Origin of the sequence: Streptomyces sp. NPDC091682 (assembly GCF_044756625.1) — a bacterium.
Lineage (GTDB): Bacteria > Actinomycetota > Actinomycetes > Streptomycetales > Streptomycetaceae > Streptomyces.
Genome location: NZ_JBIVTH010000022.1, coordinates 1 through 54,769 on the forward strand (window position 1 = coordinate 1; position 54,769 = coordinate 54,769).

At 70.9% G+C, this 54,769-nt stretch carries 54 protein-coding genes, 2 tRNA genes, 1 pseudogene and 1 riboswitch (1 of these 58 cut by a window edge); of the genes and pseudogenes, 18 read left to right on the forward strand and 39 right to left on the reverse strand.

Features of this window, described 5'->3' with window-relative positions:
* Positions 1–488: 488 nt before the first annotated feature.
* The 4 genes from ACIQK6_RS34905 to ACIQK6_RS34920 all read right to left on the reverse strand — a co-directional run bounded on the left by ACIQK6_RS34905 (position 489) and on the right by ACIQK6_RS34920 (position 4,018).
* On the reverse strand, positions 489–1,151 hold the full coding sequence (locus tag ACIQK6_RS34905) for a DUF1707 domain-containing protein (protein WP_329101645.1): 663 nt from the start codon (positions 1,149–1,151) through the stop codon (positions 489–491).
* 108 nt (positions 1,152–1,259) lie between these two features.
* Positions 1,260–2,228, reverse strand: coding sequence for an ATP-binding cassette domain-containing protein (locus ACIQK6_RS34910; RefSeq protein WP_402696574.1), 969 nt, complete (start codon positions 2,226–2,228; stop codon positions 1,260–1,262).
* A 4-nt stretch (positions 2,229–2,232) separates the two neighbouring features.
* Positions 2,233–3,063: an ABC transporter permease gene (locus ACIQK6_RS34915; RefSeq protein ID WP_402696638.1), complete on the reverse strand. Its 831-nt coding sequence runs from the start codon at positions 3,061–3,063 to the stop codon at positions 2,233–2,235.
* A gap of 127 nt (positions 3,064–3,190) precedes the next feature.
* Positions 3,191–4,018, reverse strand: coding sequence for an ABC-2 family transporter protein (locus tag ACIQK6_RS34920; RefSeq protein WP_329101584.1), 828 nt, complete (start codon positions 4,016–4,018; stop codon positions 3,191–3,193).
* Positions 4,019–4,204: 186 nt separating this feature from the next.
* Here ACIQK6_RS34920 and ACIQK6_RS34925 point away from each other — a divergent pair, with 186 nt between their 5' ends.
* A complete protein-coding gene (locus ACIQK6_RS34925; protein WP_402696576.1) occupies positions 4,205–6,646 on the forward strand; it encodes a transglycosylase domain-containing protein in 2,442 nt (813 codons plus the stop codon).
* Between the two features lie 13 nt (positions 6,647–6,659).
* Here the strand turns inward: ACIQK6_RS34925 and ACIQK6_RS34930 are convergent, their stop codons facing one another.
* From ACIQK6_RS34930 to ACIQK6_RS34940, 3 genes are all read right to left on the reverse strand, one after another.
* Complete coding sequence (locus ACIQK6_RS34930; RefSeq protein ID WP_030158619.1) at positions 6,660–6,980, reverse strand: multidrug efflux SMR transporter; 321 nt, start codon at positions 6,978–6,980, stop codon at positions 6,660–6,662.
* A gap of 31 nt (positions 6,981–7,011) precedes the next feature.
* Positions 7,012–7,082, reverse strand: a riboswitch (guanidine-III (ykkC-III) riboswitch).
* 54 nt (positions 7,083–7,136) lie between these two features.
* Entirely contained in the window at positions 7,137–7,478 is a 342-nt protein-coding gene (locus tag ACIQK6_RS34935; protein ID WP_030009035.1) for a co-chaperone GroES, read from the reverse strand.
* 43 nt (positions 7,479–7,521) lie between these two features.
* Positions 7,522–7,842 (reverse strand): DUF3618 domain-containing protein, encoded by a 321-nt coding sequence (locus tag ACIQK6_RS34940; protein WP_329107909.1) that lies wholly within the window; start codon positions 7,840–7,842, stop codon positions 7,522–7,524.
* Positions 7,843–7,949: 107 nt separating this feature from the next.
* On the opposite strand from ACIQK6_RS34940, the gene bcp reads away from it, so the two are divergent.
* From bcp to ACIQK6_RS34955, 3 genes are all read left to right on the forward strand, one after another.
* The gene (gene bcp, locus ACIQK6_RS34945) at positions 7,950–8,417 is read left to right on the forward strand and encodes a thioredoxin-dependent thiol peroxidase (RefSeq protein WP_402696578.1); all 468 of its coding nucleotides are present in this window, start codon (positions 7,950–7,952) and stop codon (positions 8,415–8,417) included.
* Positions 8,418–8,567: 150 nt separating this feature from the next.
* Positions 8,568–9,578, forward strand: a complete 1,011-nt coding sequence (locus tag ACIQK6_RS34950; RefSeq protein ID WP_402696580.1) for an HNH endonuclease — start codon at positions 8,568–8,570, stop codon at positions 9,576–9,578.
* 43 nt (positions 9,579–9,621) lie between these two features.
* Positions 9,622–9,705, forward strand: a tRNA-Leu gene (locus ACIQK6_RS34955).
* A gap of 89 nt (positions 9,706–9,794) precedes the next feature.
* Here the strand turns inward: ACIQK6_RS34955 and rdgB are convergent.
* From rdgB to ACIQK6_RS34975, 4 genes and pseudogenes are all read right to left on the reverse strand, one after another.
* Positions 9,795–10,409, reverse strand: coding sequence for an RdgB/HAM1 family non-canonical purine NTP pyrophosphatase (gene rdgB, locus ACIQK6_RS34960; protein ID WP_030009030.1), 615 nt, complete (start codon positions 10,407–10,409; stop codon positions 9,795–9,797).
* A gap of 16 nt (positions 10,410–10,425) precedes the next feature.
* Entirely contained in the window at positions 10,426–10,806 is a 381-nt protein-coding gene (locus ACIQK6_RS34965; protein ID WP_402696582.1) for a hypothetical protein, read from the reverse strand.
* 105 nt (positions 10,807–10,911) lie between these two features.
* Positions 10,912–11,637: a ribonuclease PH gene (gene rph / locus ACIQK6_RS34970; RefSeq protein WP_030009028.1), complete on the reverse strand. Its 726-nt coding sequence runs from the start codon at positions 11,635–11,637 to the stop codon at positions 10,912–10,914.
* 112 nt (positions 11,638–11,749) lie between these two features.
* Positions 11,750–11,992 (reverse strand): annotated as a pseudogene (locus ACIQK6_RS34975) (glucose PTS transporter subunit EIIB); the annotation flags it as partial.
* A 218-nt stretch (positions 11,993–12,210) separates the two neighbouring features.
* On the opposite strand from ACIQK6_RS34975, the gene ACIQK6_RS34980 reads away from it, so the two are divergent.
* Together ACIQK6_RS34980 and ACIQK6_RS34985 are read left to right on the forward strand one after the other, a co-directional pair.
* Positions 12,211–13,515: a PTS transporter subunit EIIC gene (locus ACIQK6_RS34980; RefSeq protein WP_329101577.1), complete on the forward strand. Its 1,305-nt coding sequence runs from the start codon at positions 12,211–12,213 to the stop codon at positions 13,513–13,515.
* A gap of 261 nt (positions 13,516–13,776) precedes the next feature.
* On the forward strand, positions 13,777–15,054 hold the full coding sequence (locus ACIQK6_RS34985) for a PTS transporter subunit EIIC (protein ID WP_402696585.1): 1,278 nt from the start codon (positions 13,777–13,779) through the stop codon (positions 15,052–15,054).
* A 74-nt stretch (positions 15,055–15,128) separates the two neighbouring features.
* Here the strand turns inward: ACIQK6_RS34985 and ACIQK6_RS34990 are convergent, their stop codons facing one another.
* A complete protein-coding gene (locus tag ACIQK6_RS34990) occupies positions 15,129–15,881 on the reverse strand; it encodes an MBL fold metallo-hydrolase (RefSeq protein WP_402696587.1) in 753 nt (250 codons plus the stop codon).
* Between the two features lie 195 nt (positions 15,882–16,076).
* Between ACIQK6_RS34990 and ACIQK6_RS34995 the strand changes: the two genes are divergently transcribed.
* A complete protein-coding gene (locus ACIQK6_RS34995; RefSeq protein ID WP_329101573.1) occupies positions 16,077–16,496 on the forward strand; it encodes a hypothetical protein in 420 nt (139 codons plus the stop codon).
* Positions 16,493–16,855: a DUF488 family protein gene (locus tag ACIQK6_RS35000; protein WP_329101571.1), complete on the forward strand. Its 363-nt coding sequence runs from the start codon at positions 16,493–16,495 to the stop codon at positions 16,853–16,855. Before ACIQK6_RS34995 ends, ACIQK6_RS35000 begins: the two co-directional genes overlap by 4 nt.
* Positions 16,856–17,034: 179 nt before the next feature.
* Here the strand turns inward: ACIQK6_RS35000 and ACIQK6_RS35005 are convergent, their stop codons facing one another.
* The 7 genes from ACIQK6_RS35005 to clpS form a co-directional block, all read right to left on the reverse strand.
* Positions 17,035–17,985, reverse strand: a complete 951-nt coding sequence (locus ACIQK6_RS35005; protein WP_329101569.1) for a cysteine synthase — start codon at positions 17,983–17,985, stop codon at positions 17,035–17,037.
* Entirely contained in the window at positions 17,985–18,263 is a 279-nt protein-coding gene (locus ACIQK6_RS35010) for a MoaD/ThiS family protein (protein WP_030010597.1), read from the reverse strand. The genes ACIQK6_RS35005 and ACIQK6_RS35010 overlap by 1 nt, the downstream gene beginning before the upstream one ends.
* A gap of 90 nt (positions 18,264–18,353) precedes the next feature.
* Complete coding sequence (locus ACIQK6_RS35015; RefSeq protein ID WP_314252769.1) at positions 18,354–18,461, reverse strand: putative leader peptide; 108 nt, start codon at positions 18,459–18,461, stop codon at positions 18,354–18,356.
* 77 nt (positions 18,462–18,538) lie between these two features.
* Positions 18,539–18,961, reverse strand: a complete 423-nt coding sequence (locus tag ACIQK6_RS35020; protein ID WP_150257610.1) for a Mov34/MPN/PAD-1 family protein — start codon at positions 18,959–18,961, stop codon at positions 18,539–18,541.
* Between the two features lie 83 nt (positions 18,962–19,044).
* Positions 19,045–20,499 carry an amino acid permease gene (locus ACIQK6_RS35025; protein ID WP_329101566.1) on the reverse strand — a complete coding sequence of 485 codons (1,455 nt, stop codon included), beginning with the start codon at positions 20,497–20,499 and terminating at the stop codon, positions 19,045–19,047.
* A 318-nt stretch (positions 20,500–20,817) separates the two neighbouring features.
* A complete protein-coding gene (locus tag ACIQK6_RS35030) occupies positions 20,818–21,420 on the reverse strand; it encodes a DUF2017 domain-containing protein (protein ID WP_329101564.1) in 603 nt (200 codons plus the stop codon).
* The gene (gene clpS / locus ACIQK6_RS35035; RefSeq protein WP_030010601.1) at positions 21,420–21,734 is read right to left on the reverse strand and encodes an ATP-dependent Clp protease adapter ClpS; all 315 of its coding nucleotides are present in this window, start codon (positions 21,732–21,734) and stop codon (positions 21,420–21,422) included. The genes ACIQK6_RS35030 and clpS overlap by 1 nt, the downstream gene beginning before the upstream one ends.
* A 108-nt stretch (positions 21,735–21,842) precedes the next feature.
* Here clpS and ACIQK6_RS35040 point away from each other — a divergent pair, with 108 nt between their 5' ends.
* Both ACIQK6_RS35040 and ACIQK6_RS35045 read left to right on the forward strand, forming a co-directional pair.
* Positions 21,843–23,171 carry a nicotinate phosphoribosyltransferase gene (locus ACIQK6_RS35040; RefSeq protein WP_329101562.1) on the forward strand — a complete coding sequence of 443 codons (1,329 nt, stop codon included), beginning with the start codon at positions 21,843–21,845 and terminating at the stop codon, positions 23,169–23,171.
* Positions 23,172–23,491: 320 nt separating this feature from the next.
* Positions 23,492–24,097: an isochorismatase family protein gene (locus ACIQK6_RS35045; protein ID WP_329101559.1), complete on the forward strand. Its 606-nt coding sequence runs from the start codon at positions 23,492–23,494 to the stop codon at positions 24,095–24,097.
* Between the two features lie 8 nt (positions 24,098–24,105).
* On the opposite strand, the gene ACIQK6_RS35050 is transcribed toward ACIQK6_RS35045, so the two are convergent.
* Both ACIQK6_RS35050 and ACIQK6_RS35055 read right to left on the reverse strand, forming a co-directional pair.
* The gene (locus tag ACIQK6_RS35050) at positions 24,106–24,408 is read right to left on the reverse strand and encodes a hypothetical protein (protein WP_329101557.1); all 303 of its coding nucleotides are present in this window, start codon (positions 24,406–24,408) and stop codon (positions 24,106–24,108) included.
* A gap of 112 nt (positions 24,409–24,520) precedes the next feature.
* Entirely contained in the window at positions 24,521–26,875 is a 2,355-nt protein-coding gene (locus tag ACIQK6_RS35055) for an immune inhibitor A domain-containing protein (protein WP_329107904.1), read from the reverse strand.
* 472 nt (positions 26,876–27,347) lie between these two features.
* Between ACIQK6_RS35055 and ACIQK6_RS35060 the strand changes: the two genes are divergently transcribed.
* On the forward strand, positions 27,348–27,656 hold the full coding sequence (locus tag ACIQK6_RS35060) for a hypothetical protein (RefSeq protein WP_329101555.1): 309 nt from the start codon (positions 27,348–27,350) through the stop codon (positions 27,654–27,656).
* Positions 27,657–27,727: 71 nt separating this feature from the next.
* Here ACIQK6_RS35060 and ACIQK6_RS35065 read toward each other — a convergent pair whose 3' ends face one another.
* Positions 27,728–28,468 (reverse strand): RDD family protein, encoded by a 741-nt coding sequence (locus ACIQK6_RS35065; protein WP_329101553.1) that lies wholly within the window; start codon positions 28,466–28,468, stop codon positions 27,728–27,730.
* 133 nt (positions 28,469–28,601) lie between these two features.
* The gene (locus ACIQK6_RS35070) at positions 28,602–30,104 is read right to left on the reverse strand and encodes an RDD family protein (protein WP_402696592.1); all 1,503 of its coding nucleotides are present in this window, start codon (positions 30,102–30,104) and stop codon (positions 28,602–28,604) included.
* A 257-nt stretch (positions 30,105–30,361) separates the two neighbouring features.
* Between ACIQK6_RS35070 and ACIQK6_RS35075 the strand changes: the two genes are divergently transcribed.
* Positions 30,362–30,841, forward strand: a complete 480-nt coding sequence (locus tag ACIQK6_RS35075) for an SsgA family sporulation/cell division regulator (RefSeq protein ID WP_402696594.1) — start codon at positions 30,362–30,364, stop codon at positions 30,839–30,841.
* 95 nt (positions 30,842–30,936) lie between these two features.
* Here the strand turns inward: ACIQK6_RS35075 and ACIQK6_RS35080 are convergent, their stop codons facing one another.
* Positions 30,937–32,319: an FAD-binding oxidoreductase gene (locus ACIQK6_RS35080; RefSeq protein ID WP_402696596.1), complete on the reverse strand. Its 1,383-nt coding sequence runs from the start codon at positions 32,317–32,319 to the stop codon at positions 30,937–30,939.
* A 96-nt stretch (positions 32,320–32,415) separates the two neighbouring features.
* On the opposite strand from ACIQK6_RS35080, the gene ACIQK6_RS35085 reads away from it, so the two are divergent.
* Positions 32,416–33,933: a hypothetical protein gene (locus tag ACIQK6_RS35085; RefSeq protein WP_329101546.1), complete on the forward strand. Its 1,518-nt coding sequence runs from the start codon at positions 32,416–32,418 to the stop codon at positions 33,931–33,933.
* Between the two features lie 114 nt (positions 33,934–34,047).
* On the opposite strand, the gene hppD is transcribed toward ACIQK6_RS35085, so the two are convergent.
* A complete protein-coding gene (hppD, locus tag ACIQK6_RS35090; protein WP_329101544.1) occupies positions 34,048–35,199 on the reverse strand; it encodes a 4-hydroxyphenylpyruvate dioxygenase in 1,152 nt (383 codons plus the stop codon).
* A 141-nt stretch (positions 35,200–35,340) separates the two neighbouring features.
* Here hppD and ACIQK6_RS35095 point away from each other — a divergent pair, with 141 nt between their 5' ends.
* The 3 genes from ACIQK6_RS35095 (at position 35,341) to ACIQK6_RS35105 (ending at position 37,980) form a co-directional block, all read left to right on the forward strand.
* Positions 35,341–35,823: an Lrp/AsnC family transcriptional regulator gene (locus ACIQK6_RS35095; RefSeq protein WP_329101542.1), complete on the forward strand. Its 483-nt coding sequence runs from the start codon at positions 35,341–35,343 to the stop codon at positions 35,821–35,823.
* A 75-nt stretch (positions 35,824–35,898) separates the two neighbouring features.
* Positions 35,899–36,537 (forward strand): ArsR/SmtB family transcription factor, encoded by a 639-nt coding sequence (locus ACIQK6_RS35100; RefSeq protein WP_402696598.1) that lies wholly within the window; start codon positions 35,899–35,901, stop codon positions 36,535–36,537.
* Positions 36,538–36,684: 147 nt separating this feature from the next.
* Positions 36,685–37,980, forward strand: a complete 1,296-nt coding sequence (locus ACIQK6_RS35105) for an MFS transporter (protein ID WP_329101540.1) — start codon at positions 36,685–36,687, stop codon at positions 37,978–37,980.
* On the opposite strand, the gene ACIQK6_RS35110 is transcribed toward ACIQK6_RS35105, so the two are convergent.
* The 6 genes from ACIQK6_RS35110 to ACIQK6_RS35135 all read right to left on the reverse strand — a co-directional run bounded on the left by ACIQK6_RS35110 (position 37,910) and on the right by ACIQK6_RS35135 (position 44,130).
* Positions 37,910–38,707, reverse strand: a complete 798-nt coding sequence (locus ACIQK6_RS35110) for a S16 family serine protease (RefSeq protein WP_402696601.1) — start codon at positions 38,705–38,707, stop codon at positions 37,910–37,912. The genes ACIQK6_RS35105 and ACIQK6_RS35110 overlap by 71 nt on opposite strands.
* Positions 38,708–38,911: 204 nt before the next feature.
* Positions 38,912–39,553, reverse strand: a complete 642-nt coding sequence (locus tag ACIQK6_RS35115; protein WP_189747270.1) for an IclR family transcriptional regulator — start codon at positions 39,551–39,553, stop codon at positions 38,912–38,914.
* Positions 39,554–40,055: 502 nt separating this feature from the next.
* Positions 40,056–41,840 carry a DEAD/DEAH box helicase gene (locus ACIQK6_RS35120; RefSeq protein ID WP_329101533.1) on the reverse strand — a complete coding sequence of 595 codons (1,785 nt, stop codon included), beginning with the start codon at positions 41,838–41,840 and terminating at the stop codon, positions 40,056–40,058.
* 136 nt (positions 41,841–41,976) lie between these two features.
* Positions 41,977–42,390 carry a type II toxin-antitoxin system death-on-curing family toxin gene (locus ACIQK6_RS35125; RefSeq protein ID WP_329101531.1) on the reverse strand — a complete coding sequence of 138 codons (414 nt, stop codon included), beginning with the start codon at positions 42,388–42,390 and terminating at the stop codon, positions 41,977–41,979.
* Positions 42,387–42,587 (reverse strand): hypothetical protein, encoded by a 201-nt coding sequence (locus ACIQK6_RS35130; RefSeq protein WP_329101529.1) that lies wholly within the window; start codon positions 42,585–42,587, stop codon positions 42,387–42,389. The genes ACIQK6_RS35125 and ACIQK6_RS35130 overlap by 4 nt, the downstream gene beginning before the upstream one ends.
* Positions 42,588–42,666: 79 nt before the next feature.
* Positions 42,667–44,130: an MFS transporter gene (locus ACIQK6_RS35135; RefSeq protein ID WP_402696604.1), complete on the reverse strand. Its 1,464-nt coding sequence runs from the start codon at positions 44,128–44,130 to the stop codon at positions 42,667–42,669.
* Between the two features lie 180 nt (positions 44,131–44,310).
* Here ACIQK6_RS35135 and ACIQK6_RS35140 point away from each other — a divergent pair.
* Positions 44,311–44,382 (forward strand) — tRNA-Cys (locus tag ACIQK6_RS35140).
* Positions 44,383–44,828: 446 nt separating this feature from the next.
* Entirely contained in the window at positions 44,829–45,266 is a 438-nt protein-coding gene (locus tag ACIQK6_RS35145; RefSeq protein WP_329101527.1) for a hypothetical protein, read from the forward strand.
* A 111-nt stretch (positions 45,267–45,377) separates the two neighbouring features.
* Here the strand turns inward: ACIQK6_RS35145 and ACIQK6_RS35150 are convergent, their stop codons facing one another.
* The 8 genes from ACIQK6_RS35150 to ACIQK6_RS35185 form a co-directional block, all read right to left on the reverse strand.
* Positions 45,378–45,920, reverse strand: a complete 543-nt coding sequence (locus ACIQK6_RS35150; protein WP_329101525.1) for a hypothetical protein — start codon at positions 45,918–45,920, stop codon at positions 45,378–45,380.
* Positions 45,920–48,202: a hypothetical protein gene (locus ACIQK6_RS35155; RefSeq protein ID WP_402696606.1), complete on the reverse strand. Its 2,283-nt coding sequence runs from the start codon at positions 48,200–48,202 to the stop codon at positions 45,920–45,922. Before ACIQK6_RS35155 ends, ACIQK6_RS35150 begins: the two co-directional genes overlap by 1 nt.
* 8 nt (positions 48,203–48,210) lie before the next feature.
* On the reverse strand, positions 48,211–48,627 hold the full coding sequence (locus ACIQK6_RS35160) for a hypothetical protein (RefSeq protein ID WP_402696608.1): 417 nt from the start codon (positions 48,625–48,627) through the stop codon (positions 48,211–48,213).
* 45 nt (positions 48,628–48,672) lie between these two features.
* Positions 48,673–49,848, reverse strand: a complete 1,176-nt coding sequence (gene mycP, locus ACIQK6_RS35165) for a type VII secretion-associated serine protease mycosin (RefSeq protein WP_402696610.1) — start codon at positions 49,846–49,848, stop codon at positions 48,673–48,675.
* A gap of 21 nt (positions 49,849–49,869) precedes the next feature.
* Positions 49,870–51,315: a hypothetical protein gene (locus ACIQK6_RS35170; RefSeq protein ID WP_329101517.1), complete on the reverse strand. Its 1,446-nt coding sequence runs from the start codon at positions 51,313–51,315 to the stop codon at positions 49,870–49,872.
* A complete protein-coding gene (locus ACIQK6_RS35175; RefSeq protein WP_329101515.1) occupies positions 51,315–51,866 on the reverse strand; it encodes a hypothetical protein in 552 nt (183 codons plus the stop codon). Before ACIQK6_RS35175 ends, ACIQK6_RS35170 begins: the two co-directional genes overlap by 1 nt.
* 168 nt (positions 51,867–52,034) lie before the next feature.
* Positions 52,035–54,323, reverse strand: coding sequence for a xanthine dehydrogenase family protein molybdopterin-binding subunit (locus tag ACIQK6_RS35180; protein WP_402696640.1), 2,289 nt, complete (start codon positions 54,321–54,323; stop codon positions 52,035–52,037).
* 53 nt (positions 54,324–54,376) lie between these two features.
* Positions 54,377–54,769: the final stretch of a 2Fe-2S iron-sulfur cluster-binding protein gene (locus ACIQK6_RS35185; RefSeq protein ID WP_402696612.1), read on the reverse strand. It continues 1,647 nt past the right edge of the window; 393 of the gene's 2,040 nt are visible here — the last part of the coding sequence; the start codon falls outside the window, past its right edge; its stop codon occupies positions 54,377–54,379.

A 54,769-nucleotide genomic window follows, 5' to 3' on the forward strand; every position in this document is an offset into this window, starting at 1 on the left:
AGCACCACCGCGACATGCCGTACCGCGCGAGCCGAGGAGACACTCCGGCGGGGCACCGCCCCACACCACCCAGCCCCGCCGGCGCTTGAGGCGCACGGGACGGGGCCAAGCCCCGACACCACCGACCAGCCACAGCCAAGCACTGCGCAGCGACCCCGCACCGCCCCACACCACCCAGCCCCGCCGGCGCTTGAGGCGCAGGGGACGGGGCCAAGCCCCGACACCACCGACCAGCCACAGCCAAGCACCGCGCAGCGACCCCGCACCGCCCCACACCACCCAGCCCCGCCGGCGCTTGAGGCGCAGGAGACGGGGCCAAGCCCCGACACCACCGACCAGCCACAGCCGAGCACCGCGCAGCGACCCCGCACCGCCCCACACCACCCAGCCCCGCCGGCGCTTGAGGCGCAGGAGACGGGGCCAAGCCCCGACACCACCGACCGGCCAGAGCCGAGCATCGCCCAGCGACCCCGGCGGGAGTCGAAGGGCTACAGCTCCTTGCGGAGGGACGGGCCGCCCAGGCGGCGTTTGCGCTGCTTGACCTTGATCTCCACGCCGCCCCAGAAGGCGAAGCCCGTCACGACCACCCGCGGCGCGCCCGGCTCGAACGGGCCCGGGTTGTCGCGCTGGTCGAAGGCGCCCATGAAGCCGAAGCCCCGGACGTCCAGTTCCACCCCCGGCGGCACCGTGATCTCGATGCCGCCCATGATCGCGACGCAGTTGATCACCACCTCGCGCTGTGCGAAGTCCGCCTCGCGCAGGTCCAGCTCCCCGCCGCCCCAGAACGCCACCGCGTCGAACCGCGCCGGCACCGTCCACCGGCCCTTGCGCTGGAAGCCCGACATGACCGCGACGGCCGTCGCCGAGCTGCCTCCGCCGCCGATCCGGCCCGTCCAGGGCTCGGCCGCCGCCGTCGGCGCAGCCACCGGCCCGCCCACCGGCCCGCCGGCCGGCGCCGGCAGGTCCCGCGTCAGCGGTTCCAGTTCCGCGTACGTCCGCGACTTGTACGCCGCGTCGAGCCGCTCCTCGAACTCCTCCATGTCCAGCCGGCCCTCGGCGACGGCGTCCCGCAGACGCTCCACCACCCGGTCCCGGTCGGCGTCCGACGCCCTCAGCTCCGGCAACGGCTTCTCCGGCCGCTCGTCACTCATGCGGACCAGACTATGCAGGTTCGTCGGGGAGTTGTATGGCCGAGCCCCTGAGATCGCCCCGGATCTTCCCCGGCTTTCCCCTGATGCGGGCGGGGACTCCGGGAAGCGTCAGCCGCGTCCCGCGTACATCCGCGCGATCACGTCCTCGATGTCCGGCTCACGTACCGACAGGTCCACCAGCGGGTAGTCCGCCGCAACCGCCGCAACCAGCGGCGCCGCCGACGCCCCCGCCGGGAACGCCAGCCACTGCCGCGGCCCCTCCACCTTCACCACCCGCGCCCCCGCCACACTGATCGGCGCGAGCTCCCGCTCCAGGTCCACCACGAGCGTCCGCTCGCTCTCCCCCGCCGACCCCGCCTCGTGCAGCCCGCCCAGCGGCCCGTCGTACATCAACCGCCCGTGGTCGATCACCATCACCCGCTCGCACAGCTGCTCGATGTCCTGGAGGTCGTGCGTGGTGAGGAGCACGGTCGTGCCGAGTTCCTCGTTCAGCTGCCGCAGGAAACCCCGTACCTTCGCCTTGCTCACCACGTCGAGCCCGATCGTCGGCTCGTCCAGGTACAGCACCTCCGGGTCGTGCAGCAGCGCCGCCGCGATGTCCCCGCGCATCCGCTGCCCCAGCGACAACTGCCGTACCGGCACGTCCAACAAATCGGCCAGGTCGAGCCGCTCCACGCAGCGCTCCAGGTTCTCCTCGAACCGCGCCCTCGGCACCCGGTACAGCCGCCGCATCAGCCCGTACGAGTCCTTCAGCGGGAGGTCCCACCACAGCGTCGTGCGCTGCCCGAACACCACCCCGATCCGGTGCGCGAGCCGCATCCGCTCCCGCGCCGGGTCGATGCCCGCGACCCGCAGCCGGCCGCCGCTCGGGGTCAGGATTCCCGTCAGCATCTTGATCGTGGTCGACTTCCCGGCGCCGTTGGGCCCGATGTAGCCGACCATCTCGCCCCGGGCGACCTCGAAGCTGATCCCGTCCACCGCCCTGACCTGGCGTTTCTCCCGGCGCATCCGGCTCACCCGGCGCCGTACGTCAAAGACCTTCTCGACCCCGTCCAACGAGATCAGCGCATCCGCCACAGCTCTAGCTCCCCGTGCTTCGGTACGAACGGACTCCCGCGCGCCACGCCAGCGACGCGGGCAGGAACACCACGAAGGCCACCAGCGGGCTCAGGTACGCGACCCACCCGGGCAGGCCCAGCGGATCGGGACGCCCCAACACGTGCAGCGCCGGCAGCCAGTTGACGAAGGCCAGCGGGACGATGAAGGTCACCCCGCGCAGCAGGTCCTTCGCGAAGACCGTCGGCGGGTACTGCAGCATCTGGCAGCCGCCGTAGGTGAAGGAGTTCTGGACTTCGGCCGCGTCCCCGGACACGAACTGGAAGGCCGCCCCGGTGACCAGCACGGCCGCGAAGATGGCCGCCCCGGCGAGCACCATCACGGGCACCAGCAGCACCTTCCCGACCGTCCAGTCCACGTCCAGGGACCAGAGCGCCCAGCCCATCACCCCGACCCCCTGCCCGATCCGGCCCAGCCGGCGCAGCGCGAACCGGTCCGCCGCGACCTGCGCGAGCACCGGGACCGGCCGCACCAGCATCGTGTCGAGCGAGCCGTCGCGGATCCGGGCGCCGATCTTGTCGGTGTTCCCGAGCAGCAGGTCCGCCAGGCCCAGGGAGGCCGAGCAGGACCCGTACAGCAGGGCGATCTCGGGCAGGGCGAAGCCGCCGAGGGCGTCCACGTGGGAGAACATGATGTAGATCGCGACGAAGTCCAGGAGGGTGATCACCGCCTGCCCCAAGGTCGTCAGGACGAACGACGTCCGGTACGTCATCGTGGAGCGGATCCACATGCCCACGATCAGGCAGTAGCCGCGCAGCCCCTCGATCGTCGGGCCGCGCCGAGGCGCCCCGGCCACCGCGGCCTCCCGGTCCCGCGCCCGCTCCCGCGCGCGGCCCCGATCCTGATCCCGGTCCTGATCCCGCTCCCGGTCCGGTGCACGCGCCGGTACCGCCTCCAGCCCGGCCCCGGCCCCCGCCTCGGCCTCAGCCACCCTGGACCACCACCTTCCGTGTCGCGGCCGACTGCAACAGCCGCCCTGTTCCCAGCAGTACGAGCGCCCACACGGCTTGGAAGCCCAGCGCCGCGGCCGCGCCCCCGGCCCCCGCGTGCTCGCCCAGCAGGACGTCCATCGGCACCTGCAACATCGCCGCCCACGGCAGGGTCCGCACGAACTCGCCGAACCCGCCCGGGAAGACGGTCAGCGGCAGCAGCATCCCGGAGAAGAAGATCGAGGCGACGGTGGCCATGATGTTGATCCCCGCCCCGTCCATCAGCCAGAAGGCCACCAACCCCACCATGTAGCGCAGCGCGAAGCTCACCACCAGCGCCAGCAGGACGGACACCAGGAACAGCAGCCAGCGCAACGGATCGACGGGCAGCGCCAGCGGGAACGCCAGCGCCCCCGCCACCAGCGGCAGCACCCCGCGACCCACCAACTGGAAGCCCGCCCGGCCCAGATCGGCCGCGAGCCACCACAGCTGGAGGTCCGCGGGCCGGTAGAGGTCGACCGCGATGTCGCCCGTCCGGATCCGCTCCTGGAGCTCCTCCTGGAAACCACCGCCGATCAGGGCGGCGGCGGCGAGCAGCGATTGGCTCATCCAGACGAAGGTCAGCGCCTGCGCCTGGTCGTAGCCGCCGAGTCCGGGCCGCTCGTCCCACAGCGCGATGTACGTGTACGCGACGATGAACCCGAACACGGTGTTGGTGAACACCCCGGCCGCGGTCGCCGTCCCGTAGGTGGCGTAGCGCCTGAATCCGCCCGCCGCGACCGCCAGGTAGAGACCCGTCGTCCGAAGCGCTCCGTTCCGCACTCTCCGGCGCACCGTATCCCTCCGTTTCCCACGTCGTTCCTACGTCGGCCAAAGCGCGCGAGCTTAGTACGGAGGGGCGAGCCACGCGACCGATTTATGCCCGTCCGGGGCGGAATCAGTGGCCATCGGGTAGACAGCATGAGGTATAGAAGTGGATGTTTTGAACGGCGTCGAGGAGTCCTGGAGATGAGCGACCAGTCACCACCCCCTGGCTGGACCCCTCGCGACCCCGACACCCCGCCCGACGTACCGCAGCCACGGGCAGAACCGCCGGTGCCACACCAGTCACCACAGGAACAGCAGGCGCAACAACGGCCGCATCAGGGCGGAGCGGGGAAGAAGGCCCGGCGCCGACGGACCGGCTGGCGCCGCTTCCTACCCACCTGGCGCATGGTCCTCGGCGCCGTCCTGCTCATCGCCCTGCTGATCGGCGGCGCCCTCGTGGCCGGCTACCTGCTGGTCGACATCCCGCCGGCCAACGCCGCCGCCACCGCGCAGTCCAACGTCTACCTCTACTCCGACGGCTCCCAGATCGCCCGCGACGGCGAGGTCAACCGCGTCAACGTGCCGCTGTCACAGATCCCCCGGACCGTGCAGGAGGCCGTACTGGCCGCCGAGGACCGGGACTTCTACTCCGAACGGGCGGTCGACCCCAAGGCGATGCTCCGCGCCGCCTGGAACACGGCGACCGGCAAGGGCACCCAGTCCGGTTCGACCATCACCCAGCAGTACGTCAAGAACTACTACTTGGGCCAGGAACAGACGATCAAACGCAAGGTCAAAGAGTTCTTCATCGCGATCAAACTCGGCCGCGAGAAGTCGAAGAACTACATCCTCGAGGGCTACCTCAACACCAGCTACTTCGGCCGCAACGCCTACGGCATCCAGGCCGCCGCCCAGGCCTACTACGGCAAGGACGTCGGCAAACTCACCACCGCCGAGGGCGCCTACCTCGCCACCCTCCTCAACTCCCCCAGCGCCTTCGACGTCGTCTCCCACCCCCAGAGCCGCCCCCGCGCCCTCGCCCGCTGGAACTACGTACTCGACGGCATGGTCAAGAAGGGCTGGCTGACCCCCGCCGAACGCGCGAAGACGCAGTTCCCCGAACCGGGCAAGGTCCGCGCGGCCGCCGGTCTCTCCGGCCAGCGCGGCTACCTCGTCGAAGCGATCAAGGACTACATCGTCGACAACGAGATCCTCGACGACAAGACCCTCGCCGAAGGCGGCTACCGCATCACCACCACCCTCGACAAACGCCGCCAGGCCGCCCTCGTCGGCGCCGTCGACGACCAGATGGTCAGCAAGCTCGAACCCGAGAAACGGAAGGCCGACCGGCTCGTCCGGGCCGGCGGGGTCTCCATCGACCCGGCCACCGGCAAGGTCCTCGCCATGTACGGCGGCATCGACTACACCAAGCAGTACGTGAACAACGCGACCCGCCACGACTACCAGGTCGCCTCCACCTTCAAGCCCTTCGTCTTCGCCGCCGCCGTCGAGAACGACTCCCGCACCCAGGACGGCCGCCGGATCACCCCGAACACGATCTACAACGGCGACAACAAACGCCCGGTCGTCGGCGGCCGCATCCGCTTCGCCCCCGAGAACGAGGGCCAGGTCTCCTACGGCAACATCACCGTCAACACCGCCACCGACCTCTCCGTCAACGCCGTGTACGCACAGATGGCGGTCGACGTCGGCACCGCCAAGGTCAAGAAGACCGCCATCGACCTCGGCATCCCCGAGAACACCCCCAACTTCGTACCCGGCCCGGCCATGGCCCTCGGCACCCTGCAGGCCAGCGTCCTGGACATGACCCAGGCCTACGCCACCCTCGCCGACCACGGCCGACGCACCCCCTACACCTTCCTCGAGAAGATCACCAAGGGCGGCGAAACCATCGGCCTCCCCCAGCGCACCCCCACCCAGGCCATCAGCCGCGAAGCCGCCGACACCACCACGTCCATGCTGGTCAGCGTCGTGGACAACGGCACCGGCACGGCCGCCCTCGCCGCCGGCCACCCGGCCGCGGGCAAGACCGGCACCGGCGAACTCGACCGCTCGGCCTGGTTCGCGGCCTACACCCCGGACCTGGTCACCGTGATCTCGATGATGGGCCAGGACCCGGACACCGGAACCCTGGAATCCCTCTACGGCGCCCTCGGCGAGGCCCGCATCGGCGGCGGCGGATACCCCGCCCGGATCTGGGCCGCGTACACCAAGACCGCCCTGGAAGGCACCGACCCCGTCGACTTCGACCTGGAACTCCAGCCCGGCGCCGCACCGCCCCCACCGCCGCCCAGCCCGGAATCCAACCCGCCGCAGGAGACCCCCGGCGAACCCTCGCCCAGCACCCCCGAACGCCCGGCCCGACCCTCGCCGTCGAACCCGACGGGCGGCCGCAACCAGGGCGGGCAGAACAACGGCGGCCAGAACCAGGGCGGCCAGGACAACGGCGGCCCGGTGAACGGAGGCCAGGACAACGGCGGCCAAGACAACGGCGGCACCACCCAGGGCGGCGACCAGGGCGGCACCACCCAGGGCACCCAGGGCAACACCCAGGGCAGTGCGCAGGGCAGCGACGGAGGCCCCGCAGAAGGCCTGCGCCCGCCGTCGGCGTTCCTGGAATGACCGCAGCACCCGGTCAGTGACCGGAGGTCGCCTTCAGCCCCACCACGGCGACCAGCAACAGACAGATGAAGAAGATCCGGGCGGCGGTGACGGGCTCACCCAACACCGCCATACCGAGCACGGCCGCGCCGGCGGCACCGATGCCCACCCACACCCCGTAGGCCGTACCGATGGGCAGGGTCTTCGCGGCGTACGACAGCAACACCATGCTCGCGACGATCCCGGCACCCGTGAACACACTGGGCCACAGCCGGGTGAAACCTTCGGTGAACTTCATGCCGATCGACCAGCCGACTTCGAGCAGACCGGCGACGAGAAGAAGAACCCATGCCATGACGGCACCTCCGAGACGACGAGCGGTACGGGGTGCGTCGTCTTGTCGTACCCGGTACGGCGCGTCTCGTCGGGGTTCTCCCCCACCGTAGCAAAAAGCCGCGAAAAGGCCGCGAAAAGGGCTGGTGACCCGGGCCACCAGCCCTTGCTCAGCGACTCAGAGGTACAGCCCGGTGGAGTCCTCCGACCCCTCCAGTCGCTCCGCGGCCACGGCGTGCAGGTCCCGCTCGCGCATCAGCACGTACGTCGCACCGCGCACCTCGACCTCGGCACGGTCCTCGGGGTCGTACAGCACCCGGTCACCGGGCTCGACCGTCCGGACGTTCTGCCCGACCGCGACCACCTCGGCCCAGGCCAGCCGCTTGCCCACCGCGGCCGTCGCAGGAATCAGGATGCCGCCGCCCGAGCGCCGCTCGCCCTCCGGCAGATCGGACTTCACGAGCACGCGGTCGTGCAGCATGCGGATGGGCAGCTTGTCGTGGGTGGTGTTCTCGCTCACGCCCCGAACCTACCTGCCCGCGCCCGTCCCGTACCCCTCAGGGTCATCCGCGCTTGCGGCGCGCCGACACCACGAACAGCCCGACCAGGCTCACCGCGACCAGCGCGACGGGCACGATCCGGTCGACGCGCGGAGCCCCGTCGTCGTGGCGCAGACCGTCCCGCACATCCGTCACGAACCGGTTCACCGCGGCGAAGGCCCGCCCGGCGGTCTCGTCGACGGACGAGGCGACCCGTGCCTTCGCGTCCCCGATGATCGTCTTCGGGTGCATGCGCACACCGATCTCGTCGAGCGTCTCGGCGAGCTGCTCACGGCGGCGGACGATGTCCGCCTCGATCTGTGCGGGGGTCCTGGCTTCCGGCACCGCGCTGCCTCCGTCGTCCTCGTGGTCGTGTGGGGCGTAGTCCGCCATGAACAGTCTGTCAGCTTAGTCTCATGGCATACCGATCCCCTCCCGAGGAGAGTGTCACGATGAGCGAGCGACTCCAGCCGGGCGACACCGCCCCCGCCTTCACCCTGCCCGATGCGGACGGCAACGAGGTCTCGCTCGCCGACCACAAGGGCCGCAAGGTGATCGTCTACTTCTACCCGTCCGCGCTGACCCCGGGCTGCACCAAGCAAGCCTGCGATTTCACGGGCAACCTGTCCTTCCTGACGGGACACGGCTACGACGTCATCGGTGTGTCTCCGGACAAGCCGGAGAAGCTGGCGAAGTTCCGCGAGAAGGAGGACCTGAAGGTCACCCTGGTCAGCGACCCGGACAAGGAGACGCTGACGGCGTACGGCGCGTACGGCGAGAAGAAGCTGTACGGCAAGACGGTCACCGGGGTCATCCGCTCCACGGTGGTGGTCGACGAGGAGGGCAAGGTCGAACACGCCTTCTACAACGTCAAGGCCACGGGCCACGTAGCCAAGATCATCAAGGACCTGGGCCTCTGACCCCCGCCCCGGCTCCCGAACCGGCCCGCACCAACCCGGTGCGGGCCGTTCCGTTTATCGGACGAATCGACCCGTAACCGTCCGCCTTCCGGTGCCGTTGCTCCGTACGAGGGCCGCACGCGCGGCCGAACTCTACGGAGGGCCCACGTCATGAGAGACCCGCACGACCGCGACACCCTGGCCTCCGCAGTGGCCGCGTCGAGAGGCTGGGCCGACCTGATGCGGCGCCTGGGCTTCAAGGAGAGCGGAGGGCGACGCCGCATGCTGCAGGAGCGCGTCACCACCTACGGAATCGACACCAGCCATTTCGCGAAGCGAAGTCCGTGGCGCAAGTACCCCGACGAGGCCATCGCCGCCGCGGCTGCGACGTCCACCACCCTGCGTGAGGTTGCGGTCAAGCTCGGCGCGCCCCCCGCCACGGGGACTCTGTCGCACATCGTCCGCCGCATAGCCGCCGCCGGCATCGACATCAGCCATTTTCGCGGCATGCAACGGGCCGGCGTCGAGCTACCGTTCACCACGGAGGAGCTTGCGGTAGCCGCGGCCTCCGCCGACAGCGTCCGCGGCACGGCTCGCGCCCTGGGCGTGCCGGACGACAGTCGCTCCCGCGCCGCCTTGGGAAGGATGCTGAAGGCGCACGACATCGACACCACCCATTTCCGGAACACGCGAGTCATGATCTCCGAGGACGCTCTGCGCGCAGCGGTTCCGGGAGCCTTGAGCTACGCGGACCTGATGCGCGCTCTCGGCCTGCAGGTCAACGACGTGAACCATCGACGCGTTCGGCGGCTGGTGACCCGGCTCGAACTCGAAGTCAGCCACTTCAAGAGGCGCACCTGGGCAACCACACAGGCGACACACTTGCGGAGCGGCACCGCCGACACCACCCTGACCATGCTCCCCGAGGGTGCATCACGCGTTCGCCGCCCCCGCCTGCACCGAGCCCTGCAAGGGATCGGCGTGCCCTACGCTTGCGAAGAGTGCGGCAACACCGGAGAGTGGCGCGGACAGCCGATCACCCTCCAGATCGATCACATCAATGGGGACTGGCGCGACAACCATCGCGAGAACCTCCGATACCTGTGCCCGAACTGCCACTCCCTGACCGACACGTGGTGCCGTAACCGTCGTGCCAAGGCCACGGTCATCCCCGTAGACTGAGCGCAGCCCGAACGGACGAGATGTCCGAATTGGGCAACATGTCGCGGTTGTGGTGGAATTGGCAGTCACGCTTGGTTTAGGTCCAAGTGGGGTAAAACCCGTGGGGGTTCGAGTCCCCCCAACCGCACATCCATGCCGAAGGCCCCGTACGCAGTTGTCGCGTACGGGGCCTTCGAGCGTTCGCGATCCAGTGGCGTCCCGCCGGATCGACAGGACTCAGCCCAGGAGGGCGCGGACGAAGGGGACCAGGGCGCGGAAGGCCTGGCCGCGGTGGGAGATGGCGTTCTTCTCCGCCGGGGTCAGTTCCGCGCACGTGCGGGTGTCGCCCTGCGGCTGGAGGATCGGGTCGTAGCCGAAGCCGCCGGTGCCGGACGGAGTGTGGCGGAGGGTGCCGAGGAGGCGGCCCTCGACGACGCGTTCGGTGCCGTCCGGGAGGGCCAGGGCCGCCGCGCACGCGAAGTGGGCCCCGCGGTTCTCGTCGGCGATGTCACCGAGCTGGGCCAGCAGCAGGTCCAGGTTGGCCTTGTCGTCGCCGTGGGTGCCGGCCCAGCGGGCCGAGAAGATGCCGGGGGCGCCGTGCAGGACGTCCACGCAGAGTCCCGAGTCGTCGGCGACCGCCGGGAGGCCGGTGGCGCGGGCCAGGGCGTGGGCCTTGAGGAGGGCGTTCTCGGCGAAGGTGACGCCGGTTTCCTTGACGTCCGGGATCTCGGGGTACGCGTCCGCGCCGACCAGCTCGTGCGGCAGGCCGGCGTCGGACAGGATCGCGCGGAGTTCGGAGACTTTGCCCGCGTTGCGGGTGGCCAGGATGAGGCGGCTGGGCGTCGAGGTCATGCCGCCATTATCCGGGTCAGCCCGGGGTGCAGACCTTGGAGAGCTCGCTCGCCGCGTCCGCGACCGGCCTGATGTCCGGGGCGGTGTTGCCGCTCTCGATCGAGGCGCGGACGTTCTTGACGGCCGCGTTCATCGAATCGATGGCCTTGCCCAGGTCGGTGTTGTCCGTCTGGTCGCCGATCTTCTTCAGGTTCGACTCGATCTGGTTGAGCGCGTTCTGAGCGTCCTGGGGGCTGTTGCCCGCTTGGGAAACGGCCTGCTGGAGGTCGTTCGCGCCGTCCGTGATGGCCACGGCCGTGTTCGCGCAGTCCATCGCCGTGGAGATCGCGTCGCAGGCGGACAGGGCCGGGACGGTGAGTACGGCGGCCACGGCTACGGCCGCTATGCGGAGCTTCATGCGGTTCTCCCCCTGGGGGTTTGGACGCTACGAGGACGGGCGCACGGCTTCGAGACCGTGCGCCCGTATCTTCCTGGACGCCGGGGCGGGCCCGGCGGTTGCCGCCTACAGTTCGAGCGCGCCCCGCTGGATGGCTTCCAGGTCCGCGCAGCCGCCGGCGGCGAGGTCGAGGAGGGCGTTCAGTTCCTTGCGGTCGAAGGGCTCGCCCTCGGCGGTGCCCTGGACCTCGACGAAGCGGCCGTCGCCGGTGCAGACCACGTTCATGTCGGTCTCGGCGCGCACGTCTTCCTCGTAGCAGAGGTCGAGGAGCGGGACGCCGTCGACGATGCCGACGCTGACGGCGGCGACGGTGCCGGTGAGCGGCTTGCGGCCGGCCTTGATGAACTTCTTCTTCTGGCCCCAGGCGACGGCGTCGGCCAGGGCGACGTAGGCGCCGGTGATGGCGGCGGTGCGGGTGCCGCCGTCGGCCTGGAGGACGTCGCAGTCCAGGACGATGGTGTTCTCGCCGAGGGCCTTGTAGTCGATGACGGCGCGCAGGGAGCGGCCGATCAGGCGGGAGATCTCGTGGGTGCGGCCGCCGATCTTGCCGCGGACGGATTCGCGGTCGCCGCGGGTGTTGGTGGAGCGGGGCAGCATCGAGTACTCGGAGGTGACCCAGCCTTCGCCGCTGCCCTTGCGCCAGCGCGGGACGCCTTCGGTGAAGGAGGCGGTGCAGAAGACCTTGGTGTCTCCGAAGGAGACGAGGACGGAGCCCTCGGCGTGCTTGCTCCATCCGCGTTCGATGGTGACCGGGCGGAGCTGTTCGGGCGTACGGCCGTCAATGCGAGACATGGCTCCGAGCCTAGTCCCTGCGGGGGAAGGCGAAGACCCCGTCCGGGGCTTCCGGGACGGGGTCTGCACGGGGTCTGCAGGGGTCTGCCGGGACCTGGCTAGCGGGTCCGGATCACATCATGTCTTCGATGTCGGCGGCGATCGGGTCGGCGTCGGTGCCGATGACGACCTGGATCGCGGTGCCCATCTTGACGACGCCGTGGGCGCCGGCGGCCTTGAGCGCGGCTTCGTCGACCAGGTCGGGGTTGATGACCTCGGTGCGCAGGCGGGTGATGCAGCCCTCGACCTCTTCGATGTTCTCGATGCCGCCGAGCCCGGCGACGATCTTCTCAGCCTTGGTGGCCATGTGTTTCTCCCTGAGTGTTTCGAAGAACGAGTCTCGGCGGCCAGTATGTGGCTACCCACCTGCACGGTCCGCTTCGTCACGGTAACGCACGGTTGGCCCATCTATGCAGGCACATGACCGGCCCCTGCCGAATGATGACGATCAGCAGCAACCTGCCCACAACTGGTCTACACCAGTGTGCCGCAAGTGTTGCGGCAGCCAAAACGGGCCGGCCAGGGAGGACGCCGATGAGCGCGAGCAGCTCCGCAGCAGCAGCGCCACGATCGGATTGGCGGAACAACCTGTTCCAGGGGCTGCAGAAGATGGGGCGGAGCCTTCAGCTCCCCATCGCCGTACTGCCTGCGGCAGGCATCCTGTTGCGACTGGGGCAGCCGGACGTCTTTGGCGCGGACGGCCTGCAGTGGACGGACGTCGCCAAGGTGATGGCGGGCGCCGGCGGGGCGCTGCTCGATCCCGATCTCGGCCTGCCCCTCCTCTTCTGCATCGGCGTGGCCATCGGCATGGCGAAGAAGGCGGACGGTTCGACCGCCCTCGCGGCCACGGCGGGCTTCCTCGTCTACCGGGGGGTGCTGCACGCGTTCCAGAAGGCCTGCCCCGTGGGGACCAAGGACATCGGGGGCGGCTGCCTGGGGCCGAACGACACCTTCGTGGCGTACACGTACCAGAACCCCGGGGTTTTCGGCGGCATCATCATGGGCCTTCTGGCGGCCTATTTCTGGCAGCGGTACCACCGGGTGAAGCTGGTGGACTGGCTCGGCTTCTTCAACGGCCGGCGGCTGGTCCCGATCGTGATGTCCTTCGTCGCGATCGCTTTCGCCGCGCTCTGCCTGTGGGTCTGGCCGCCGGTCGGGGACGCGCTGGAGAGCTTCTCCGACTGGCTTCGCGGGCTGGGTGCTTGGGGCGGCGGCATCTTCGGCGTGGCGAACCGCGCGCTGCTGGTGATCGGCCTGCACCAGTTCCTGAACGTGCCGATCTGGTTCCAGTTCGGGTCGTACACGGCGCCGGACGGGAAGACGTACCACGGCGACATCAACATGTTCCTGCACGGCGACCCGACCGCGGGTCTGTTCCTGACCGGCTTCTTCCCGATCATGATGTTCGCGCTGCCGGCGGCGGCGCTGGCGATCACGCACTGCGCGAAGCCGCAGCGGCGCAAGGAGGTCGGCGGTCTGATGCTGTCGGTGGCCCTGACCTCGTTCGTCACCGGGATCACCGAGCCGCTGGAGTACTCCTTCCTCTTCGTCGCGCCCGCCCTGTACGCGGTGCACGCGGTGCTGACGGGTGTGTCCATGGCGGTGTCGTGGGGGTTGGGGGTCAAGGACGGCTTCAGCTTCTCGGCGGGTCTGATCGACTACGTCATCAACTGGAGCCTGGCGACGAAGCCCTGGCTGATCATTCCGATCGGCCTGTGCTTCGCGCTCGTCTACTACGTGGTGTTCCGTTTCGCGATCACGAAGTTCGACCTCGCGACGCCGGGGCGGGAGTCGGACGAGGAGATCGCGGCGATGGAGTCGGAGACCACCAAGGCTTGAGCCCGGGCCCGGCGGGGTTACCGCACGGTCCGTCAAGGGCCCCTGGATCACGATCCGGGGGCCCTTCGGTATACCCCCGGGACTGTGATCCAGGCCACAGGAAATCGAAGGTTCCTTATCTATCCCTCACCGTGTTACAACTGGTCTACACCACGGATTGGTGTAGACCACGAGGGCCTGTCTGAGCCCGCGTACCCCCGTATCTGAGACGTCGCCGTCCCCCGTTTCCCTCTGGCGTCGCCTTGCCCACTGGAGGAAGTTGTGTCCACGGCTACCGCCCCCTCGGCGGAAAAGAAGAAGGGCGCTGGCGTGATGGCCGTCATGCAGCGCATCGGCCGGAGCCTCATGCTCCCCGTTGCCGTGCTGCCTGCCGGCGCGCTCCTGCTCCGCCTGGGTGCGGGTGACATGCTCGGCGACGCCGACGTCTTCCCCACGTTCGTCACCAAGATCGCCGGCTACATGGCCGCGGGTGGTGGCGCCATCCTCGAGAACATGGCGCTGCTGTTCGCCGTGGGCATCGCCATCGGCTTCGCCAAGAAGTCGGACGGCTCCACCGCGCTGGCCGCCGTGACCGGGTACCTGGTCTTCAAGAAGGTCCTCGCCACCTTCACCGACGGCAACCTGCCGAAGGTCGAGAAGGTCATCGACCACAAGGTCGCCCTGGTGGACGCCACGGTCGACGCGGGTGTCCTCGGCGGTGTCGTGATGGGCATCATCACGGCCCTGCTCTACCAGAAGTTCTACCGGACCAAGCTGCCGGACTGGGCGGGCTTCTTCGGCGGCCGCCGCCTCGTCCCGATCCTCTCCGCCCTCGCCGGTCTGCTCGCCGGCATCGTCTTCGGTCTCATCTGGCCGGTCCTCGGTACGGGTCTGCACAACTTCGGTGAGTGGCTCGTCGGTTCCGGTTCGGTCGGCGCGGGCATCTTCGGTGTCGCCAACCGTGCGCTCATCCCGATCGGCATGCACCACCTGCTGAACTCCTTCCCGTGGTTCCAGGCCGGCTCCTTCGACACCGCGACCGGCGCCGTCCACGGTGACATCGGCCGCTTCCTCGCCGGTGACCCGACCGCCGGACAGTTCATGACCGGCTTCTTCCCGATCATGATGTTCGCCCTCCCGGCGGCTTGCCTCGCGATCGTCCACTGCGCCCGTCCCGAGCGCCGCAAGGTCGTCGGCGGCATGATGCTCTCCCTCGCGCTCACCTCGTTCGTCACCGGTGTGACCGAGCCGATCGAGTTCACCTTCATGTTCATCGCCCCGGTGCTCTACGCGATCCACGCGGTGCTGACCGGTATCTCCCTGGCCCTGACCTGGGCCCTGGGGATGCGCGACGGCTTCGGCTTCTCGGCCGGCCTCGTCGACTTCTTGCTGAACCTGGGCATCGCGGAGAAGCCCTGGATGCTGGCGGGCGTCGGTCTCTGCTTCGCGGCGGTCTACTACGTCGTCTTCCGCTTCGCGATCGTCAAGTTCAACCTCCCCACCCCGGGCCGCGAGTCCGACGAGGAGCTCGCCGAGCTGCTGAAGGCCGAGGCCAAGTAGGCGGTCCCGTACGAACGAAGGAGCCCCCGCTCTCCCGGAAGGGAGGGCGGGGGCTCCTCGTCGTCGTGGCGCCGTCAGACCTCGTAGACCGCGCCCGAGTACGCCAGGTCGACCGGCCCGTCGTAGACCGCGCGGGCATCGGCGAGGTTCTGGTCGGGGTCGGTCCACGGCGGGATGTGGGTGAGGACGAGCCGCCCCACGCCGCCGCCCGCCGCGTACTCGCCGGCCTGGCGGCCGTTCAGGTGGAGGCCCGGGATGTCCTCCTTGCCGTGCGTGAAGGAGGACTCGCACAGGAAGAGGTCGGTGCCGTCGGCGAGCAGGCCCAGCTCGGGGCAGGTGCCGGTGTCCCCCGAGTACGTGAGCGAGCGGCCGCCGTGCTCGATGCGGATGCCGTACGCCTCGACCGGGTGGGAGACCCGCTCGGTGCGGATCTGGAGCGGGCCGATCTCGAAGGTCCCGGACTTCAGGGTGCGGAAGTCGAAGACCTCGCTCATCGAGCGCTCGTCGGGGACGTCGTCGTAGGCGGTGGTCAGGCGGCGTTCGGTGCCCTCGGGCCCGTAGACGGGGATGGTGCCGCAGCGGCCGCCCTCGTGCCGGTAGTAGCGGGCGACGAAGTACGCGCACATGTCGATGCAGTGGTCGGCGTGCAGGTGGCTCAGGAAGATCGCGTCGAGGTCGTAGAGGCCGACGTGTCGCTGGAGCTCGCCGAGGGCGCCGTTGCCCATGTCGAGGAGCAGCCGGAAGCCGTCGGCCTCGACGAGGTAGCTCGAACAGGCCGATTCCGCGGAAGGGAACGACCCCGAACAGCCGACGACGGTGAGCTTCATGGAGCGTGAACCTCCGAGGACGGTCCGTGGACGGAATGCGGGCCGTGCGTGCGTCGAGCGTAAGGCGCGAAACGTCCGGTCGCTCCTCCGCGGCAGGCCGTTGTGGGGGGAATCACCTGCGCTGTCACCCGGGGGAGCGACGGTGGGTACGGGCGTTGCCGTGCCGGGGCGTTCCCGCGCCGCTACGGTCGAAGCATGGACACGTCCTGGTGGCCCGCGGTGGCCGCGGTGGTGGCCGTGGCGCTGCTGGTGCTGGTCGCCGGGGGCCGCTCCGGGCTGCCGCGCCGGACGCCGCCGGCGCACGGAACCGGTCCGCCGCCGCACCCGAAGGCGGGTGAGCTGTGGTCCCTGGCGGACGGACGTACGTGCCTGGTCCTCGCGGTGGGTTCGGTACGGGGCCACCGGGCGCGGGTCGCGTGGATCACCGGGAAGTACGACGACCGGCGGGCCGGGGTGATCCCGCTGCCCCCGGGGACGGTCGGGGCGCAAGGCCGGGCGGGCTTCCTGGAGGCGGACCGGCCGGTGGAGGTGTCGTTGTGGGAGTTCCGCACCCGAATGGGGGTGCTGGACCCTGCGGTGTGGGACGAGGTCAAGGGTCTGGGAGGCGCGCGGTGACGCGGAAACCGGTGATCCGCCTGCGGCGGGTGTACGACCCGCCGGAGCCGGCGGCGGACGGGGTGCGGGTCCTCGTGGACCGGCTGTGGCCGCGCGGCCTGGCGAAGGCGGTGGCCGGGGTGGACGAGTGGCCGAAGGCGGTGACGCCGTCGACGGAGCTGCGGAAGTGGTTCCACGACGGCGGTTCGGCGCGGGAGTTCCGGCAGCGGTACGAGGCGGAGCTGGCGGAGCCGGGGGCGGTGGCGGAGCTCGGTCGCCTGCGCGAGCTCGCTGCGGCGGGCCCGCTCACCCTGCTGACCGCGGTCAAGGACCCGGGCTCCAGCCACGCGGCCGTGCTCGCGGAGCTGCTGTCCGACTAGCAGTGCGGCGCCGCTGCAGGGGGCTCCGCCCCGGACTCCGCGCCTCGAACCCCGGCGGGGCTGATCTTTCAGCCCGTCCGGCGTTTGAGGACCGGGTCCGGGCAGAGCCCGGGAAACGGCGCCGCACCCGGTACCCCCGTGGGCGACCCCGCAGGGGCGCGGCAGGGGCGCGGCAGGGGCTACGCCCAGAGTTGGCCCTGGAGGACCTCGATGGCTTCCTCGGTGGTCGCGGCCGTGTAGACGCCCGTCGACAGGTACTTCCAGCCGCCGTCGGCCACGACGAAGACGATGTCCGCCGGTTCGCCCGCGGCCACCGCCTTGCGGCCGACGCCGATCGCCGCGTGCAAGGCGGCTCCCGTGGAGACGCCGGCGAAGATCCCCTCCAGTTGGAGGAGCTCCCGGGTGCGGGTCACGGCGTCCGCGGAACCCACCGAGAAGCGGGTGGTGAGCACGGAGGCGTCGTAGAGCTCCGGTACGAAGCCCTCGTCCAGGTTGCGCAGTCCGTAGACCAGGTCGTCGTAGCGCGGCTCGGCCGCGACGATCTTGATGCCTGGCACGTTCTCGCGCAGGTAGCGGCCGACGCCCATGAGGGTGCCGGTGGTGCCCAGGCCCGCCACGAAGTGGGTGATGGAGGGGAGGTCCGTGAGGATCTCCGGGCCCGTGGTGGCGTAGTGGGCGCCCGCGTTGTCCGGGTTGCCGTACTGGTAGAGCATCACCCAGTCGGGGTGCTCGGCGGCCAGTTCCTTGGCCACTCGGACCGCGGTGTTCGAGCCGCCGGCGGCCGGCGACGAGATGATCTCGGCTCCCCACATGGCCAGCAGGTCACGCCGCTCCTGGCTGGTGTTCTCCGGCATCACGCACACGATGCGGTAGCCCTTGAGCTTGGCCGCCATCGCCAGCGAGATGCCGGTGTTGCCCGAGGTGGGCTCCAGGATGGTGCAGCCGGGGTACAGCCGGCCGTCCTTCTCCGCCTGCTCGACCATGTGGAGCGCGGGGCGGTCCTTGATCGAGCCGGTCGGGTTGCGGTCCTCCAGCTTGGCCCAGATGCGGACGTCGTCCGAGGGCGACAGCCGCGGCAGCCGGACCAGCGGCGTGTTGCCGACCGCGGCCAGCGGGGAGTCGTAGCGCATTACTTCGATCCGCCGGCCACGGCCGGGAGGATGGTGACGCTGTCGCCGTCCTTGAGGGCGGTGGAGATGCCGTCGAGGAAGCGGACGTCCTCGTCGTTGAGGTAGACGTTGACGAAGCGGCGCAGCTGGCCGCCGTCGACAATGCGCTCCTCAATGCCCTTGTGACGGGTCTCCAGGTCCGCGAAGAGGTCGGCGAGGGTCGCGCCCTCACCGGAGACGGCCTTCTCGCCTTCGGTGTAGGTGCGGAGGATGGTGGGGATGCGGACCTCGATGGCCATGGCTGTCTCCAGTCGTCTGGGAGTGCGTGAGAAGCGTGGGAAGGTGCGGCGCGCGGTTCGTCGGCCCCCCGCGCGGAAGGGCTGTGGTGCTCAGAGCGCAGGACAGATGGCGCTGGCGAGGCGGCACAGGTCGACGTGCAGCCGCGCCACGAGCAGCAGCCTGCCGGGCGTCTCGATGCTCACGTCGTGGGAAACCATGCGGTCATGTTAACGATTCCCGGTCCCCCGTTTGGAGTGTGATCCCGCATCATGGACGCTCTTCGCTCACATACTGGTCAGTAGGCGTCGACGACCTGCACTTCTTCCTCGGTGATCACTCCGTCGACGATCCGGTACGAGCGGAATTGGAACTCGCCGAGGCCGTCCTTGTCCGCCGTCGAGACGAGCACGTAGTGCGCGCCGGGCTCGTTCGCGTACGTGACGTCGGTGCGCGAGGGGTACGCCTCGGTCGCGGTGTGCGAGTGGTAGACGATCACCGGCTCCTCGTCGCGGTCGTCCAGATCGCGGTAGAGCTTCAGCAGGTCCTTCGAGTCAAACTCGTAGAACGTGGGCGAGCGGGCCGCGTTGAGCATCGGGACGAACCGCTCGGGGCGGTCGGTGCCCGCCGGGCCGGCCACGACGCCGCACGCCTCGTCGGGGTGGTCCTGGCGGGCGTGCTCGACGATCTGGTCGTACAGGGCCTGGGTGAGGGTCAGCATGAGCGACAGGATAAGCAGACGGGCCCCCGCGTACCGAGGAACGGTACGCAGGGGCCCGGATGCTGGACAGGGGGTCCGTGGCGTCAGACGTCCACGCTCAGCGAGACCTTCACGGAGGTGTCCCCGTCCTGGCCGCGGCGCTTGGCGACCAGGTAGGAGACGCCCAGGATCAGGCCCCACAGCGGGGCGCAGTACAGCGAGACGCGGGAGTCCTTGTCGGCGCCCATCATCACGATGACCATGCCGATGAAGAGCAGCGCGAACCAGCTCGTGTACGGGGCGCCGGGGGCGCGGAACGCGGACTGCGGCAGCTCGCCGCGGTCGGCCTTGGCGCGGTAGCGGATCTGGCAGACCAGGATCATGATCCAGGCCCACATGCCGGAGATGGTGGCGAAGGAGACGACGTAGTCGAAGGCCTTGCCCGGGGCGACGTAGTTGATCCAGACGCCCACCAGCATCAGCGCGGCGGAGAAGGTGGTGCCGATGAGCGGGGTGCCGCTCTTGGTGAGCTTGGTGAAGACCTTCGGGCCCTGGCCGTTGAGCGCGAGGTCGCGCAGCATGCGGCCGGTGGAGTACATGCCCGAGTTGCAGGAGGACAGCGCGGCGGTCAGCACGACGAAGTTGACGATCGCGGCGCCGATGCCCAGGCCCATGCGCTCGAAGGCGGCGACGAAGGGCGAGACGCCCGGCTGGAAGTGCGTCCACGGGACGACCGACAGGATCATGATGAGCGCGCCGACGTAGAAGACGGCGATGCGCCACGGCACGGTGTTGATGGCCTTGGGCAGGGTCTTCTCGGGGTCCTTGGACTCGCCGGCGGTGACGCCGACGAGCTCGACCGCGAGGAAGGCGAACATCACGATCTGCAGGGTCATCAGCGTGCCGCCGATGCCCTTGGGGAAGAAGCCGCCGTCGTTCCACAGGTTGGAGACGGTGGCGGTGTCGGCCGCGTCGGAGAAGCCGATGGTGAGGATGCCGGCGCAGATCAGGATCATGCCGACGATGGCGGTGACCTTGACCATGGAGAACCAGAACTCGAGCTCACCGAAGAGCTTCACGGAGATCAGGTTGGCGGCGTAGAGGATGACCGTGAAGATCAGCGCGTAGGCCCACTGCGGGAAGCTGTCGTGGGTCCAGTACGACATGTACTGCGCGGCCGCGGTGACCTCGGTGATGCCGGTGACCACCCAGAACAGCCAGTAGGTCCAGCCGGTGACGTACCCCCAGAACGGGCCCAGGAACTCGCGGGCGTAGTCCGAGAAGGAACCGGAGACGGGCCGGTACATGAGCAGCTCGCCCAGGGCCCGCATGATGAAGAAGATGACCAGGCCGGCGATGGCGTACGCCAGGATCAGGCTCGGGCCCGCCTTGGAGATCGCCTTGCCCGCGCCCAGGAACAGGCCGGTGCCGATGGCTCCGCCGATCGCGATCATCTGGATCTGACGGGCTCCGAGCGTGCGGTGGTAACCCTCGCCGCCCTCGCCCGCTCCGCCCTCACCGGGCGTCTTGTCGTGCTGCTCGACCTGCACTGAGGTCATGTCTGGTGCGCCTTTCTCCACGCCGACCCGCGCCTTCATTGGCTGCGGATCGGGTCCTCGATCCCCCCGGATACGGATGGAGTTGCACGCCGGCGGTCAGCCGGTCCAAGCGAGCCGGGGGACATGGGTGGCGTCCCGTCGGCGATCGTGAAGATTTATCACGTGCTTACGGCTGCCCGAGGGGGAGAAATGTGGCGGAGGGCATCAAAAAATCACCCCAAAGCACCGGAAACGGATCAGATCACCGCATGGCGGTGATCTGATCGTTATCCGGATTTGAGCGTCCGCTGAGCGAACGACGTTCCCTCTTGAGGATTCTCAGAGCGTTTCGATCAAGGTTTCCTGGAGGCCGCCGAGCCACAGGTAGGCCATCACCATCGGCTTGCGCGGGTCCTCGTCCGGCAGCCGGAAGAGCACCGCGCTCTCGTCGTCCTCGGTGATCTCGAGGCGGGCCGCGATGGTCAGGCGCAGGTCGTTGAGCGCACCGAGCCAGCGCAGCGACAGCTCGCCGGACAGCTCCAGCACCGCCGCGCCGTCGCCGGCCGGGGTGAGCCCGTCCAGGCTGCGCACGACCGCCAGTGCGTCCTCGCGCTTGCGGGCGCGCAGGTCGTTCTCGGTGAAGCGGCGGAACTCCGCGGAGCGGGCCGCGATCTCCTCGGGGTCCACACCCTTGTCGCCGGCCCCGTCGGGGGCCCCGTACGCGTCGGGGAAGAGCCGGGCCAACGCCGGGTCGGACGGGGGCTCGGAGGGGCCCTCGGCGAACAGCGCGGCGAGCGGGTCGGCGTCCTCGGCGGGCTCCGGCGCACCGGGGCCGATCAGTTCCAGCAGCTGGACGGCCAGCGAGCGCAGGATCGAGATCTCGATCTCGTCGAGCGCGATGGCGGCGCCGCCGCCCTTCAGGGACTCGAAGGTGCCGCCCATCAGTTGCGGTCCTGCGAGAGGGTCGCCCACAGGCCGTAGCCGTGCATGGCCTGCACGTCGCGCTCCATTTCTTCGCGGGTGCCGCTCGAAACGACCGCCCGCCCCTTGTGGTGGACGTCGAGCATCAGCTTGTGCGCCACGTCCTTCGAGTAGCCGAAGTACGCCTGGAACACGTACGCCACGTAGCTCATGAGGTTGACCGGGTCGTTGTGCACCAGGGTCACCCAGGGGACGTCGGGTTCGGGGACCGCAAAGGTCTCTTCGGCGGATTCGGTGCGTTCGATCTCAACAGGAGCAACACTCACTCGTCCCATGCTGCCACCTCGACCGCACCACCGCCCAAACAGGGGCCGAACGGCTCGGTCGAGCAATCGCCACCTACATCTCGTCACTTTGACGAAATGTGCGCTAGCATCCCAGCCATGAACCCTGCGGACCTGGGCCTGCCGGTGGACGTGCCGTCGACAGCGCTCTTCACGGACCATTACGAGCTCACGATGTTGCAGGCCGCCCTGGCCAACGGCACCGCCGACCGACGCTCGGTCTTCGAGGTGTTCACCCGGCGGCTGCCCGAGGGGCGCCGCTACGGGGTGATCGCCGGAACCGGGCGGGTGCTGGACGCGGTGGAGAACTTCCGCTTCGACGGCGCGGTGCTGGAGTTCCTGCGCGAGCGGGCCGTCGTCGACATGCGGACGCTGGACTGGCTGGCCTCGTACCGCTTCTCCGGCGACATCTGGGGCTACCAGGAGGGGGAGGTCTACTTCCCCGGTTCCCCCGTCCTGCGGGTGGAGGGCAGCTTCGCCGAGTGCGTGCTGCTGGAGACCGTGATCCTGTCGATCCTGAACCACGACTCGGCGATCGCCGCGGCCGCCTCCCGGATGTCCTCGGCGGCGGGCGGACGCCCGCTGATCGAGATGGGCGCCCGGCGCACGCACGAACTGGCGGCCGTCGCCGCGTCGCGGGCCGCGTACGTGGGCGGCTTCACCTCGACCTCGGACCTGGCGGCCGGATTCCGGTACGGCATCCCGACGGTCGGCACGAGCGCGCACGCCTTCACCCTGGTCCACGACAGCGAGCGGGACGCCTTCACGGCCCAGGTGGACTCGCTGGGCCGGGGCACCACCCTGCTGGTGGACACGTACGACGTCGCCGAGGCCGTCCGGACCGCCGTCGAGGTGGCGGGCACCGACCTGGGCGCGGTCCGCATCGACTCCGGAGACCTGCTCCTCGTGGCGCACCGGGTGCGGCAGCAGCTCGACGAGCTGGGCGCGACCTCGACGAAGATCGTGGTCACCTCGGACCTCGACGAGTACGCCATCGCCTCCCTGGCGGCGGCTCCGGTGGACACGTACGGCGTGGGCACCCAGCTGGTGACCGGCAGCGGGCACCCGACGTGCTCGATGGTCTACAAGCTGGTGGCGCGGGCCACCTCGGCGGACCCGAAGGCGGCGCTGGCCCCGGTGGCCAAGAAGTCCACGGGGGGCAAGACCTCCATCGGCGGCCGCAAGTGGGCGGCCCGGCGGCGGGACGCGGAGGGGGTGGCGGAGGCGGAGGTGATCGGCGTGGGGCCCGTGCCGGCGGCCCTGGCCGACCACCAGCTCCTGACCCAGCTGGTCAAGGCCGGCGAGGTGGTCGCCCGCGAGCCGCTGGAGGCCGCACGGGACCGCCACCGCGCTGCCCGCGCGGGGCTCCCGCTCTCGGCGACGCAGCTCTCGCGCGGCGAGGCCGTGATCCCCACGGAGTACGTCTAGCCCTGCGGGCACGCCCGGCGGGAGGGACGGGGGCTCCGCCCCCGACCCCCACAGCGCTCCGCGCCCGCGCCCCTCACTCCCCCGGCTACCGCTGGGAGGCACCCCCAGACCGTGCTGGATCGGCCGGAGCCGTCAGCCCGGCACGGCCGGAACTGCCCGCAGGGCAATCTCAGCCCCGCCGGCGTTTGAGGCGCGGGGGTCCGGGGGCAGAGCCCCCACGCGGCGCAGCCGCCATGCAGCACAGTGGGAAGGGGCGGGGTGGGGAAAGAGCCCCCCGCAGGAGCCGCCGCAGCACACCATCGAGCCGAAGGGCACGCGAAATGCACCGCGCACTGATCGTCGTTGACGTACAGAACGACTTCTGCGAGGGCGGCAGCCTCGCGGTCACCGGCGGAGCCGACGTCGCCGCCGCCGTCACCGAGTACATCGGCCAGGCCGCGCCCGCCTACCGGCACGTCGTCGCCACCCGCGACCACCACGTCGACCCGGGGTCGCACTTCGCGCACCCGCCGGCCGAGCCGGACTACGAGACCTCCTGGCCCGTCCACTGCGTCGCCGGGACCGAGGGCGTGGGCTTCCACCCGAACTTCGCCCCCGCCGTGGCCTCGGGTGCCGTCTCCGCCGTCTTCGACAAGGGCGCGTACGAGGCCGCGTACAGCGGATTCGAGGGCGCCGACGAGAACGGGACGACGCTCGGCCAGTGGCTGCGGGACCGGAACGTCACCGAGGTCGACGTGGTCGGGATCGCCACCGACCACTGCGTGCGGGCCACCGCCCTCGACGCCGCACGCGCCGGCTTCACCGCCCGCGTCCTGCTGGACCTGACCGCCGCCGTGGCCCCGCACACGACCGCACGGGCCCTGGACGAGCTCCGTGCGGCCGGCGTGACCCTGGTGGGCGGTCCGGCCGACCGGAGCACCGCGTAAGACAGGACTCAGGTGCCCAGCAGGGCCCGGATGGGGTGCCAGAGCTCCTGCGCCCGGTCCGGGGCGCCGCGCCACAGCAGGCCGTCCGGATGGTGCAGGACGGCCGTGACCTCGTCCGGGGTCGGCGGGTACGCGTTGCCCCGCAGGTACACCGCCCGCATTCCGAGGTTCCGCAGCCTGGTCAGGGCGCGGGCCCGGTTCGCGGCGTGCACCAGCACACGGACGTTTCCGCCTTCTCCGGACGGCCTCGGCAGCACGAGCGCCACCACCACGCTGCCGCCCGGCAATCTCACGAAACCTCCGCCTGGCATGGCTGTCATCTCCCCCGTCAATAAGACACTCGTACTCGGCATCTAAACGCGATCGGCCGCCGCCCGCTAGAGGGCGACGGCCGATCATGCTTTGACCTGCAGTTTTGCCGAGTTACTTCGAGGAGGGGCCGACCTCGATGGTCATGACCTCACCGTCGTAGGTCTCCTTCAGGATCTTGATCTTGGTGTTGGTGTCAGTGACCTTCACCGATCCGGTCGGGTTCTCGTCGTAGTAGTACTTGCCCTTGTGGTCGTCGAAGACCAGGTTCGCGGGCTTCGGCTTGAGGAAGAGCTCCTCGCCGTTCTTGTGCAGGGTGATCGCATCCGTCGAGTACGCGCTGAAGGTGGCGTCGTACGGCTGGATCTTGTTGCGGAGCAGGGTGCCGTCCGCCCACTTCATGGGCTTGGCGTTGGCGTCGATCGGCAGGATCAGGCCCTGGCCCGGGTGGACGCTGGTGTTGTTGTCCTTCTGGCTGGTGTCCCACTGCCAGATGAGCAGACCGTCCTGGTACGGGTAGTGCTCGACCCAGTCCGGCTTGGTGTTGCCGAAGCCGAAGTTGTACGGGCCCACCTTGAGGGTGGAGTCGTACGAGACGTAACGGCGGTTCTCGGCGATGTAGCGCTGCGCGTACTCCTTGGAGAAGTCGGCGCCGATGCGCGAGAAGCCCTTGCCGGTCCAGCCGTTGTCGCCGTTCTCGGCGCCGTCGGTGAACAGCGCGGAGCCGTCCGCGGTCAGGGAGATGGCGTCGGCCGTGAAGCCCTTGCCGCCCGCGCCGCCGTCCGTCTGGTAGCGGAAGCGGAGGTCGACCTTCTTGCCCGCGTAGGCGTCGAGCGGGAAGTTCAGGTTCTTCCAGGCGCCCGAGACACCGGTGAGCGACGGGCTGCCGGAGGCGTCGACCGGGAGGGCCGTGCCGTCGGCGGTGCCGGCCAGCGCGGTCCAGGTGGCGCCGCCGTCCGTGGACACCTCGGTGTAGAGGTAGTCGTAGTCGGCCTCGATGTCCCACCAGCCCTTGAGGGACAGGGCGGCGGACTTCTTGCCCGTCAGGTCGACGGAGCGGGTCAGGGTGTTCTTGAGGTCGTCACCCATGTTGCTCCACCACTGGGTGGAGCCCTCGGCCGGCTTGACGACCTCGGTCTTGACCTGCTTCTTCGGCAGCTCGACGACGAGCGCCTGCTTGTCCTTGGTGTTGAACGCCGACACGCCCAGCTTGTGGGTGGACTTCGTCGCGGCCTTGGCCGTGTCGTAGTTCAGCCAGCCCAGCTGGAGCTTGTCCCAGGCGGTCATGTCGCCCGGGGTGTCGCCGATGGAGTCCTTGCCCTTGCCGAGCCAGGAACCGGCCGACATCAGGGACCAGAAGCCGACGCTGTTGTCGCCGCCACCGGTGGTGTCGTAGAGGTCCGGCAGACCGAGGTCGTGACCGTACTCGTGCGCGAAGACGCCGAGGCCGCCGTTCTCGGGCTGCATCGTGTAGTCGCCGACCCAGATGCCGGTGGTGCCGATCTGGGTGCCGCCGGCCTTGTTGTTGTCCGGGCCGGTCTTGCCCGCCGCGGTGCCGTAGGCGTACCAGCGGTGCGCCCACAGCGCGGTCGTGCCCTGCACGCCGCCACCGGCCGACTCGTCCTCGCCCGCGTGGACGATCTGGAAGTGGTCGATGTAGCCGTCGGGCTCGTTGAAGTTGCCGTCGTTGTCGAAGTCGTAGCGGTCCCACTGGTCGTACTGGGACAGCTGCGCCTTGATCTGCGCGTCGGTCTTGCCGGCCTTCTTCTGGGCCTCCGACCATGCGGTGACGCCGTCCTTGACGGTGTCCCACACGTTGGAGCAGTTGGTCTGGCCGCAGTAGTTGGAGCCGTAACGGCCCTCGTTGTACGGGACCTTGACCCAGTCGGCGACCTCGCCCTCGACCGAGTAACGGCCCGAGGAGGTCTTCTCGTAGTACGTCTTCAGCGAGTCCTTGCCCTGACCCGTGGCGAAGTACAGGTCCTGGAAGTACTGGCGGCTGAAGTCCTTGCGCCAGGCCGTGCTGTTGTCCTTGGCACGGTCCGGCTGGGCGATCTGGTTGTGCAGCGGACCGGGGGTACCGCCGTACTTGGGGACCTCGGGCTTGGGGCCCGGGCCGTCCGGGTCGAACATGGTCGTGTTGTCGACCTGGTCGCCGAACTCGACGAGGATCGTGAAGATCTTGTCGGTCTTCTCGCGGCCGAGCTCGACGTACTTCTTGTCGTCCAGCTTGACGACCTTGGAGGCGCCGCGCTGCTCGACGCCCTTCTTGCCGGTCAGGACCTGGTCCAGGGCGGCCGCGCGCTGCTTGGCCTGCTGGTCGCTGAAGGGGCCCTTGAGGTCGTGCTCGACGACCTTGGACGGCGAGGTCGGGTCCTGCCGGTCGGCCGCCGGGGCGGCCGGAGCCTTGCCCTCGGCCTGAGCCGCGGTGACGGTGAAGAAGGTGGCGCTTGTCGCACAAGCGGCCATGGTCACGGTGACGGCGGCAGCGCGTATCGCACGCCGTCTGGCGGAATTGCTGGTCACTTGATGTGTTCCCCTCCCGCGGCCGCAACGTTGGTCGGAACTTCTCCATAGGAGCGGGGGGTTCCGCGCGGCGCGCGTCTCAAGTGACGACATTTGACCGGAGGGAAGCAAGAAAAGACAGACCTTGACTTGTCCCTTACAACTGCACTATGCGGTCGGGGAGTTCCGCTATCCGGACGTTCCACAGCCATACGGGGCGAAGGGTCCTTCACGACCGCGCGAGTGGTCCGTCCCGTCCCCCTTTCTCCCCCTGCCGTCGCCCGGAAAATGATCCCGTGCGCCCCCCGTGCTCCGGCACCGTGTGTTAGGTCACGCTTACCAGCGGTCCGACTCGGGCATCTCCCGTCATAGAGTCACTTGACGCGCGAACTGGTTGAGCCGACTCCCCCTCCCCTCACCGAGGACGGATATCGCCATGCCGCGTCCGACTGTCGCACAGCTCGCGTACGGGTCCGCCACGGTCGTCGTGTCGACGATCGCCATGCTGCTGCTCTCGCAGACGAGCACCGGGCTCGGCGTCGCGGTCATCTCCGCCGCCGCGCTCGCCCTGGGTCTGCTCGTCGCGCTCACCGTTCCCGTCCCGCGGCGCCGCGGCCGCCACGCGGGGCGCACGGGGGCCTCCGCGTCCGCCGGTGGACCCGCGGCCGAGGAGGGCGCGACAGGGGCCGTCCGGGCGTCCGAGTCCCGGCCGGCGGCGACGGCCGAACACCCCGTACACCACTGACGGTTGACGCCCCACGCGGCGCGGGCGGCCACCCCCGGAGGGACGGCCGCCCGCGTCGCGGTGCGTCATGTCTAGCCGGTGGCCTGGACCACCACGGTCTTGGCGACCTTGTCGTGCAAGCCCTGCTTGTACGGCTTGTCGACCAGGATCGAGACGACCAGCGCGATCGGCCACAGGCAGGCGCAGCAGATCAGGGTCGGCAGCCAGAGCACGGCGGCGCGCGTCAGGGAGGCGTTGGAGTTCGGCACGCTGCCGTCGTTGAGCATCGCGACGCGCAGGCCCATCGCCTTCTTGCCGACCGTCTGGCCGTTCTTCTTGGTGAACCACCAGTCGTAGCCGACGTACGCGATGATCGAAATCAGGGTCATGATCAGGCCGCTGCCGCTGTAGGACTTGCTGAAGACATCGCCGATGTCCTCGCCCCGGTCGGCGTCGTACCGGTAGCGGCCGGTGCCGAACGCCCACTGGATGAGGGCCAGCGGGATCGCGACGATCACGACGTCGATGATGCGCGCGAGGAGCCGCTTGCCGAAGTCGGCGAGCGGGGGCATCCCGGCGAGCGGATCGGGCATGCCGTAGCCGCCGCTCCCGCCGTACGGGTCTCCGCCGCCTCCGTACGGGGGTGGCGGGGGCGGATATCCCCCGCCCCCGCCCGGACCGCCGGGCGGCCCTCCGGGCGGGGGCGGCGGACCGCCGCTTCCGGGGGGCGGCGAGCCGTACGGCGAACCGCCCGACGGAGGCGTCGGTTCCTGGGGCTTCTTGAGGAACGGGTCGTCCTCGGGCGGCTGGCCCGGCGGCTGGTCGGTACTCATGGCCCGAGTCGAACCCGGCTCCGCCACCCCCGCAACGGGACGGCGTCCATTCGGGGGGAGGGGCGGCGCCGGGCCCGGTCCCGGGCGCCCTCCCGGGTCGTCCCGGCCGGCCTCCCGGGCCGTCCCGGCGCGCTCAGCGGGCCACGTACGTCCTGGCCGCCTTGTCGTGCCAGGCCTGTCGGCGCGGTCGGTCCACGAGGCACCAGAGGCTGCCGGGGAGACCGAGGACGGCGTACACCAGCCAGCGGCGCAGGGCCGCGCTGAAGGTGGGCGGGCGCAGGCTGGCGGTGGCCAGGACCCGGACGCCCAGCAGCTTCTTGCCCGGGGTGCGGCCCCAACGGGCGGTGGGCAGCACCTCGTAGAGGATCCCGAAGAGGAGGACGGTGCCGAGGACCAGTCCCAGGAGGCCGGCGATGGTCCCGTCGAGGAGCCAGACGGTGGTGGTGCGACCGCTCGCCCGGGCGGCGTTCACCTTGGCCTCGACGTGGGCGGCGGCCTCGGGGAGGAGGGGCCGGGCCACGGCCACCGCGACGGCGGCGTAGGCGAGGGAGTCCAGCGCGCGGGCCACGGCCCTGCGCGACAGCCCCGCGGGGCGAACGGCCCGCTCGGCCATCCGCTCGAAGACCTCCCGCGGCGTACGGGCCGTCGCGGGGCGGGAGCCGGGGCCGCCGGAGCGGTCCGCTTCGGGCCCGCGCGGCTCCCGGCTCTGCGGCTGGGACTGCGGCTTGGGCTGGGGCTCCGCCGGGGCCGCCGCCTCGGGGCGCGCCGTGATCCTCGGGCGCGCTCCGGCGGGGCGCGGGGCCCACACCTCGGGGCGGTCTGCGGCCGGGGCTGCGGACGCGGCGGGCTCGGCAGGGGCGGCGGGGCGGGGCCGAGGAGGTGCGGGAGCCGGGGTGGGCGCGGGTGCGGGCGCGGGTGCGTCGGCGACCGCCTCGGGCCAGGAGGAGGTGAGCCCGGACCCGCCCGCCCCGCCGGTCCCGGGGGCTTCGGGCCACTCCGGGGCGGGGGCCGGGGCAGAGGTCGGGGCAGGTGCCGGGGCGGCCGGGGAACGCACCGACAGGATGCCCGCGGCGGCCTGCTCGGCGGGTCTCGCGGGCGTCGTACGGGCCAGGGAGATGCCCGCCGGCCGCGGGGCCGGGTCGGGTTCGAGTTCGAGTTCGGGCTCCGGTTCCGGTTCCGGATCGGGCTGCGCAGCGGACTGCGCAACGGGTTCCGGATCCGGCGCACTGCTCCCCCACGACACCCGGTGGTCGCGGGGCCCGCCGAAGCCGGCCTGGTGCGCGGGATCGGCCTGCCACACCGCGGGTTCGGGAGCGAGGGCGTGCACGGGGGCGGGGGCCGGCTCCGGCAGCGCCTCGGTCACGGAGGTCTCGTCGAGGAACACCGGTCCCGTCTCGTCGGCGCGCAGGGAGCGCCCGCCGCGGGCGGCGGGTACGACAGGTGTGGCGGGTGTGGCGACCGGGGCGGGCACGGGGGCGGGGGCGGCCTGCGCGACAGGTGCCGGCTGCGGGGCAGGGCGGCTCGTACCGGGAACCCAGGCCGCTCCGTTCCAGTAGCGGATGTACCCCGGGATGGACGGATCCGGGTAGTAGCCCTCGCGGGCCGCGTGCTCGCCGTCACCAGGGGAGGCCGTCATGTCCCCAACTCCGATCGTGGCTTGAGGCTTGTGCAAGGGAGGACCATAGCCAAGAACCGCCCCCCGGCAGGTCCGGTAACGGGAGAATCCAAGCAAACGAGCGAACGTCACCCTGCACGACGGTTTTCGGTCAACCGAAAGAAATCAGCCAATCTCCGGTTCGCTGCCCGAAGTCTCGTCATACCTGGGCACACTGCCGCTCTCTCCGGGTGCGGGGCACCGTCCGGCCCCGTGCACCGAACCGAAGTGAGGCCGTCATGCACCACCCCGCCATCGAGCGCGAGCTGGAACTGAAGCTGGTCCTGTCCCCCGAGCGCAGCATCCCCGTCCCCGCCCGGCTCCTCTACCTGACGCACGACCCGTACGCCGTCCACATCACCTTCCACACCGGCTCGTACAGCCCCGTCAATTGGACGTTCGCCCGCGAGCTGCTCGTCGAGGGGGTGTTCCGTCCCTGCGGCCACGGCGACGTCCGGATCTGGCCCACGAAGGTCGACAACAAGGCCGTGCTCTGCATGGCGCTCACCTCCCCGGACGGCGACGCGCTCCTGGAGGCCCCGGCGGGCTCCGTGTCGGCCTGGCTGGAGCGCACGTTGCGCGTCGTTCCGCCCGGCACCGAGGCCGAGCGCCTCGGCCTGGACGACGGGCTGGTCGAGCTGCTCGCCCCGACCCCGGCCGACGATTTGTGGCTGCGCGACCCGTGGCCGTCGGACGAGTCGGCGGACGGGGACCTGTGATGCCGGGCGACCGCACGCCGGTCGGACCCGGCCGCACCGGCAGCCCGGGCCTGACCGGCAGCCCGGGCCGCACGGGCGGCGCCCGGCGGGCGGCGTCAGAAGAGCTTGCCGGGATTGAGCAGCCCGAGCGGGTCGAAGGCCTGCTTGACGGCCCGCTGCATCTCCAGCCCCACCGGGCCGAGTTCGCGGGCCAGCCACTCCTTCTTCAGCACACCGACCCCGTGCTCGCCGGTGATGGTCCCGCCCAGGGAGAGACCGAGCGCCATGATCTCGCCGAAGGACTCGCGGGCCCGCCGCGTCTCGTCCTCGTCCGCGGGGTCGAAGCAGACGATCGGGTGGGTGTTGCCGTCCCCGGCGTGCGCACAGACCCCGATGAGCAGGTCCTGGGCGCGGGCGATGGCGGCCGTACCGTCCAGCATCTCGCCGAGCCTCGAGCGCGGTACGCACACGTCGTCGATCATCGTCGCCGGCCGCAGCGCCTCCAGCGCGGGGAAGGACATCCGGCGGGCCTGAAGCAGCAGTTCGGACTCCGCCTGGTCCTCGGCGGGGACGACGGCGGTGGCCCCGGCGGCCGTGCACAGCTCCCCCACGGCCGCGAGGTCCTCGGGGGCGTGCGGGGTGTCGAAGGCGGCCAGCAGCAGGGCCTCCGTGGCCTCGGGCAGCCCCATCTTCCCGAGGGCGTTGACGGCCCGGACGGTCGTCCGGTCCATCAGCTCCAGCAGCGAGGGGGTCAGACCCGCTTCCATGACGGCGCAGACGGCCTCGCAGGCGGCGGCGACGGAGGGGAACTCGGCGGCCAGCGCCAGCTGCCGGGGCGGCGCCGGCCGCAGCGCGAGGACGGCCTGGACGACCACGCCCAGGCTGCCCTCGGAGCCCACGAAGAGCCGGGTGAGGTCGTAGCCCGCCACCCCCTTGGCGGTACGCCGGCCCGTGCGCAGCAGCCGCCCGTCGGCCAGGACCACGTCGAGGCCGAGCACGTACTCGGCGGTGACCCCGTACTTGACGCAGCACAGGCCGCCCGAGGCGGTGCCGATGTTGCCGCCGATGGTGCACTGCTCCCAGCTGGAGGGGTCGGGCGGGTAGTACAGGCCCCGTTCGGCGACGGCACGTGAGAGGACGGCGTTGACCACGCCCGGCTCGACCACGGCGATCCGGTCGACGGCGCTGATCTCCAGGATCCGGTCCATCTTGACGAGCGAGAGCACGATGCAGCCGTCGGAGGCGTTGGCGCCGCCCGACAGGCCCGTCCGGGCGCCCTGCGGGACCACGGGGATCCGTAGGGCCGTGGCCGTGCGCAGGACGTGCTGGACCTGTTCCACGGTCCGGGGCAGGACGACGGCGGCCGGGGTGCCGGCGGCGCAGAAGCTGGCCATGTCGGTGGCGTATGAGGTGGTCACCTGGGGATCGGTGTGCAGGGCCTCGGCGGGGAGCCCTTCGAGCAGGCGGGCCCGCAGACGTGCGAAGAGATCGTCATCCATGGAACCAGCGTGGCAGCCGGGGCCATCGGTGTGAACACGACCGCGCCCCCCTTCGGACACCTCGGTGAGCTCTTCATATTGACGCACAGTGACCCCATGGACCGTATCGACGAGGAATCGCAGACGCCGGCGCCGCCCGTGACCTTCACCGGCCGCAAGACGCTCGTGGCGGCCGCGGTCGCCGTGGTCCTGATCGCCGGTGCCCTGCTGATCCGGCCCGCCCGGACCGCTGACGACGCCCGTCCGCCGGAGCCGGGCGATCGTGCCGCGTCGGCGTTGGGCATGGGGGCGCCCGCGTCGGCGGTGGACTTGGCGGCGCTGGTGGCGGACCGGGAGAAGTGGCTCGCGGCGCATCCGGACGATGACGCCTCGTGGGCCGTGCTCGGCTCCGCGTACCTCGAACAGGCGCGACGGACGGCCGATTCCGGCTGGTTCCCGAAGGCGGAGAAGGCCCTGAAGCGCTCGTTGGAGGGCCGTCCGGCCGAGAAGGGCAACTTCGACGCGATGACGGGCATGGGCGCGCTGGCCAATGCCCGGCGGGACTACGGGACGGCCCGCAAGTGGGGTGAGCTCGTACGGGCGCAGGCGCCCAAGCGGTGGACGGCCTACCCGGTGCTGGTGGACGCGTACACCGGGCTCGGCGACTACAAGGGCGCGCAGAAGGCGATGGAGCTGCTGCTGGACATGCGGCCGGGACTGGCCGCGTACGTCAGGGCCTCGCAGGTCTACCGGGACCGCGGCTGGCGCGAGGACGCGGTGGTGGCGATGGAGCACGCGGCGGGTGCCGCGAAGGCCCCGGCGGAGAAGGCGTACGCGTTGTTCCGTCTCGGGGAACTGTCGTGGGAGCGGGGCGACGCGGCCGAGGCGCTGCGGCAGTACGAGGGCGCGCTGCGGACGGATCCGGCGCAGGCGGAGGCCCTCGGTGGCCGGGCCCGTGCGCTGGCCGCGCTGGGGCGCGGCGGCGAGGCGGTACGGGACTACCGGCTGGCGCTGGGCCGGTCGGCGCTGCCGCAGCTGGCGCGGGAGCTCGGCGAGCTGCTGGACGCGCTGGGCCGGGGACCGGAGGCGCGCGCCCAGTACGGGGCGCTGACCACGATGGTGGCCCGGGACAGCCGCAACGGGGTCGACGACGTGGTGCTCCTCGGTCTGTACGAGGCGGACCACGGCGATGCGACGGCGGCGGTGCGGCGCCTGTCGCAGGAGTGGTCGCGGCACAAGAGCGTGCAGGTCGCGGACGCGCTGGGGTGGGCGCTGCACCAGACCGGCGAGGACGCGGCGGCGCTGGAGTACGCGAAGAAGGCCACGGAGCCGGGGCTGCGCAGCGCCGACTTCGCCTTCCACCGGGCGATGATCGAACGCGGCCTGGGTGACGAGGAGGCGGCCCGCCGCCACTTCCAGGAGGCCATGCGGACGAACCCGCACTTCTCACCGCTGCGCGCGCCGGTGGCGAAGGAGGCCCTGGCATCGATCGCGCAGCCGCCGGCGGGGGGTCCGGAGAACGTCCGGCCGACCGCTCCGTGGGTGGAGCCGGAGCTCCCGAAGGCGGAGAAGCCGACGTCGACCCCGACCCCGACCCCGACACCGACGCCCGCACCGAAGCCGACGGGGCGCTGACGGCGCTGGCCGCAGGGGGCGGCCTGCGCGAACACGAGGGCGCCGCACCCGTGAACGGGTGCGGCGCCGGGCCCCCCTCGGGCCGTGCTGTGAACCTGCGGGCCGAGCCGGAGGCTAGAGGTTGCCGCGCTTGTCCTGCTCGCGCTCGATCGCCTCGAACAGGGCCTTGAAGTTGCCCTTGCCGAAGCCCATCGAACCGTGCCGCTCGATGATCTCGAAGAAGACCGTCGGGCGGTCCTGCACCGGCTTGGTGAAGATCTGCAGCAGGTAGCCGTCCTCGTCGCGGTCGGCCAGGATCTTCAGTTCGCGCAGCTCGTCGATCGGCACCCGGGTGTCGCCGACCCACTCGCCGAGGGTGTCGTAGTAGGTGTCCGGGACGGACAGGAACTGGACGCCCGCCGCGCGCATCGAGCGGACGGTGGAGACGATGTCGTTCGAGGCCAGCGCGATGTGCTGGACACCGGGGCCGTTGTAGAACTCCAGGTACTCGTCGATCTGCGACTTCTTCTTCGCGATCGCCGGCTCGTTGATCGGGAACTTGACCTTCTTGGTGCCGTCCGCGACCACCTTGGACATCAGCGCCGAGTACTCGGTCGCGATGTCGTCGCCCACGAACTCCTTCATGTTCGTGAAGCCCATGACCTTGTTGTAGAACGCGACCCACTCGTTCATCCGGCCGAGCTCGACGTTGCCGACGCAGTGGTCGATGGCCTGGAAGGTGCGCTTGGCCGGGGGCTCGACCATCGGGTCGACGGCCTCGTAGCCCGGCAGGTAGGGGCCGGTGTAGTCGCGGCGCTCGACCAGCGTGTGGCGGGTCTGGCCGTAGGTCGCGATCGCGGCCAGCACGACCGTGCCGTTCTCGTCCTTGACCTCGTACGGCTCGTCCAGCCCGCGGGCGCCCTGCTCGACGGCGTACGCGTACGCCGCACGGACGTCCGGGACCTCGATGGCGAGGTCGATCACGCCGTCGCCGTGCTCGGTGACGTGCTCGGCGAGGAAGCGGCCGTGGTCGGTCGTCGCCTTGATGACCGAGGTCAGCACGAAGCGCGCGGAGCCGTTGGTCAGGACGTAGCTGGCCGTCTCGCGGGAGCCGGTCTCCGGTCCGGAGTAGGCCACGAGCTTCATGCCGAAGGCGGTCGAGTAGTAGTGCGCGGCCTGCTTGGCGTTGCCGACGGCGAAGACGACCGCGTCCATGCCCTTCACCGGGAAGGGGTCGGCCTCACGCGCGGTGTGCGGAGTGGTTTCGAGGTTCAGGGACTCAGTCATGAGCGCAGAGTCCCGCCGATCCACAAGCTGCGCAATAGTTTCCAGTTTGACTGTACAAACTGCCCAGGATGACCGCAGGCTGGTTGAAACATCTGTGCACTATGACCACCCACGAGCACGCGTGGGCACCCGGAGGCATCCATGGGCATCGACGAACTCGACGGCCGGCTCATCGTCCTGCTCGCCCGGGAGCCGCGGATCGGGGTCCTGGAGGCCTCGCGGCGGCTCGGCGTGGCCCGCGGGACCGTACAGGCGCGGCTGGACCGGCTCCAGTCGAGCGGGGTCATCCGCGGGTTCGGCCCGCAGGTCGACCCGACGGCCCTCGGGTATCCGGTGACCGCGTTCGCGACGCTGGAGATCAAGCAGGGGCAGGGCGCCGACGTACGGGCGCACCTGAACGGGGTGCCGGAGGTGCTGGAGCTGCACACCACCACCGGACACGGGGACATGCTGTGCCGGTTGGTGGCCCGGTCCAATGCCGACCTCCAGCGGGTGATCGACCGCGTCGTCGGCTTCGAGGGGATCGTGCGGGCCTCGACGGCGATCGTGATGGAGAACCCCGTACCACTGCGGATCATCCCGCTGGTGGAGCAGGCGGCGGAGGACGACAGCCGGACCCAGTGACGCGGACGCTCCTCGCAAAGGGTTCTTTGCAAATAACCCCTTGCAGAGAACCCTTTGCATCTCTAGGGTCGGGGCATGCCCGAGAGCCGCCCCCAGAACCGTCCCGAGAAGCCTCCCGAGAGCACGCCCGCCGAAGGGCGGGAGCCCGTGGAACCCACCCTCCGCATGCTCGACGCCCGCGCCCTGCGCGGTCTCGCCCACCCCCTGCGGATGCAGCTGCTGGCCGATCTGCGCCGGAAGGGCCCGGCCACCGCTTCCCAACTCGCCGAACGCTTCGGCGAGTCCAGCGGCTCCACCAGCTACCACCTGCGCCAGCTCGCCGCGCACGGCTTCGTCGAGGACGCGGTCGGGCACGGCAAGGGTCGTGAGCGCTGGTGGCAGGCCGTGCACGAGGGCACCGGCTTCGACGGATCGCTGATCCACGACGCCGACCCGGCCACGAGCGGCGCGGCCGCGGTCTTCCTGCAGGCCGTCGCCTCGAACCACACCCAGGAGGTCTCCGCCTGGATCTCCGAGGCGCAGAACCGGCTGGGCCACTGGGAACCCGGCGCCGACCTCAGCGACTTCACCCTGCGGCTGACGCCCGCGCAGAGCGAGGAACTGATCGGCCGGCTGCACGACGTGGTCAACACCTACCGGGACCTGCCCGAGGCGGAGGACACCCGGACCGTCCGCATCCACACGCACGTCCTCCCGCGCTCCGCGTCGGAGTAGCCCCGCCAGAGCCCCCGGGGAGCTCCGCCCAGAAGCCCGCCGAAGCCCCTCACCCGCCTCTCCGCAGCGCCGAAGGAGTCCTGCCGTGCGCGTCTTAGTCCGCGTCCTCCCCCGCCACACCCTCCTCCACAACGCCCCGAGCGCGATATGAGCCGGCGCCCGCTGGTCGGCGTACTGGCCGCCAACACCATTTCCATTGCCGGTAGTTCACTCACCCTCATCGGCGTCCCGTGGTTCGTGCTCCAGACCACGGGCAGTGCCGGCCGGGCCGGGGTCGTCGCCTTCTGCGCCACCCTGCCCGTCATCGTGGCCGCCCTGGTCGGCGGACCGGTCATCGACCGGATCGGCCGCCGCCGCGTCTCCGTCGCCTCGGACCTGATCAGCGGCCTGTCGGTCGGCGCGATCCCGCTGCTGCACTACGCGGGCGTGCTGGAGTTCTGGATGCTGTGCGCGCTGATGGCCGTCGGCGGCCTCGTGCACACCCCGGGCCTGACCGCCCGCGCCGTGCTCCTGCCGAACCTCGCCGAACACGCCGGCACCACCATCACCCGGGCCGCCAGCGTCTACGATGCGGTCTTTCGCGGCGCCCGGATGATCGGGGCCGCGGTGGCCGGGCTGCTCATCGCGGCGTTCGGCGCCGAGACCGTGCTGCTGCTGGACGCGGCGACCTTCGGGGCGTCGGCGCTCCTGGTCGCCGTCTTCCTGCGCGGAGTCCCGGCCGCCGAACCGCACCGCACGATCGGAAAGGTGTCCTTCACGGCCTACCGCGCCGAACTCGCTGAAGGTTGGGCCTTCATGACCCGTACCCGGCTGCTGCTGGGCGTCACGGTGATGGTGATGATGACCAACGGGCTGGACCAGGGCTGGTCCGCGGTCCTGCTGCCGGTCCACGGCCGGGAGACCCTCGGCGGCGCCACCACGATCGGCTTGATGATCTCCCTCTTCGGAGGCTTCGCCCTGCTGGGCGCCCTGCTCTACGGAATGTGGGGCGAGCGCTTCCCGCGCCGCGCGGTGTTCACGGCGGCCTTCCTGCTCTCCGGGGCGACCCGGTACGTGGTGGCCGCCCTCACGGACACGACCCTGCCGCTCGCGGTGACGATGGCCCTGGCCGGCCTGGGCATGGGCATGCTCAACCCGATCCTGACCACCGTCATGTACGAGCAGGTGCCGGAGGCGCTGCGCAGTCGCGTCTCGGGCGTGGCCACGGCGGGCTGCGAGCTGACCATGCCGATGGGCGGACTCGCCGCCGGTCTGCTGGTCGACGGGTTCGGGGTGACGACGGCGCTGCTGCTGTTCGGCGGCACGTACCTGCTGACGACGCTCTCCCCGATGGTCTTCCCGGCCTGGCGCGGACTGGACCGCGGGCCGGCCGTCAGCAGGACGGAGCCGGCTCTCCCCGGTTCAGCGCGCGAAGCGAGTTCACCGCATCCGTCAGCGAAGTGACGGGTACCAGCCGCAGCCCCTCGGGGAGCTCCGACAGGGCGTCCGCGCACTCGGCCTTCGGTACGAGGAACACGCTCGCGCCGTCGCGCCGCGCGGCCTGGGTCTTCAGGGCCACCCCGCCGACCGCGCCGACCTGACCGTCGGCGGTGATGGTGCCCGTACCGGCGACGCTGCGACCGCCGGTGAGATCGCCTCCGCTGCCGTCACCGTCGAGCTTGTCGACGATGCCGAGGGAGAAGAGGAGCCCGGCGCTCGGGCCGCCGACGTCGGCGAGGTTGAGCTCGACCTTCACGTCCTTGGGGTCCTTGTGGAGGAAGCCGAGGGCCGCGTCGGTGGCGGCCGACTGCGACTTGGTCATCTCCTCCAGGTTGTGCTTCTCGATCTCCTCGTCGCTTCCGCCCGAGGAGTAGACGGCCTCCCTGGGCATGACCGCCTGATCGGTCTTGAACCAGTGGCCGATGAGTTCGTGCAGCCTCATGGTCGAGGACGGACCGGTGGCCCGGATGGTGGTCATCCGCAGCTCGCCCTTGGTGTCCCGGACCGGGGCGCCGGTCACCGTGATGACCGGCTTGCCCTGGTCGGAGCCCAGGACGTCGGCCGTAAGCCCGGGGATGGCGACCACGAAGGGCAGCGGCGCGAAGGCCGCGGCGGCGAACAGCCCGAGCACGGCCACGGCGCAGACGGCCAGGGCGGCGGGACGCGGCAGACGTGTGAGGCGTGAGAGCACCCGCCCAATCTATCCGGCCGCCCCACCGGCCCTGCCGGGCCACCCCGCCGACCGATGCAGCCCGGCCGGCCAATCCCAGCCCCGCCGGCGCTTGAGGCGACCCTTCAGCCCCGCCGGCGCTTGAGGCGCGGGGGTCCGGGGGCAGCGCCCCCGGCAACGGCGCCGCACCCGGCATCCGGGATCCGGGATCCGCCGAGCCCGCGGCTAGCGAAGGGCGTCGGCGACCTCGCGCGCCGCGTCGACCACCCGCGGCCCGACCCGCTCCGGCACCGCGTCCGACAGCATGACGACGCCGACGCTGCCTTCCAGCCCGGTGATGCCCACGAGCGGCGCGGCGGCGCCACTGGCGCCCGCTTCCAGCTCCCCGTGGGTCAGCGTGTACCCCGGCTCGATCAGGGAGCCCTGACGGGCTGCCAGGATGGCCCGCCCGGCGGCCCCGCGGTCCAGCGGGTGGCGGAAGCCGGCCCGGTAGGCCACGTGGTAGTCCGTCCAGGTCGGCTCCACGACGGCGACGGCGAGCGCCTCGGTGCCGTCGACGAGGGTCAGGTGCGCGGTGGCACCTATGTCCTCGGCGAGGGACCGCAGCGCGGGCAGGGCTGCCTCGCGTACGAGCGGATGGACCTGTCGGCCCAGCCGCAGCACTCCGAGGCCGACCCGGGCCCGGCCGCCGAGGTCGCGGCGGACCAGGGCGTGCTGTTCGAGGGTGGCGAGGAGCCGGTAGACCACGGTGCGGTTCACACCGAGGCGGTTGGAGAGCTCGGTGACGGTCAGACCGTGGTCGGTGTCGGCGAGCAGTTTGAGGACTCTGAGCCCTCTGTCGAGAGTCTGGGAGGTCTCCGCGGTCACGACGCCTCTCCCTCTTTCGGTGAGCGGCGGTGACTCTCGGGGTGGCACGTCGCCGGTCCCGCGGCGACGCACGGAGAGGCCGCCGGTAGCGGCCATTGCACCGGCTGCGCTCCCGCGGCGGCGCTGCCACGGTGCGTTTGATGCGGGGACATTAGCGAGCAGGTCCGCTCAGCGGAAGGGCTCGTCCAGAATCCGGGCGCGCGCTACCTGTTTGTGCCGTTTCCTGATCGTCGTCGGTGTCAATTCGTGACCTCGTTTGCCACAGGGCGCCTTTGCCGGCCCATTGCTCCGAGCATGTTCAAAACGACTGTGATCGGCTCCGGGGGATGCTCCCACGCACGCTCGGAACCCCCTGCGGTGTCGACACCTCCGGCTGCACTCCTTCAGCCCGGCGGGAGCAAAAGCAAAACCGGCACCGATCGCCGACGCCGCCCGAGCACGAAACGGCGGACGGGGTCCGTGCGAACCTCCGCACGGACCCCGTCCCCCACTTCGTAGGAGCTCACCGCATACGGGTGGCCCACTCCTGCACCTTCTTGATCCGCTCGCGCAGCTGCCCCGCGGTCGCCTCCGCGCTCGGCGGACCGCCGCACACCCGGCGCAGCTCCGTGTGGATCACCCCGTGCGGCTTCCCGCTCTGGTGGACGTAGGCGCCCACCATCGTGTTCAGCGACTTTCGCAGCTCCAGCAGCTCCTTGTGCGAGACCACGGGTCGCCGGTCCGCCGGCAGCTCCAGCAGGTCCGCGTCCGCGTCCGGCTTGCGCCGGCTGTGCGCGATCTGCCGCGACTGCCGCTTCTGCAGCAGCATCTGCACCTGGTCCGGCTCCAGCAGCCCGGGGATGCCGAGGTAGTCCTGCTCCTCCTCGCTGCCGGGGTGGGCCTGCATGCCGAACTCGGCGCCGTCGTAGAGGACCCGGTCGAAGACCGCGTCGGACTCCAGCGCCTCGAAGGACATCTGCTCGTCGTCGCCGGTGTCCTCGTCCTCCTGCTTGTTCGCCTCGTCCATCTCCTTCTCGGACTCGGCGTACGGATCCTCCTCGCCCTGCTTCTTCGGCTTGTCGAGGACGTGGTCGCGCTCGACCTCCATCTCGTTGGCGAAGCCGAGGAGGTAGGGAATGGTCGGCAGGAACACGGACGCGGTCTCGCCGCGCCTGCGCGAACGCACGAAGCGGCCGACGGCCTGCGCGAAGAACAGCGGCGTCGAGATCGTGGTGGCGTAGACGCCCACCGCGAGGCGCGGCACGTCGACGCCCTCGGACACCATCCGGACCGCGACCATCCAGCGGCTGCCGTCCTCGCTGAACTCGTCGATCCGCTTCGACGCGCCGGTGTCGTCGGAGAGCACCACGGTCGCCTTGCTGCCCGTGATCTCGCGGAGCAGCTTGGCGTAGGCGCGCGCCGAGTCCTGGTCGGAGGCGATGACGAGGCCGCCGGCGTCCGGGATGCCCTTCCTGACCTCCGTCAGCCGCTGGTCGGCGGCGCGCAGCACGTTCGGCATCCAGTCGCCGCGCGGGTCCAGCGCCGTGCGCCAGGCCTGGGAGATGGCGTCCTTGGTCATCGGCTCGCCGAGCCGGGCGGCGATCTCGTCGCCGGCCTTGGTCCGCCAGCGCATGTTGCCGCTGTAGGAGAGGAAGATGACCGGCCGGACGACGCCGTCGCCGAGCGCGTTCCCGTAGCCGTAGGTGTAGTCGGCGGAGGAGCGTCGGATGCCGTCGTTCCCCTCCTCGTACGTGACGAAGGGGATCGGGTTCGTGTCGGACCGGAAGGGCGTTCCGGTCAGGGCCAGGCGCCGGGTCGCCGGGTCGAAGGCTTCCAGGCAGGCCTCGCCCCATGACTTCGAGTCACCGGCGTGGTGGATCTCGTCGAGGATGACGAGGGTCTTGCGCTGCTCACAGCGGTTGCGGTGCAGCATCGGCCGTACGCCGACACCCGCGTAGGTGACGGCGACGCCGTGGTAGTCCTTGCTGAGCGGTCCGGCGGAGTACTCGGGGTCGAGCCGGATGCCTATCCGGGCCGCCGCCTCCGCCCACTGCTTCTTCAGGTGTTCGGTCGGCGCGACGACGGTCACCTGCTGGACGACGTGGTGGTGCAGCAGCCAGGAGGCGAGGGTCAGCGCGAAGGTGGTCTTGCCGGCGCCGGGCGTGGCGACCGCGAGGAAGTCCCGCGGCTGGTTCTGGATGTAGCGGTCGAGCGCCCCCTGCTGCCAGGCACGCAGCTTGTTGGCGGTACCCCAGGGGGCACGGCCGGGGAAGGCGGGTGAGAGATGGTGGGAGGCGGTAGTAGTCACGGTCTCCGGTTCGTGCTCTCGGCGTATCTGGTACGGGTGGCAGGCAGTCGTACGTAGGACAACCGGGCCACCCTACCGGCCCGGGCCCGCCCCTCGCGGAGGGACAGGCCCGTGACCTCGGCGGGTGCGGCGAGCGTCACATCGGCGGGACGACCAGTGCCCGCAGCCGGGCCGCGATCCGCGCGACATCGCTCTCGTGACCGGCGGCCACGTCGATGACCAGCGCGTGGGCGACCTCCTGGTCCACGCCACCCGGATCGACCCCGTTCACGGCGAGGAAGGTCGCCGCGGCGAGCCAGGCGGTGCGCTTGTTCCCGTCCACCAGGGGGTGGTTGGTCGCGATGCCGTGGAGCAGCGCGGCGGCCTGCTCGTACGGGTCCTCGTAGGCGGGGGTCCCGAACATGCGGGCCCGCGGCCGGTGCACCGCCGACTCCAGGAGTCCGGGGGCGCGCAGTTCGACCGGCTGGTCCTGGGCCAGGCAGGCGTGCCGGGCCAGGTCGAGGACCTCGGCGAGCGTGAGGTGGCGCACCGGAGCCGTGGGCGCGCTCATTCGCCGAGCCGCTTCAGCAGGGGCGCGTGCCGCTGCGCGAGGCGCAGCGCCTCGGCGCCGACCCGGTTGCGCTCTGCTCGCAGCAGCGCCCGTACGGCTTCCAGGACGAGCTCCTCGGGCGACGTGCCCGTCGCGTCGGCGAGGTCGGCGCACTCCGCGCGCTCGGCGTCGGAGAGTCTGATGATCAGCTCGTTCATGGGCGGAAGGGTAGTGCGGCCGCCGGTCGTGGCGCACCCGGATTGGCCGGCGCCCGGCAGGTCCGGGTCGTCCGGGCGGTCAATCCTTGGTGGGAGCCCCGGCCGGGTGCAGCCGGGTCGCCACCCAGGCCCCCACCAGCGCCACGCAGGCCATCGGCAGGAACACCGCGGCGAACGCGGCCGGGTGCGAGGCCGGGGCGCCCTCCGTCAGGGTGTGGGAGGCGCCGACGGCGCCGCCGCCCAGCGCGGCGAACGCTGCGCCCCCGCCGGCCAGCAGCACCACGTTCGCCAGCGCGTCCGAGATCTGCAGCGAGGCGGAGTTGGAGCCTGCTTCCTCCGGCGCCGACAGCTGGAGCAGCAGCACGCTCGTGGAGCCGATCACCAGGCCCATGCCGAGGCAGCCGACCGCCCAGGCCAGCGCCAGCGTCCACACCGGCACGGACTCGATCAGCACGGCGGGCGCCGCGGCGATGGCCAGGGCCACCAACACCATGCCGATCACCATCAGCCGCTGCCGGTAGGGGGCCGTCCGCCCCTGCGACTGCACCCACGAGCCGCCCGCCCAGGTCACCCCGCCCAGCGCGAGCGAGAACCCGGCCATCGTCGGGCTCAGCCCCCGCTGGGTGACCAGCATCAGCGGCACGAAGCTCTCGGCGGCGATGAACGACCCGGCGGCGACCCCGCGCAGCAGCACCACGGACGGCAGCCCGCGCCGCGCCCGGTAGGTCCCGCGCGGCAGCAGCCCCAGCACGGCGGGCACGAGCAGGGCCGCGCCGGCGATGCCCGGCGCCAGCGACAGCCACCGCAGGTCCTGGGCGGCGTACTGGAGCAACCCGGCCCCCGCCGAGATGCCGAGGGCCAACCGGATCCGCCGCCGGTCGAATGCCGCGGGCGGGGCGTCGGGGTCGACGGGCCCGGACGCGGTCCGCCGTATCGCGGGGAGCGCCACCACCAGGGGGACCACTACCAGGGCCGGTATCCCGAGGAAGACCCACCGCCACCCGAGGTGCTCGGTGACCGTCCCGGAGGCCAGCGGTCCGACGATCGAGGGAACCACCCAGCTCGCGGCGAAGGCGGCCATGATCGCGGGCCGCAGCCGCTCCTCGTAGGCCCGGCTGACGACGACGTACAGGGCGACGATGACCAGCCCGCCACCGAAGCCCTGCACGGCCCGGCCGAGCACGAACACCCACATGACCCCGGCGGTCCCGGAGATCACGAGCCCGGAGGCGAAGGCTGCGATCCCGACGGTCAGCGGCCGCAGCGGCCCCTGCCGGTCGGCCCACTGGCCGGCCAGGACCATGCCGAAGAGGCTGGTGGTGAAGTAGGCGGAGAAGGCGAAGGCGTAGAGCCCGATCCCCTCCAGCTCGCGGGCGGCGACGGGCATGGCCGTACCGACGGCGGTGGCCTCGAAGGCGATGAGGAAGACGACGGAGATGATCCCGATGCTGAGCGTCCGGTACGCGGGCCCGAGGATCCCGCCCCGGGGCGGGGGCGGGATCGGTGCGGTTCTCTGCGGCACACGGGGTTCAAGGACGCTCATCGCCCCAGAGTAAGGGGCCTAGCCCAGGATCGCTCCTGTCAATTCGACGGATCCCCTCCTCGTCCCGGAGACCTAGGACCGCCGGACTGTGAACGCGGCATGGCAGTCGCATTGCACGGTCCGCGCACCCCTTCCGGAGCCCCGCGAGCCCCCGTAGCGTCACTCGCGTCACCACCACACAGCCGTGTGCCCGAGTGGTTGAGGGACTCGCCTGCAAAGCGGGTTACGCCGGTTCGAATCCGGTCACGGCTTCGCGGCGGGCCGTCCAGGGGCAGGCGCACCCTTGGGCGGCCTTCGCCCTCTCCGGGTCCGGGCCGTCCCCACCGGGGCTCGTACCGACACTGCGCCCGCAACGACCCCGCCCGCACGACCGGTAGCCGACGTACGGTGCCCCGGCGCGGCAGCCGCCGCTCGAGCAGTTCGGCGGGGCGCGAGGTCATTGGCTCTTCGGATTCTCCGGGAGCACCCGCGCGGTGCGGGGGAACCGTTCCGGTTGCGGGCCGGGAGGCCCTGTAGGAATGTGGTGGGTGAAGGGCTGGGGGCTGCCTAATCAGCTGGTCAAAGCGCGGCAGACGAACCCCGGCCCGGTTCACGGACGACCCCTCGAAACCTGGCGATCTCCAACGCCACGCCTGTCGTGTCGGCGTCAGGGTCGGCCTCCACAGAACTACTCGTACGCCAAACGGGCAGGTGGTCCCATGTCTACGCGCACGTCCCGCATGTCCCGTATCTCCAGCAGGTCCCGCACTTGCGCGACCATGGCCCCGATCTTCGCCGCGGTGCTGGCAGGAAGCCTCCTGACGGCCGGTCAAGCCTCAGCGGCGCCCCCGGTCGGAACGGTCTCCTTCAGCGGCAAGGTGACGTGCAAGAACGCGTTCCCGGCCCCCAACAACTCCGTTCCCACCCGGGTATCGCTGGACAGCGATGAGGACGACGGGTCGGGTCCCACCAACAACCCGGTCAACCGCAGGGCGACGTTCGGCCCCATCAGCCTCGACACCCCGTTGGACGCGCCCTTCAGCCTCACGGCCGAAGTCACCTGCAAGGCGCCGGGGAAGCAGCCCCAAACGTTCACGAGGACCATCTCGCTGGACAGCCTCACCGAAGGCGACACGGTCGCGCTGAACATCAAGTAGGCGACCGCTCCACACCCTGCACACCGCCCCGTCAGACCAACGGTCTGACGGGGCGGTGCGTCTCAGGCGTCGATCACGTGTCGCTCACGCCGTCGCCGGGCGCTCACGTCCTCATGCGCCGCACTCGGTCTGCTGCTTGGCCGGCTCCAGGAACTTCGTCATGAGCGCGGTGAACAGCGCCCGCGAGGTGCCCGCCTCCACGTGCTCCACGGATCCGCTGAGGCCCAGCTCGAGCTCGAAGGAATCCTTGGGCCCCTTGCAGGTCAGGGCGACGCGCGCACCCGTGTCCCACACGATGCCCTTGTCACCGAGGGGCAGCGGTTCCGGCCCGGGCGGGTCGGTGGGCGGCCACACGAAGGCCTGCCCGAGGGGCTGGCGCGTGGCCGTGACGAGGACCCGGCCCTTGCCGTCGACGGCGACGTCACAGGTGGCGGACCGGCGCGAAGCGGTCAGCCGGGCATCGGCCGGCCCTGACACCTCCACCGTCTCGCCGTAGCCCATCAGGGGCTCCAGGTCGGATCGGGTGTAGACGCCGAAGCAGGTGCGCTCCGGCAACCGGGGGGCCGCGGACTTCTTCTCCTCCCCGCACCCGGTCAGAGCTGCCGCCCCGACCAGCACCGCGGCGAGCACGCGGGGGCCGACGACGCTGCGCATCAGGAGCCGCCGTTCGACGTGACGACGTGGCCGCGGCCAACCGCGTGGGCGTTCGCCGTCTCCGCCGAGGCCAGCCCGGCGAGGGCGTCGATGCTCCGCTGGCTCATCCCCGTCCCCTCCGCGGCCTTGCGGACCGATTGCTCCGCCGAACGGCCCGCCTCCAACTGCGCTTGCGTGTAGTCGAGCACGGCCTTGTGGTCGGCCTCCCCGGTCTTCTCCGCCTGGTCCTTCGTGGCCCGCTCGACCACGCCCTCCGTGATGTCCTCCTGGAGCCATTCCACGACGTCTCCGGCGAGCGGCACCATCTCCAGGTACTTTCCGCCCGCCGCGCTGATGGCCCGGTTGACCCATTTGGCGTTGTCCTCGACGCCCTTGACGTATTCCTCGGCCTTGTGGCCGTTCTCCGCGAACGTTCCCTCGGCCCTGGCCTCGGAAAGGATGCCCGCGATCTGACCACCGGGATGCACGGCGACCGTGATCGCCGCGTCGATCTCCTCGTACTCGCCGCGGTGCGCGATGACATCGTTGACGAGCGTCGTCGTGAACGCCCGCTGCCCGTTGGTGATGGCGCCGTACGCGTCCGGGTCCTGTCCCACCGCCCCGATGAACGCCGCCATGTCGGCCTTGTTGAACTCCGCCATCTCGCCGTTGGCCTTGATCATCCGGCTGCCGTTCTCCGCCGCCGCCTGGATGTCCGGCATGTACTCGGCCGCCATCTGGCCGAAGTGCCCGGACAGGCCGTTCAGCGGCCCGTCCGGTTCCCCCGGGGGCGCGTCGATCAGCTCGGGCTTGTCGCCGATCTTCTCGACGACCCGTTCCATGACGGCCGCCATCTCCTTGGTGTGCGGGACCGGCGGGGAGTCCTCGTCGCCGGGGCCGCGGTGCGAGACCGCCGCCATCAGGGCGTCACCGAGCGCCTGCTGGGCCGGGTGCAGGTCGCTGGCCCGGGTCATGTCGAAGCTGTCCGCGTACGGCTTCTGGTCGAGCATGTAGTCGACCATGCCCTGGGCCTTGCCGTGTTGGCCGCCGACCGGCTTGTCGTCCTTCGTGACGATGCCGTCCTTGTTGGTGTCCTCGCGGACCGGCTCGTTGAAGAACGCCGTCGCCGCGTCCGGGTTGTTGCCCAGCGCCTCCATCAGGCCGGTCAGCGGGTAGAAGCCGCGGCCGTCCCGGCCCTGGCTGAGGACCGAGTCCATCCCGTACGGGGTGTGGAACTCCCAGGCCCTCGGGTCCTTGCGGTCCATGGCGACCATGTCGCGGCCGACCGAGGTGAGGAACTCCGTGTCGTACTTCCCCTCGCGCAGCAGGGCCCCGAGGGCCTGGTAGCCGTAGATCTGCTGCACGCCGCCGTAGACGGCCATCTCCTTGCGGCCCGCCTTCATCAGCTGGGTCGTCCAGGCCGCATCGAGGTGGTTGGGGACGTCCTTGTGCGTCGCGAGCCCGAGCATCGCGCCCATGTCGCTCTGGATGTTCGCGACCATCAGCGCGCGGTCCTTGCCCGGCTGCCCCAGGCCCGTCGCGTCGAGGGACATCTTGGAGTACATCTCCAACGTGCCCTCGGCGCCGATCGTCCGGTAGAAGCCCGTGGCGAACTCGGGGTCCGTACGGTTGTCGTCGAGGAGTTCCTCCAGCTCGCGCAGCGCCTCGACGTTGCGCGCCGTGCCGCCGTCTCCGGTGACCTTCTTCATCAGGTCGGCGGCGCGGGCCGCCTGCTCGGCGTCGAGGGTGGTGAACCTGGCTCCGCTGAAGTCGTGGTCGTCGGCGACGTTCGCCTGGAGGACCCGGACCAGGGAGTCGTCGGCGTTCTGGGCGTCCTCGACCGCCCGGTTGATCCGGGCCTGCCACGCGTTGCGGGCCGTGTTCAGGGTCGCCTGGTAGTCGGGGTCGTGCCGGGCCGCGTTCCGCTCCCCCTCGGTGGGCAGCGGGACGGCGGTGACCCGCCCGTCGGCATCGATCTTGAAGCCGGCCGCCGGGGCCTCCGCGGCAAGCTTCTTCAGCTCGTCCTGGGCGGCCTTGAACGTCGCGTGCGCGTCGGCGAGGACCTGGTACATGCCCTGGGCGGCCTTGGCCGCGTCCTCGAACTCCTTGGCCGTCTTGTCGACGAACCCGCGCGCCACTCCTGCGGTGACCCCGCTCCACTCCGCCTTGTCGGACTTCGCCTTCATGCCGTTGCGAGCGGCCTCGGCCATCTCGTCCAGCTTGCCGGCCATCGCCGTCCAGTCGGTGACGGCCGTCTGGAGCTGGCCCAGGGGCGCGTTCATCACGTTCTCGTACGTCAGCATCCGGGCGCCTACTTCAGGTACTCGTCTATCGCGGACGCGGAGAAGTCCGCCTGGAGCTGCTGCTCGTCCTTGGCGTGGGAAGCGAGCGAGTAGTTCAGCCCGTTGGAGATGTTGGCGCAGGCGGCCACGAGGGTCTTCACCTGGCTCTCCCAGGCGCTGTTGGCCTTGAGCAGCGCCGCCCCGCTCGCGAAGGCCTCCTTGGTGAGGGCCCCGGCCGCCTCGGCGGTGGCGGTGGCGGCGTGCTTGCCGTCGGCCTGCAGGCGCGTGTGCAGCTTGTACGCCTCGGAGCCGATCGCACCGATGTGGTCCTGATTGAGCTCCAGGTCACCGCCACCGCCGGGGTCGGCGGGCGCCTGGTTGAGGCGCATGGTGACACTGGCGGTGGCCGTGGCGCGAGCCGCCGACCATTCCTCGTCGAACGACATCGCGAGAACTCCCGAAGGCAGGGTGCAGGTCAGATCGACACCGGGTCAGCGGTTGCGTCGTACGACGACCACGGTCACGGCTCCACCGATCAGCACGCAGGCTGCCAGACCGAGTCCGATCCAGGGAAGCGCGCTACCGGTCTTCTTCTCCCCGGCCTGAGCGGCGGGCTTGGACGCGGCGGCGTCGGGGGCCTTGGCGTCGGCGGACGCCGAGGGCTTCTTGGCTGCATCCGCCGCCGCGAGATCGGGCAACGGGTAGACATCGGCCGGACCGGGGTCACCGGGCGTCTGCAGCGCGACCCGGGGGCGGACCACGCCGTAGCCGACGTAGTCGTTGCGCTCGACGCCGTCGGTGGGCTTGCCGGCGGTGTTCAGCAGGACCCGCAGCACCTGGTTGTTGGTCCACTCGGGATGGGCGGACCAGATGAGGGCGGCGGAGGCGGAGGCGAGGGCTGTCGCGTCACTTGTGCCGTGCTGCTTGCAAACCCCCGTCTTGCCGCCGCACGCCGAGACAATGTCTACGCCGGGTGCGACCATGTCCACCTGAGGCCCGTGCTGCGACTCCGCAGTCGCCTTCCCCTTGGCATCTACTGCTCCTACGCCGACCACGCCAGGGGTCGCACCCGGGTACTTGACCTCGTTGTCTGCGTCCCCGGAATTCCCGACGGCAGCGAAGACCAGTTTCCCCTTCGAGAGGGCATACTTCACCGCTTCGGCCCTCGCTAGATCATCCTCCGGCTTGCTGGCGATCCCGAGGGAGATATTGATGATCTTTGCATCCGAGTCTGCTGCATATCTGATGGCCTCAACCCAGGGTGGGGTTGTCAACCCTTCAATATCAGAGACTCGGATGGGCAGAATCTTGGCAGCCGGTGCGAGGCCATAAGCGCCGTCACCCGTCGGGTGCTTCCCAGTGCCGGCGATGATCGCAGCCATAGCGGTGCCGTGTGAGCCGGCGGAAGTGCGCTCGTCGCCTGGGAGAGACGTTGCAAAATTCTTTCCAGGGACGACCTGGCCCTCCAGCTCAGGAACGTCCTTGACCCCGCCATCGATGACAGCAACAGTGACGCCCTTACCGGTGCTGACCTTCCAAATGTCGTCGACCTTCATGACGTCGAGATGCCATTGCTGCGATCGAATAGTCGCCGCGTGGGCCGGGGTCGCGGCGACCCCGGCCAGCAGGAGGCCCACCAGGGCCGAGGTCGCCTTGCGCATGCGCATCCCGTGCAACGTCCGTTCTGCTCAGTCGATCACAGGCGGGACAACGCGACGGCTCCCCTGCCAAGTCTCTTCATCTTCGGCCAGGTAGTCGGGGCGTTCGCCCCCCTGGTCGTTCCGTTGCCTACCCGGAGTCTGCGTGCCGGCGCCCGCGTGGCCCATGGGACCCATACCCGCGCCACCGACACCATTGCGCACGAGGCCCGAACCGCCCTGGGTGAACGGCTGACCGCCCACGACCGGCCGACCGACCGCACCGGTCTGACGTCCTCCGACGACGCCTCCCGGCTCCGAGGCCAGTCGGCGTCCGCCAGCGAAGCTGCCCTGGCTGCTGCCGTGGGCACCACCGCCGCCGTGGCCCATGCCTCCGCCACCCATGGGACGGGCCGCCTGGGCGCCTTCGCCGATGACCGTACCTCGCGGGATCCCCGCGCCGGGGCCGGTGGAGGTCACCGGGCGGCCGCCCATGATGCCGCTGTCACGCGGGGGCAGGCCTTGGATGCCACCGACCTTCCCGAGGGGACCGGTCGTGCCCGGGGCGGGGACGCCAGGGCCGAAAATGCCGGGGAGAGCCGGCATCTTCCCCCCACCGATCGGCGGGATTGCCATAGGCGGCACGAACGGGCCGGTGGGAGGTACGCCGGGGCCCGTGGGCAGCGGGCCACCAGGCGTCGTCGTCACCGGAGGCAGCGTCTGGCTCGGAGGTAGCGTGCCGACGGTGTCGAGGTCGACCTCCACGTCACGGTCGGGGGTTACCGGCGCGGGAGCAGTCGTCGTCGGTAGCGTGTTGTCCGGCTGCGACGGACGTCCTTGAACAGAGCCCGGCTCGTTCAAGGACGCGCTGCCCCCAGGACCTGTCATCGGGTACGACGAACCGGCGGATCCCACTGCTCCGGAGCCTCCACCAGACCGTTCCAGGTCGGCGGAACCACCGAGATCCGTCGGCATGAACTTCTCCGGCGGCGGCGGGAACGTCGGGATCTCTGCCTTGTTCATCTCGTCTGACGACAGTTGGTACGACTGCGCCAGGTTCGTCATCAGCCGCACCGCCTCGCGGTGGTCCGCGTCCAGCGTCGCCTGCGCATCCTTGCGGACCTGCGCCGCGTCCGGGTCGTTGTGGTGCTCGATGGCCGCGGCGAGGTTCTTGGTCGCGGTCGAGTCGACCGCGACCATCTTCGTGGCCTCGGTCATCGTTTGGACGACCTTGCCCATCCACTCCCCGCCCTTGGCGCTGTACTCACCCAGGCGCAGCGTCGCGTTGCCCGCGCGGCCCACCCACTCCTGGAAGGTGGCGGCGCCTTCGCCCTCCCAGCCGGTCACGACATGCTGCTTGAGCGCCTCGCCGATCGTCTCGATCTTCTTCGCGGCGGAAGCCAGTTGGTCGGCCCGCGCCTGGACCGAGGCCGGGTCCAGCGCAGCGACCATGTCCCGCATCTGCTGGTGCGTGAAGCCTTCGAATGACGTTGCCATCAGTAGGTAACTCCCGATGTGCTGGGCGACGGAGTCGGAGTCGTGGGCGTCGTCGGCTGGTTGGACGCTTCCAGGCGGCGCTTTTCCTCCGGCCACGGGTCACGTTCCTCCACGTACTCCGCCTTCGCCTCCTTGGCGATGGCGAGCATGCGCCGCTTGGTCTCCTCGTCGACGTCGCCGTAGCCCTTGCCCGCCGACAGGACCGCGATGCCCAGGGCCTCGATCGTCCCCGCCAGCCCCTTCGAGAGCTTCTGCAGTTCCGTGACCACCGTGTCGTACGACTTGAACAGCGCGTCGACCTCCGCGAAGCCCTTACCGAGCTTGCTGGACGGCAGTTTGTCGTCCGCCAGTTTCTTGTGGTCCGCGTCCGAGCCGGTGAGTTCGTCCAACAGGCCGTCCACCATGCGCTTGTACTCGGCCAGCGAGTCGAACTCGACCCGCAGTGCCGCACTGGCCGCACTGTAGGCCGCACCCGCGATCGCGCCGATGGGACCCGCGATCCCCAGCGCGAGGGCCGCCGTCACCTGGCTCGCCCCGTTGTCGTCTGCCACGTTAGCCTCCCCGACTCCCCGTCATCCCCGTGGTCGCGGCGTCTCCGCCGCTCCCCGTCCCCGTTCGCACCCGTGTCCGCGCGTACGCGTACACCGGTACCGATCACTCTAGCGACCGGTACCGACAGGCCCAAGTCCGGGGTTGCACGTGCAATGGGGTTCACACGGTCATGAGTTGGGCGCGCCCACCGCCGCGGAGGGCCTGATCGGGAGGCGGTTCACCGGGCGGCCGGTGGCCGCGCGGACCGCCGAGGCCACCGCCGCCGGGGTCGTCACCACGGGGACCGCGCTCGCCGCCTTCGCGCCGAACGGGGCCACCACGTCGCGCTCTTCGACCAGCTTGACGATGCGGACCGCCGGGGCGTCCAGCGCCGTCGGCAGGGCGTACCCCGTCAGGTCCGGGTGGCGGATCAGGCCGGAAACCGTGCGGAGGTTCTCCGTCAGGGCCGCGCCCACGCCCTGGGTGACGCCCGCCTCGATACGGGCCTCCAGCTGACGGGGGTTCAGGATGCGGCCCACGTCCTGGGCCACCGCGAGTTCCACGACCCGGACCGAGCCCAGTTCGATGTCCACGTCCACCACCGCGCGGACCGCGCAGAAAGCGAGGCCGACGAAGGCGTCGCCCTGGCCGTCCGCGTCCAGGGGTTCCGTGGGGTGGGGGCGGCACTGGGCCGTCGCCCAGAGTTCCTTGCCGGCCATCGCCTCCGCCACCGACATCGAGAACGCGCCGTCGTACGACGTGATGCGGCCGTCCTGGATCTGCAGGAGCTCCGTCGACATGCCCAGCTTGTGGGCCATCGGCTGCAGGAGCTGGGTGCGGACCATCTTCGCCGCCCGCTCCACCGCACCGCCCGACACCCACGTGTGGCGTCCGTGCGCCGCCGGGCCGGCCGACGGCTGGTCGGTGTCCACCGGGGCCACGGCGACCTCGTCGACGCCCAGCACCTCCTGGACGATCTGCCGGGCCAGGGTGGCGAAGCCCTGGCCGGTGTCGACGGCCGCGCAGATGACCGTGGCCGCGCCGCCCACCACCTTCACCGTGGCCGTGGAGACCTCGTCCGTGCCCTCCGCCCCGAGCATGTGCACCATGCCGACGCCGTAGCCCACCCCGCGCCGTACCGCGCCCGGCTCGCCCGCGCCCTCCGGGCCGCCCGGCAGCAGCCACTCGTCCTCCGGGGCGTCCTTGGGCAGGGCGGGCAGTTCGAAGTCGCGGACCGCGCGCAGCAGTTCCGCCACCGGGGCCGGGCAGGTCACCGTCTGGCCGGTGGGGAGCAGGTCTCCCGTCGCCAGGACGTTGCGCATGCGCAGCTCGGCCCCGTCGATGCCGAGGGCGGCCGCGAGCTTGTCCATCTGGCCCTCGTACGCGGCGCACACCTGCATGGCGCCCTCGCCGCGGACGTGGCCCGACGGCGGGTTGTTGGTGCGTACCACCCAGCCCTCGACGAAGGCGTGCGGGACGACGTACGGGCCGCAGGCGAAGGCGACCGCCGCCGCCAGGGACTCGGAGGAGGAGTCGGCGTACGCGCCGCCGTCCATCAGGATCTGCGCCTCGACCTTGACGAGGCGGCCCTCCGCGTCCGCGTGGTGGCGGTAGCGCAGCAGGGTCGGGTGCCGGTGGGTGTGGCCGAGGAAGGACTCCTCGCGGGTGGCGACCAGTTTGACCGGGCAGCCCGTGCGCAGGGCCAGCAGGCCGAGCGGGAGCTGGAAGGCGGCGTCCTCGCGGTCGGCCGTCGCGCCCGGCACGCCGGTGACGACCACGCGCACGCGCTCCGGATCCAGTCCGAAGCAGGCGGCGGCCAGGTCGCGGTCGATGTGCGGGTCGGTGGACGCGGTGTAGAGCTCCACGCCGCCGTCGGGGCGCGGCACGGCCAGACCGGCCTCGGCGCCGATGGGGGCGGGGTCCTGGCGGCCGATCCGGTACAGGCCCTCGACGACCACGTCGCCGGTGGCCTCCGGGTCGCCGTAGCGGAGCGGGATGTGCCGGATCAGGTTGCCGTCGGGGTGCAGGGCGGGGGCGCCGAAGGACTGCTCGGGGTCGGTGACCGGGTCGAGGAGCTCGTACTCGACCGCGATCGCGGCGGCGGCGAGCCGTGCGGTGTCGGGGTGGTCGGCGGCGACGGCGGCGATGGGCTCGCCGTGGTGGCGTACGACGTCGTGCGCGAACACCGGCCGGTCGGCGATCCGCCGGCCGTGCGTGGTGGTGCCGGGCACGTCGGCGTGGGTGACGACGGCGCGGACGCCGGACATCTCGGCGGCGGCCGTGGTGTCGATGGAGAGGATCCGGGCGTGGGCGTGCGGCGAGCGCAGCACGGCGGCCCACAGGAGGCCCTCGGCCCACAGGTCGGCGGCGTACGGGAAGGTGCCCTCGGTCTTGGCGCGGGTGTCCGTGGCCAGGACGGAGGCCCCGATTCCGCGCGGGACCTGCTGTTCCGAGGCCTCGGTGCCCGGGGCGGCCATGGCCGTCACGGTGGTGTTGACCGTTGTCGTCGCCGTCGCCGCGTCCTGCCCGCTCACGCCGTGCCTCCGTGGTGGATGCCGCCCTCGCCGGGCGCTGCCTGGTGCGGGATGCGCGTCTCCGGTGCACCTGTGCCCGGGGCCGCGGGCTCCGCGGCCGCCGCCTCGCGCTCGGCCACTACCTCGCGCACGGCGTCGACGACCCCCGCGTAGCCGGAGCAGCGGCAGAGGTTGCCGCACAGGGCCTGACGGGTCTCCAGCTCGCTGGGGGCGTGATTGCCCTCCAGCAGGTCGTGGATGGTCATGGCCATGCCGGGTACGCAGAACCCGCACTGCACCGCACCCGACTTGCACAACGCTTGCTGGACGTCCGAGAGTTCCCCGTTCGTCGCGAGGCCCTCGACGGTGCGGACCTCGCTGCCGGCGGCCGTGGCGGCCGGTACCAGGCA

Excerpts from the sequence above, each read along its gene's own strand:
- rdgB (WP_030009030.1), bottom strand. The coding sequence starts at position 10,409 with ATGACCTCGACGCCCAGCCGCCTCATCCTGGCCACCCGCAACGCGGGC.
- ACIQK6_RS35005 (WP_329101569.1), bottom strand. The coding sequence starts at position 17,985 with ATGCGCTACGACTCCCCGCTGGCCGCGGTCGGCAACACGCCGCTGGTC.
- ACIQK6_RS35015 (WP_314252769.1), bottom strand. The coding sequence starts at position 18,461 with ATGGTTTCCCACGACGTGAGCATCGAGACGCCCGGCAGGCTGCTGCTC.
- ACIQK6_RS35080 (WP_402696596.1), bottom strand. The coding sequence starts at position 32,319 with ATGGATGACGATCTCTTCGCACGTCTGCGGGCCCGCCTGCTCGAAGGG.
- ACIQK6_RS35010 (WP_030010597.1), bottom strand. The coding sequence starts at position 18,263 with ATGGCCATCGAGGTCCGCATCCCCACCATCCTCCGCACCTACACCGAA.
- ACIQK6_RS35160 (WP_402696608.1), bottom strand. The coding sequence starts at position 48,627 with ATGTCGTTCGACGAGGAATGGTCGGCGGCTCGCGCCACGGCCACCGCC.
- ACIQK6_RS35095 (WP_329101542.1), top strand. The coding sequence starts at position 35,341 with ATGGGCATCGACGAACTCGACGGCCGGCTCATCGTCCTGCTCGCCCGG.
- ACIQK6_RS35075 (WP_402696594.1), top strand. The coding sequence starts at position 30,362 with ATGCACCACCCCGCCATCGAGCGCGAGCTGGAACTGAAGCTGGTCCTG.
- ACIQK6_RS35070 (WP_402696592.1), bottom strand. The coding sequence starts at position 30,104 with ATGACGGCCTCCCCTGGTGACGGCGAGCACGCGGCCCGCGAGGGCTAC.
- ACIQK6_RS35100 (WP_402696598.1), top strand. The coding sequence starts at position 35,899 with ATGCCCGAGAGCCGCCCCCAGAACCGTCCCGAGAAGCCTCCCGAGAGC.
- clpS (WP_030010601.1), bottom strand. The coding sequence starts at position 21,734 with ATGGGACGAGTGAGTGTTGCTCCTGTTGAGATCGAACGCACCGAATCC.
- ACIQK6_RS34980 (WP_329101577.1), top strand. The coding sequence starts at position 12,211 with ATGAGCGCGAGCAGCTCCGCAGCAGCAGCGCCACGATCGGATTGGCGG.
- hppD (WP_329101544.1), bottom strand. The coding sequence starts at position 35,199 with ATGACTGAGTCCCTGAACCTCGAAACCACTCCGCACACCGCGCGTGAG.
- ACIQK6_RS34925 (WP_402696576.1), top strand. The coding sequence starts at position 4,205 with ATGAGCGACCAGTCACCACCCCCTGGCTGGACCCCTCGCGACCCCGAC.
- ACIQK6_RS35180 (WP_402696640.1), bottom strand. The coding sequence starts at position 54,323 with ATGGCCGCCCCGGGCACCGAGGCCTCGGAACAGCAGGTCCCGCGCGGA.
- ACIQK6_RS34965 (WP_402696582.1), bottom strand. The coding sequence starts at position 10,806 with ATGAAGCTCCGCATAGCGGCCGTAGCCGTGGCCGCCGTACTCACCGTC.
- ACIQK6_RS35065 (WP_329101553.1), bottom strand. The coding sequence starts at position 28,468 with ATGAGTACCGACCAGCCGCCGGGCCAGCCGCCCGAGGACGACCCGTTC.
- ACIQK6_RS34990 (WP_402696587.1), bottom strand. The coding sequence starts at position 15,881 with ATGAAGCTCACCGTCGTCGGCTGTTCGGGGTCGTTCCCTTCCGCGGAA.
- ACIQK6_RS35135 (WP_402696604.1), bottom strand. The coding sequence starts at position 44,130 with ATGAGCGTCCTTGAACCCCGTGTGCCGCAGAGAACCGCACCGATCCCG.
- ACIQK6_RS34950 (WP_402696580.1), top strand. The coding sequence starts at position 8,568 with ATGAGAGACCCGCACGACCGCGACACCCTGGCCTCCGCAGTGGCCGCG.
- ACIQK6_RS35060 (WP_329101555.1), top strand. The coding sequence starts at position 27,348 with ATGCCGCGTCCGACTGTCGCACAGCTCGCGTACGGGTCCGCCACGGTC.
- ACIQK6_RS35150 (WP_329101525.1), bottom strand. The coding sequence starts at position 45,920 with ATGCGCAGCGTCGTCGGCCCCCGCGTGCTCGCCGCGGTGCTGGTCGGG.
- ACIQK6_RS35170 (WP_329101517.1), bottom strand. The coding sequence starts at position 51,315 with ATGGCAACGTCATTCGAAGGCTTCACGCACCAGCAGATGCGGGACATG.
- ACIQK6_RS35040 (WP_329101562.1), top strand. The coding sequence starts at position 21,843 with ATGAACCCTGCGGACCTGGGCCTGCCGGTGGACGTGCCGTCGACAGCG.
- ACIQK6_RS35055 (WP_329107904.1), bottom strand. The coding sequence starts at position 26,875 with ATGGCCGCTTGTGCGACAAGCGCCACCTTCTTCACCGTCACCGCGGCT.
- ACIQK6_RS35020 (WP_150257610.1), bottom strand. The coding sequence starts at position 18,961 with ATGCTGACCCTCACCCAGGCCCTGTACGACCAGATCGTCGAGCACGCC.
- ACIQK6_RS35145 (WP_329101527.1), top strand. The coding sequence starts at position 44,829 with ATGTCTACGCGCACGTCCCGCATGTCCCGTATCTCCAGCAGGTCCCGC.
- ACIQK6_RS35155 (WP_402696606.1), bottom strand. The coding sequence starts at position 48,202 with ATGCTGACGTACGAGAACGTGATGAACGCGCCCCTGGGCCAGCTCCAG.
- ACIQK6_RS35130 (WP_329101529.1), bottom strand. The coding sequence starts at position 42,587 with ATGAACGAGCTGATCATCAGACTCTCCGACGCCGAGCGCGCGGAGTGC.
- ACIQK6_RS35045 (WP_329101559.1), top strand. The coding sequence starts at position 23,492 with ATGCACCGCGCACTGATCGTCGTTGACGTACAGAACGACTTCTGCGAG.
- rph (WP_030009028.1), bottom strand. The coding sequence starts at position 11,637 with ATGTCTCGCATTGACGGCCGTACGCCCGAACAGCTCCGCCCGGTCACC.
- ACIQK6_RS34930 (WP_030158619.1), bottom strand. The coding sequence starts at position 6,980 with ATGGCATGGGTTCTTCTTCTCGTCGCCGGTCTGCTCGAAGTCGGCTGG.
- ACIQK6_RS35105 (WP_329101540.1), top strand. The coding sequence starts at position 36,685 with ATGAGCCGGCGCCCGCTGGTCGGCGTACTGGCCGCCAACACCATTTCC.
- mycP (WP_402696610.1), bottom strand. The coding sequence starts at position 49,848 with ATGCGCATGCGCAAGGCGACCTCGGCCCTGGTGGGCCTCCTGCTGGCC.
- ACIQK6_RS35085 (WP_329101546.1), top strand. The coding sequence starts at position 32,416 with ATGGACCGTATCGACGAGGAATCGCAGACGCCGGCGCCGCCCGTGACC.
- ACIQK6_RS35025 (WP_329101566.1), bottom strand. The coding sequence starts at position 20,499 with ATGACCTCAGTGCAGGTCGAGCAGCACGACAAGACGCCCGGTGAGGGC.
- ACIQK6_RS35050 (WP_329101557.1), bottom strand. The coding sequence starts at position 24,408 with ATGCCAGGCGGAGGTTTCGTGAGATTGCCGGGCGGCAGCGTGGTGGTG.
- ACIQK6_RS34995 (WP_329101573.1), top strand. The coding sequence starts at position 16,077 with ATGGACACGTCCTGGTGGCCCGCGGTGGCCGCGGTGGTGGCCGTGGCG.
- ACIQK6_RS35125 (WP_329101531.1), bottom strand. The coding sequence starts at position 42,390 with ATGAGCGCGCCCACGGCTCCGGTGCGCCACCTCACGCTCGCCGAGGTC.
- bcp (WP_402696578.1), top strand. The coding sequence starts at position 7,950 with ATGAGCGAGCGACTCCAGCCGGGCGACACCGCCCCCGCCTTCACCCTG.
- ACIQK6_RS35030 (WP_329101564.1), bottom strand. The coding sequence starts at position 21,420 with ATGGGCGGCACCTTCGAGTCCCTGAAGGGCGGCGGCGCCGCCATCGCG.
- ACIQK6_RS34905 (WP_329101645.1), bottom strand. The coding sequence starts at position 1,151 with ATGAGTGACGAGCGGCCGGAGAAGCCGTTGCCGGAGCTGAGGGCGTCG.